We start from the raw sequence: 57,671 nt of genomic DNA on the forward strand, positions 1-57,671 counted from the left end.
CGTTGATGGTTTGTCTGGCTGCGCCCTTCGCTCAAGCGCAAGTGCTGCAACCCGGGCTCTGGGAACTGACCTCAAGCAACATGCAGGTCGATGGTCAGCAGATGCCCGACATGCAGGTCATGCTTGCCCAGATGCAAATGATGGCCCCGGAGCAGCGCGCGGCCATGGAACAAATGCTGGCAAAACAAGGCATTACGTTAGGTGGGCAGGGCGTTCGGGTTTGCCTCACGCCGGAGCAGGTGAAGAACGAGCAAATCCCGCTGACTGATCCCAAGACTGGATGCACGCAACAGATCACCGAACGCAATGGCCCGACCTGGAAGTTCAAATTCAGCTGCCCGCGTGCGCAAGGTACCGGCACGGCGCAGTTCCTCAGTGATCGCGCGTTCAACACCCACGTGATCGGCTCGTTCAACGCTACCGGCCAGCAGCAAAACGGCAGCATGGACACCAAGGCTGTCTGGCTCGGGCAGAACTGCGGCACCGTAAAACCAAGGACCTGATAGACCGTTTGTCTGAACGCCCCGCTCGCCGGGGCGTTTTCATATGTGCTGCCCATTCAGCGCTCATGTTCCACGTGGAACATCTTCTTGTTTCACATGAGTTTTTTGTTCTTAGCCTTTGATTTACGTCTCAATTTATATCCGTACTTATCAAAAGCTTCATCTTTGACCTTTGGTCGGCATGTTATATTGTTACTAAGAATGTCATGTCTATCAGAGCCGGGATGCTCGCCTTTCTACGGAACGTGTCATGCACCGACGTCAAATGCTGCTCAATATGCTTTTGGCCAGCGCCGCCTTCGCGCTTCCTTTTTCTGTCCATGCCGCGCAAATTCGCAACGCCCGACTCTGGCGCTCCGAAAACAAGTTGCGACTGGTGTTCGACCTCAGTGGCCCGGTGCAATACAAGACCTTCACGCTGAGTGCGCCGGATCGCATCATTATCGACGTCAGCGGCGCGCGGCTGGAGGGTAACTTCCCCGAGCTGGCGCTGGAAAATACGCCGATCAAGGCCATTCGTTCAGGCCATTTCGGTCAGGGCGACACCCGCATCGTGCTTGATCTGACTTCGCCTGTGCCGCTCAACAGCTTTCTTCTGGGGCCTGAAGGTTCGCAGGGCAATCGACTGGTGGTGGATCTGGGTCACGACCTGGTCGGGCACACGCCAGCAGCACTCGCCGCTGCGCCTGCCACTCCGGTTAAAGAACCGCCTGCTCCTGTCCTCGATAAACATCATCCCAAGCGCGACATCATGGTGGTGGTCGACGCCGGTCATGGCGGTAAAGACCCTGGCGCCATCGGTTCCAAGGGCGAGCGGGAAAAGGACGTGGTGCTGTCCATCGCTCAACTGTTGGCCAAACGCTTGAAGCGTGAGAAGGGCTTCGACGTACGGTTGGTGCGTAACGACGACTTCTTCGTGCCGCTGCGCAAGCGCGTGGACATCGCCCGCAAATACAACGCCGACATGTTTATTTCCGTGCACGCCGATGCAGCGCCGAGGCTGACGGCGTCCGGCGCGTCGGTGTTTGCGTTATCCGAAAATGGCGCGACCTCTGCCACCGCGCGATTCATGGCTCAGCGCGAAAACGGCGCCGACCTGATCGGCGCGACGAGTCTGCTCAATCTGAAAGACAAGGACCCGATGCTCGCGGGCGTGATTCTCGACATGTCGATGAACGCCACGATTGCCGCCAGCCTCCAACTGGGCCACACCGTGCTCGGCAGTCTGGAAGGCGTGACCACGCTGCACCAGAAGCGCGTGGAGCAGGCGGGTTTCGCTGTATTGAAATCGCCGGATGTGCCATCGATTCTGGTTGAGACCGGCTTCATCTCCAACAGCCGCGACAGCCAGCGCCTGGTCACAGCGCGCCACCAGCAAGCCGTGGCCGATGGCCTGTTCGACGGCATGAAGACCTACTTCGAACGCAATCCGCCAGCCGGCTCCTTCATTGCCTGGCGGCAGGAGCAGAAGGCGGCGGAACAGGCCGTCGTTTAACGACAGCCCATCACGCGATCACAGGTGATCTTGCTCCGGCTGCCGCTGGAGCTCGACACCCGGCTGATCGTCGTCCAGCCGACTTTCTGGATGTATCCCACCCAGGTCTCGCCATCCGAGGCCAGCCCCGTAAAGAACGTCATAGAGCCGTACCGGCTGTTGGTTTGCGCCCAGCGGCGTTTGCCCGCACTTTCGTATCCGCGCAAATACATCGTCTTGCCCGCCATCGCCACGCTGTAGCGGTTGTCGTAGGCGTCGATGCAGGCCAGTAATGTTGCGCTGCGCGTACACAGTGCCTGATTGAGTCTCGGCGACGGCGGGGCCGCGATGACCTGCACGCTCAGCAGCAGCGAGAGCCCGATAAAAACCTTCAAAACCCTGACCATCAAGAGACCTTGCAAAAAGTGTTAGCAGGTTTGTATTGTTATACTATAACGTAAAAAGCACCTGAACCTGCTGCCTGATGAGACTTCCATGAACCGCCTTCCCGTTACCGTCCTGTCCGGCTTCCTCGGTGCCGGCAAAAGCACGCTGCTGAATTACGTCTTGCGCAACCGTGAAAATCTGCGCGTTGCGGTCATCGTCAATGACATGAGCGAAATCAACATCGACGGCAGCGACGTGCAACGTGACGTCAGCCTGAACCGCGCCGAAGAAAAGCTCGTGGAGATGAGCAATGGCTGCATTTGCTGCACCCTGCGCGAGGACTTGCTTGAGGAGGTCAGCCGTTTGGCCAACGATGGCCGGTTCGACTACCTACTGATCGAGTCCACCGGGATTTCCGAGCCGCTGCCGGTTGCGGAGACGTTCACGTTTCGTGACGAGTCCGGACAGAGTCTGGCCGATATCGCGCGGCTCGACACCATGGTGACGGTGGTCGACGGCCTTAATTTCCTGCAGGACTTCCAGGCGGCTGAAAGCCTGGACAGCCGAGGCGAAACCCTGGGCGAGGACGACGAGCGTTCCATCACCGATCTGCTGATCGAGCAGGTTGAGTTCGCCGACGTGATCCTGATCAGCAAGATCGATCTGATCAGCGCAAGCGATCGGCAAGAGTTGATGGCGATCCTTAAACGGCTTAACAGCCAGGCGGAAATTCTGCCGATGGTGATGGGCGCGGTTCCGCTGGGCAAGATTCTCGATACCGGACGGTTTGATTTCGAGCGCGCAGCCCGGGCACCGGGCTGGCTCAAGGAGTTGCGTGGCGAACACACGCCGGAAACCGAGGAGTACGGCATCGCTTCCACGGCTTATCGGGCGCGTCGACCGTTTCATCCGCAGCGGTTTTTCGACTTCATCCATCAGCCGTGGACCAACGGAAAGCTGCTGCGCTCCAAAGGCTTTTTCTGGCTCGCGAGCAAACATCAGGACGCGGGAAGCTGGTCACAGGCGGGCGGCTTGATGCGTCATGGGTTTGCGGGTCGCTGGTGGCGTTTCGTGCCGAAGGCGCATTGGCCGCAGGATGAGGAGAGCACGCAGGTGATCATGCGCAACTGGCTCGCACAGACCGAGGATTGCCGTCAGGAGCTGGTCTTCATTGGCCAGAACATCGACTTCGCTCAACTCACGGCTGATCTGGACAGCTGCCTGCTCACCGATGCGGAAATGGCGATCGGTGTCGAGGGCTGGCGCCAACTGGCTGATCCGTTCGGCGACTGGTACGGCGACGCGGCGTAATGTAGCGGGGCATCTGTGGGAGCGAATTCATTCGCGAAGCGGGGGTACAGTCGACATGGCCATATCGCCTGAAACATTTTTCGCGAATGAATTCGCTCCCACAGTGCTTTCTTTATGTGCGGGTTCACTTGCGTGCATCCGCTCACTGCGCCTTCCACACACCCTTGCTTTGCTGCTCGCAAAACGGCTTGAGAAACGCCGCATCGCTGGCGACGCCGTAATAGTGAATGTTCTGCCGATAAGGCATATTGGCAACTTGCGCGTTGCTGCACTGGCCGAATGAACCCGACGGGCAGTGTTCCATGTAGGTGACTTCGACCTTTTGGTCCTTGAGCTGTGGTTTGCAGAAGCCGTCGTGAAACAGGTCGGGCGGGATGTTGAGATTTTCCTGACAGACTTTCACGTCAAGCCGCTCGGCCTGGCTGTGAACCACGCAGGACTCAGCCCACGCTGCACTCGATGTCATCGCCAACACCATCAACGCCAGCCGCACGGGCAGCCAGTTTGCTCGCATCGATTACCTCCGTCTGCGCTCGTTTTCGGGAGCGACGTTCAAGAATGGCCGGACATGCTGCAGAACATTCCCACCCATGTCATTGCTGGCCCGTTGGGGGCAGGCAAGACCAGCCTGATCAAACACCTGCTGGATCAAAAACCGGCGAATGAACGCTGGGCGATCCTGATCAACGAGTTCGGCCAAATCGGCCTGGATGCCGCGCTGCTGACCACGGCCGAGGATGGTATCGCACTTGGGGAAGTGGCTGGTGGATGCCTGTGTTGCGTCAACGGGGCGCCGTTTCAGATCGGTCTGGGTCGCCTGCTGCGCAAGGCGCGGCCTGACCGGTTGTTCATCGAGCCTTCCGGTCTGGGTCACCCTGCGCAGCTGATCGCGCAGTTGCGCGAGGCACCCTGGGTTGGCGTCCTGGCCGTTCAGGCCAGTGTCATGGTGCTCGACGCGCAAGCGCTGGCGGCCGGTAAGGCCTTGCCTCAGACCCAGCAAGAAGCGCTGGTCGATGCCGGCCTGTTGCTGCTCAATAAAGCGGGTGGTCTGGATGAGGCTGCGCGGCGAAAGATTATTGAAGGTCTGCCTGCGCGCCCGGTGTTCTGGGCCGATCAAGCCGTATTGCCGCTCGCTCAACTGCCCGGTGTTGATGCGCGGGCGAATGAGGGTGTGGATAACTTCGTCGCCCCTAAGACACTGGCGCAGTTGCCGGCGGTCTGGGCCGATCCGCTAACGCCGATTTGCCTGAGTCAGGGCCAAGCTGAAGGTTGGAGCATCGGCTGGCGTTGGCATCCGGATCAGATATTCGATGCCTCGAAGGTTCAAATATGGCTGCAAAGCCTTGATTGGCGTAGGGCGAAGCTGGTTATCCACAGCTCGACGGGATGGGTGTCGGGGAACGCGCTGGAGGGCGGGGCGTTAACGTGGTCGCCGAGTGAGTGGCGCAAGGATTCGCGTCTGGAACTGATCTTCGCGTCGCCGCAAGACGAGTCCGCGCTAACCGCCCAACTGGCAGCCTGCCTGGCCTAGTACGGTTTATCCACAGCGGGTCATTGCTTCCACTTGTTGTGTTCCTGCCGCCATTCCGCGAGCTGAATGATCTCGGCGGTCGGTTTCGGATTCTTGATCTCGAACGGGTAGGGCGCCAGCTCGATCTGCGCAGTGTGCGCGCCGAACATCGTGATAGTACCGGGGTGACGCTGCTCGCCGGTCACGGTGAACTCGAAGTTATACACACGCGCCAGACGCTTTCGACCTTCGTTGTCGCGCTTGAACGTGATGCGACGCAGGGCAACGTTGCCGTCGAGCAATTCGATGTCCAGTTTGGCGCAGTGCTGTTTGACACGCTCCAGCGCCCGTTCACGCAGACCATGGGAATGCCACAGCCAAGCGCCAGCGGTCGCCAGCAGCATCAGGACGAATATGTTGCCCAGGGTCAGCATGAAAAGAGAGCTCCAACAGAAGATGTCCAGCTTAACTGCGTCAGGTGACTGACAGCCATAGTCCGAAAGCTTAATTTCGCTTCACTTCGTCCGGCTTCGCTACTACTGTGCTTTCCCGGCTTCAGGAACCTGTCATGAAACGTTCGCCTCATCTACTCGCCATCCAGTCACACGTGGTTTTCGGGCACGCTGGCAACAGCGCGGCCGTCTTCCCTATGCAGCGTATCGGCATCAATGTCTGGCCGCTGAATACCGTGCAGTTCTCCAACCACACTCAGTATGGACACTGGGCGGGTGAAGTGTTGGCGCCGCAGCAGATTCCGGCGCTGGTCGACGGGATCGCGGCCATTGGGGAATTGGGGAATTGCGACGCGGTGCTGTCGGGGTATCTGGGCAGTGCCGCCCAGGGACGGGCGATTCTGACGGCCGTCGAGCACATAAAGCGCGCCAATCCCCGTGCGCTCTACCTGTGCGATCCGGTGATGGGCCATCCGGAAAAGGGCTGCATCGTGCCACAGGAAGTCAGCGATTTCCTGTTGGACGAAGCAGCGGCGGTGGCTGATTTTCTGTGTCCGAATCAGCTGGAACTGGACAGTTTCTCGGGTCGCAAGCCCTCGTCACTGCTCGACTGTCTGGCCATGGCTCGCGCGTTGCTGGCGAGAGGACCGAAGGCGATCATCGTCAAACACCTGGATTATCCGGGAAAGCCCGCCGATGGGTTCGAAATGCTGCTGGTGACCGAGCATGAGAGCTGGCACCTGCGCCGGCCGTTGCTGGCATTCCCCCGACAACCCGTGGGCGTGGGCGATCTGACGTCCGGGCTGTTCCTGTCCAAGGTGCTGTTGGGCGAAGACCTGCGCAGTGCATTCGAATACACCGCCTCGGCGGTGCACGAAGTGCTGCTGGAGACACAGGCGTGCGGCAGTTACGAGCTTGAGCTGGTCCGTGCACAGGACCGAATCGCGCATCCTCGGGTGAAGTTTGAGGCGACTCGGTTGCAGCCCTGACACAAACCGATTTTTTGTGGGAGCCAGCAAGCCGGCTCCCGCAGAATCAATACGTAAGCGCCTGACGGCCTTTGATCAAACCCCGTCTTCCCTGATTTCGCGATACCGCTTTTCAAGCTCCTGACGAATCTGGCGGCGCTGTTGTGCCTGCACGTAACGGCGCTTGTCTTCGCTGGTCTGTGGGCTCAGCGGCGGTACGCTCGCCGGTTTGCGTTGATCGTCCACCGCCACCATGGTGAAGAAGCAGCTGTTGGTGTGACGCACCGAGCGCTCGCGGATGTTCTCGGTCACCACCTTGATGCCGACCTCCATGGAGGTATTGCCGGTGTAGTTGACCGACGCCAGGAAGGTCACCAGCTCGCCGACATGAATCGGCTCGCGGAAAATCACCTGGTCCACTGACAGCGTCACTACATAGCGACCGGCATAGCGGCTTGCGCAGGCATAAGCGACTTCGTCGAGGTACTTGAGAAGGGTGCCGCCGTGCACGTTGCCAGAAAAGTTGGCCATGTCCGGGGTCATCAATACAGTCATCGACAGCTGGGCGTTTCCGGGTTCCATAGCGTGCTCACGGTCAGTTGAGTCAGAGAAATTGGCACCTGTTTCGGTGCTCGATGCAGATTGGTCATCAACACCGACACTATCGGGACGCTGACAGTCGGGCTGCCGTCACGCCTGTTGCCTATCTGTTTCCATATATTGCACCGGCTTTATCCGGTTTTGTGCAGTGTTAACCTGCAAAAACCCTTGGATGGGGTATTTCCTGCGTTTTGATCAGCCTTTTCTGGCCCTCGCTGGCGACTTTTCGTACAGCGTACGTCCGTCTTTTCGGCAGAAACGCGCATCTTCACGGTTCGTTACAAGGAGTCCGCGCTCATGCATGCCATCAGTTTCATTCAGGACCTGGCCGTCATCATGCTGGTGGCTGGCGTGGTCACTGTATTGTTTCACCGGCTCAAACAGCCAGTGGTGCTGGGGTACATCGTGGCGGGCTTTATCATTGGCCCGCATACGCCGCCGTTTGGCCTTATCCACGACGAGGAGACCATCAAGACCCTCGCCGAACTGGGCGTGATCTTCCTGATGTTCTGTCTGGGCCTGGAGTTCAGTCTGCGCAAACTGTTTAAAGTCGGCGCTACGGCGTTTATCGCGGCTTTTCTCGAAATCATGTTGATGATCTGGATTGGCTACGAGATCGGCCAGTTCTTCGGCTGGAGCACCATGGATTCGCTGTTCCTCGGCGCGATCCTCGCCATTTCTTCCACCACGATCATCGTCAAAGCGCTCAACGACCTGAAGATGAAGAACCAGCGTTTTGCGCAGCTGATTTTTGGCGTGCTCATCGTCGAGGACATTCTCGGCATCGGCATCATCGCATTGCTCTCAGGGATTGCCGTCAGCGGCACTGTCAGCTCTGGAGAGGTGTTTTCCACAGTCGGCAAGCTGTCGCTGTTCATGATTGTCGCGCTGGTCATCGGCATTTTGCTGGTGCCACGCCTACTGGCTTACGTGGCGAAGTTCGAAAGTAACGAGATGCTGCTGGTGACCGTGCTGGGCCTGTGTTTCGGCTTCTGCCTGCTGGTGGTAAAACTCGAATACAGCATGGTGCTCGGCGCGTTCCTGATCGGCGCAATCATGGCCGAATCGAAACAGTTGGCGAAGATCGAGCACTTGATCGAGCCCATTCGCGACATGTTCAGCGCGATCTTCTTCGTTGCCATTGGTTTGATGATCGACCCGCAGATCCTGCTCGATTACGCCTGGCCCATTGTTGTGATCACCGTCGCAGTCGTACTGGGCAAGATGCTTTCCTGCGGCTTGGGCGCCTTTATTGCCGGTAACGACGGCAAGACCTCGCTGCGCGTGGGCATGGGGCTGTCACAGATCGGTGAGTTTTCGTTCATCATCGCGGCGCTGGGGATGACGCTTCAGGTCACCAGTGACTTCCTTTATCCGGTCGCCGTGGCGGTGTCGGCGATTACCACGCTGCTCACGCCCTATCTGATTCGCTCTGCCGACCCGCTTTCCCACAAGCTGGGCAGCATTGTTCCTGTCCGAGTCGGGCGGGTTTTCAGCCTGTACGGGGAATGGTTGCGCAGCATCCAGCCACAGGGTCAGAGCGCGTTACTGGCGTCGATGATTCGCAAGATCCTGCTGCAGGTCGGCGTTAATCTGGCGCTGGTGGTGGCGATTTTCTTCTGCGGGGCGTATTTCGCCGAGCGTATTGGTGACTATTTCAGCGAGTGGGTCAGCGAGGTAGGTCAGCAAAAAGCCTGGATATGGGGCGCTTCACTGCTGTTGTCGCTGCCGTTCCTGATCGCGGCGTATCGCAAGCTCAAGGCGCTGTCGATGCTGCTGGCCGAGATGGGCGTGAAGCCGGAGATGGCGGGTAGACACACGGCGCGCGTGCGTCGCGTGATCGCCGAATTGATCCCGCTGCTGTCGCTGGTGGTGATTTTCGTGCTGATTGCGCTGCTCTCGGCGAGCATGCTGCCGACCAGCGAGTGGCTGCTGTTGATCGTGCTGGTCGCTGCGGTGGTCGCTGCAGTGTTGTGGCGCTGGTTCATACGCGTGCACACGCGCATGCAGATCGCTTTGATGGAAACGCTGGGGAATCACCAGGAGCCTTCAGAGCATTGAGCTCTGAAGGCGCCACGACAGAGCGGGTCAGTCTCAGCTTTCCAGCCAGACGTCGCGCGCCCAGTGCCAAACCGATTCCCAGCTTTCTTCGGTGACGAGCTCTTCTTCGCCGGACCACAGCACCACGGTGCCGTCTTCCTCGACGCAGTAGTAATCTTCGCCGTCCTGACACAGAGGAATCAGCTCACGGGGTACGCCGATGTCCCACGCGGTGGCAGCGACTTCCGGCAAATACGTGTGCGAACCCGGATCGGTGACTGTCACGGGTTCGAGACTGCCGTAGACCACGTCGCTGACGGTCAGCAGAAATTCCTTGAAGACAAAAGGAATGTTGATGAACAGCTGTTCTTCGATTTCAACCAGCTGATCTTCATCCGGCAGCTCAAGCGGGACGGGAACCGGCTCATTGGCTTCACGGAGTTGTTCGATGACTTCTTCCACGACGTGGATCCTCTAACGATTTGCGCGGGTTATACAGTAGCTCAAAGGCATCACCAAATTAACTTCGTACTCTAAAAAACAAAACCCCGAAACAAGTTCGGGGTTTTGACTAGAGCGGTGCCCCAGAGTTTCAGCCGTTCTGACGGATACCTGCCACCAGCCAAGGCTGGTTGTCGCCAGGCGCGCGTTCCATGTTCCAGCTTTCGCTGAACACTTCGCCCTGGTCGAAGCGCGAAGTCTTCGAGACGCCAGCGAAGGTCAGGGTCGCGATGGTCTTGTCGGCGCGATCGTCCAGACCGTCCAGTTGCACGGTCAGGTTGTCGATGTAGGTCGACTGGAAGCCATCACCCAAGTCCGCACGTTCTTTTTTCAAGAACTGCAGCATTTGCGGGGTCACGAACTCGGCGATCTTGTCCATTTCGTTCGCATCCCAGTGCTGTTGCAGCGACTGGAAGTGCGTGCGCGCGGCCTCAAGGAAACGCTCTTCGTTGAACCAGGCCGGTGCGTTGATCACTGGACGCGCCGCAGCCGCAGGCGAGCCACCGAACATCGAGTTGGTCTGTTGAGGCTGCTCGAAGGTTTCACGCTGGAAAGGCGCGCCGGCCGGAGCCATGTTCGGCTGCTGCTGTTTGCGTCGACGTGCCGCGATGAAGCGGAAGATCACGAAGGCGATGACGGCCATGATCAGGATGTCGAAGAACTGCATGCCCTGGAAACCACCGCCCATGAACATGGAGGCCAACAGGCCACCGGCAGCGATACCGGCCAATGGGCCCAGCCATTTGGAAGCACCGCCTGCAGCAGGAGCAGGACGGCCGGCGGCATTAGGCGCGGCGGCAGGAGCGGAAGGAGCTGTTTGGCGCGCCTGGTGACTTGGCGCGGAGCCCATGCTCTTGCCACCACCGAAACGCGCGGCGTTAGCATCCAGGCTCATGGTGAGCCCGATGACCAGCGCCAAAGCGATGCTTAGAAAACGTTGCATATTGGGAATTCCCGTTTGTGGATTGCACGCGCGCCATATTGAACAGGACAAATGTGTCTGACCAGCAACCATATGTTTCCGGCTTTTGCGTGGATCTTCAGAGCGCCCGTAATACTTGGGTTGTAGGCCGGTGAAGAAAGTTCTGTAGGAAAGATGGGGGCCAGATGTAGGAATGCAAGTGGGAAGGGGTGTCTGGCGACTGATTTACCTGCTATCACGCGAACCCTCTGTGGGAGCGAATTCATTCGCGTGGGGTATGTCAGCCTCTGAATCTCTATCGGCTGTACTGGCCTCTCGCGAATGAATTCGCCCCCACAGATTTGTGCGGTATCAGCGACGGATCACACCGGCTCCAGCTTCGCGTAACCCAGCATCAACCACTTGCTGCCTTCTGCGAAATTCACCTGAACCCGTGCCTGAGCGCCCGCGCCTTCGAAATTGAGGATCACGCCCTCGCCGAACACCGCGTGCTGCACGCGCTGACCCAGCGAAAACTGGCTCTGCGGGATGCCTTCGCCGTCGAACAAACGGCTCGGCGCCATGGTTTTGGAGCCGCCAAAGGGACGTGTCACGCTGTTGGACAGCCGCACTTCCTGAATCAGGTTCGGCGGAACCTCGCGTACGAAGCGCGAAACCTTGTTGTAGGTCTCACTGCCATACAAGCGTCGGGTTTCGGCGTACGTCAGCACCAAGTGCTGCATCGCACGGGTGATACCGACGTAAGCCAGGCGGCGCTCTTCTTCAAGACGACCCGGTTCTTCAAGGCTCATCTTGTGCGGGAACAGGCCTTCTTCCATTCCGACCAGGAAGACATACGGGAACTCGAGGCCCTTGGCGCTGTGCAGCGTCATCAACTGAATGCTGTCTTCGTGCTCGTCTGCCTGCGTGTCGCCGGCTTCCAGCGAGGCATGGCCGAGGAATGCCGCCAGTGGCGTCAGGTCTTCCTCGTCCTCGCTGGCCTCGAAGGCACGCGCGGCGCTGACCAATTCCTCAAGGTTTTCTACCCGTGCCTGGCCCTTTTCGCCTTTTTCTTCCTGGTGATACGTGATCAGCCCGGATTGTTCGATCACGGTCTGGGTCATCAGATGCAGCGGCATCTCCATGACTTTGGCCGACAGGTTTTCGATCAGCTCTATAAAGGCACCGAGCGCGCCGGCAGCACGGCCGGTCAAGCCTTTGTTGGCGACCAGCAGGCGCATGGCTTCCCACATCGACACATCCGAGTGCCGCGCGTGTTCGCGGATCGCCTCGACGGTCTTTTCACCGATACCGCGCGGGGGGACGTTAATCACGCGCTCCAGTGCCGAGTCGTTTCCGCGACCTTCCAGCAGGCGCAGATACGCCATGGCGTTCTTGATTTCGGCACGTTCGAAGAAGCGCTGGCCGCCATAGATGCGGTACGGAATGCGTTCGCGCAGCAAGGCTTCTTCCAGCACCCGCGACTGGGCGTTGGAGCGATACAGAATGGCGATATCGCTGCGGGACATGCCGGTCTTGATCGCGCTTTCGATGGTTTCGACCACGTAGCGCGCTTCGTCGTGTTCGTTGAAGGCGGCATACAGGCTGATCAGTTCGCCATCGCCGACGTCGGTCCACAGCTCTTTGCCCAGGCGGCCGCTGTTATTGACGATCAGGCCGTTGGCGGCTTTCAGGATGCTTGCGGTGGAGCGGTAGTTCTGTTCCAGACGAATGACTTCAGTGTCCGGGAAGTCATCGGAATACTGATGAATGTTCTCAATCTTCGCGCCGCGCCAGCCATAAATCGACTGGTCGTCGTCGCCGACCACCATCAGGCTGTCGCCGCCCTGAGCCAGCAGTTGCAGCCAGGCGTACTGAACGGCGTTGGTGTCCTGGAACTCGTCGACCAGAATGTGACGGAAGCGACGCTGGTAGTGCTCCAGCAAGCCTTTGTTGTCGCGCCACAGGTCCAGCGCGCGCAACAGCAGTTCGGAAAAGTCGATGACGCTCGCCCGCTGACAGGCCGCTTCGTAGTTTTCGTAGATCGACTTCATGGTGCTGAGGAACAGGTCGCCGGACGCCTGGATGTGTTTAGGGCGCAGCCCTTCATCCTTTTGCCCGTTGATGAACCACTGCGCCTGGCGTGCAGGCCAGCGCTGTTCGTCCAGGCCCATTTCCCGAATCACACGTTTGACCAAGCGTTGCTGGTCGTCGCTGTCGAGGATCTGGAAGGTCTGGCTCAGACCCGCCTCCTGCCAGTGCGCGCGCAGCAGGCGATGTGCCAGTCCGTGGAAGGTGCCGACCCACATGCCCGCCGGGTTGATGCCCATCAACTGCTCGATGCGATGGCGCATCTCGGCGGCGGCCTTGTTGGTGAACGTCACCGACAGGATCGAGTGCGGCGAAGCGTTTTCGACCTGCATCAGCCAGGCGATACGATGCACAAGCACACGGGTTTTGCCGGAACCAGCGCCGGCCAGGACCAACTGACGACCCAAGGAGGCGGCTACGGCCTGACGTTGGGCATCGTTGAGGGAGTTAAGCAGAAGGGAGAGATCATCGCGCATCGGGGCATTCTAGGGTGCCGGGATGGCGTGGGCAAACTCTAACGCTGGCCGGTCGCAAAGTTATGCCATCACACGCCTCGTAGGAGTGAGCTTGCTCACGAATGCGTCAGTGGACCCGCTACACCTTCAGCGGTTGAACGTCAGTCTTCGTGAGCAAGCTCACTCCCACAGGAAATGCGGTGTCGGTCGCGGATCTGTTGCTTGATGAAAACGCGCCAACCGACCGTCCATACAATTTATTTTTCTGACTGTTTGGTCTCTTCGGTGGCTTGTGTATGCTCCGCTGACGCTCAAGGCTCACTAATTATAAGAACTGCCATGACCCCCAGCTCAGAAGCCCCGGCCGACTCTGTGGCGACACGCCGTGTTATCCACAAACAGTTCGCCACCCAGCTTGCCGTCGAGCGCACACGCCTTCTCTATCAGGGGTCGTTGCTGCCGACCCTGTTCATGTTCATCAATGGGTTGCTCTGCGCCTGGCTGCTATGGAGCCCGGAGCGCTACGTGTTGGTCAGCGTGTGGGTCGGCTGGCTGTCTGCGCTGGTCTGTCTGCGCGTGCTGCAAGTGGCGGCGTTTCGTGCCGCCTCGCCTGAGCGTCAGGCGCAGCCGCTCTGGACGCGCATGTTCCTGGCCGGGGCCTGCGTCAGCGGTTTGACCTTAGCCAGTGCTGCATTGGTGGTGGTGCCGGTTGAAAGCTTCATTCAGCAAGCCTGGGTCTTCGGGCTGATTGGCGCTGCCTCGTTATCCGCAAGCGTGGCCTATGCCGCAAGCATTCCGGCGTTTCTGACCTTCACGGTGCCGTGCCTGTTACCGCCGATTGTCTACCTGTTCTGGGGTGGCGATGTCCCGTTGCGCGGTTGGGGCTGGCTGGGATTAATCCTCCTGCTGGCGCTGATCGTGGTGGCCGCGCAGGTCAACCGGCTGATCCAGCGCGGCTTGACGCGCCGCTTTCAGAACCTTGCCCTGATTGAACATCTGCAACAGGCGCAGACCAAAAGCGAAGCACTCAATCGTGAGCTCGCACGACAATACGAGGAGCGCACGCGCTACCTGTCGCATTACGACGAGCTGACGGGCCTGGCCAACCGTTCGTTGTTCAACGAGCGGTTGCGCGAGTCCAACCAGCGTGTCCGGCAGGGCGGGCGGAACCTGGCTTTGCTGCACATCAACCTCGATCGTTTCAAATTGCTGAACGACAGCCTTGGGCACGACGTCGCCGATGAGCTGTTGCGTCTGGTGGGACGTCGATTGAGTGCCGAGCTTGCAGAGGCCGACACCGTTGCGCGTTTGTCTGCCGACGAGTTCGCGGTGCTGATGGACACCCATGGCAATTTGACCACGCTGGCTCGCGTGACGACGCGGCTATTGGCCAAGTTGCGGTCCCCGGTATCGGTGTCCGGGCACGAACTGGTGGTCAGTGCATCCATCGGTATTGCTTTGCTGCCGGATTCGGCACGCGACATTGCCGCACTGGTTTCGCAAGCGAACATGGCGATGCAGCATGCCAAGCACCTGGGCGGGAATAACTTCCAGTTCTACACAGAAAGCTTGCAGGCCCGAACGCTGGAGCGTCTGCAGCTGGAGATTCAGTTGCGCCGGGCGATAGAGGACGGTCAGCTTGAGGTCTTCTATCAACCCAAACTTGAGTTGGCGACCGGGCGATTGAGCTCGGCGGAAGCGCTCGTGCGCTGGCGTCACCCGGTTCGCGGCATGGTGCCGCCCGGTGAGTTCATCGGGCTGGCGGAAGAGACCGGTCTGATCGCCGACATCGGAGAGTTCGTGCTGCGTCAGGCGTGTCGGCAGGCGCGTGAATGGCAACGCAGCGGTCTGGCGCCCATTCGTGTGTCGGTCAACCTGTCCGTGCACCAATTGCGTCAAGGCAAGCTGGTGAGCCTCGTGCGCCAGGTCCTTGATGAAGCCGGGCTGATGCCCGAATACCTTGAACTGGAACTGACCGAAAGCCAGTTGCTGGACAGCGTCGAGCACATCATCAGTACCTTCCAGCAGCTGCGAGAGCTGGGCGTTAAGCTTGCCATCGACGATTTCGGCACAGGCTATTCGTCCCTGAGCTATCTGAAACGGTTTCCTGTGGACTACGTGAAGATCGATCAGGCTTTTATTCGTGGTCTGAACGAAGGCACCGAGGACGCAGCGATCACCCGGGCGATCATCGCCATGGCGCACAGTCTGGAGTTGAAGGTAGTGGCCGAAGGCGTCGAGAACGTTCAACAGCTGGAGTTCTTGAGAGAGCACAAATGCGATGAGGTACAAGGCTACTTGATCAGTCGGCCGGTGGAGGCCAGTGCGATGGGCGATGTCCTGCGCAAATGTGAAGCGGCGGCCTGGAGTCACGCGTGAAAAGTCCTACACTGCAAGGCGACCTGTCATCCAAGACTCATAGGTTGCGAACAGCAAACTCGTTTAGCTGTGCGGTTTGCAGGTCATGTAGTATAACTACAAGAAAGCTACAGCCCGGCCCATCCTTCTATTGAGTCCTGTCCTTTGAATCTGTTGCAGCACATCGCCCAGTCCCGCCATCTCTTGCGTAAGTCAGAGCTCAAGGTAGCCGACCATGTGCTGCTTGATCCGGCTGCCGTGATGCACAGCTCCATGGCCGATCTGGCCCACAGCGTTGGCATCAGCGAACCCACCATCGTGCGTTTTTGCCGTGCCATCGGTTGCACCGGTTTTCAGGACCTGAAACTCAAGCTCGCGCAAAGTCTGGCAGCGGGCGCCAGTTTCGGGCAGTTCGCGATACACGAGGACGACTCGGTCGCGGACTACAGCCTGAAAATCTTCGACACCACGTTGCACACGCTGATGGAAGTGCGGGAGAAGCTTGACCCTCACGCGCTGCAAGCGGCCGTGACGGTCATGGCCGCGGCGCACCGGGTCGAGTTTTACGGCTTTGGCGCCTCGGGCGCTGTGGCGGCGGATGCGCAGCACAAGTTTTTCCGCCTGCTGCTGACGGCTGCTTCGTATTCCGACCCGCACATGCAAGCCATGTCGGCTGTGACGCTCAAGCCGACTGACGTAGCAGTGTGCATCTCTCAGTCGGGCCGCTCGAAAGATCTGCTGATCACCGCCAACCTGGTCCGTGAGAGCGGCGCGAATCTGATCACCTTGTGTCCAAGCCAGACGCCGCTGGCCGAGCTGTCCACGGTCAACCTCGCGATCGACGTGCATGAAGACACTGAAATCTATACACCGCTGACCTCGCGCATTGCGCATCTGGTGGTCATCGACGTATTGGCGATGGGCGTTGCCATGGCCCGTGGCCCGAGCCTGGTCAACCACCTCAAAAGCGTGAAACGCAGCTTGCGCAGCCTGCGTCTGTCGCCGAAGTCGATCAAGTCCGCTGAGGATTGAGCGACCTGTCCAGCATCGATTCTCTGTGGGAGCGAGCTTGCTCGCGAAGACTGAGGGGCGAGCGCCGAAGATGTATCCATTTCCAGGCCTCTTCGCGAGCGAGCTCGCTCCCACAGGGCGAGTGTCGATCACCCGATCTTCAGCGTTCACCAACTTGTAACCCCCGCGCCACCTGATCGTCACGGCTCGAGGCCACTCTGTACTCCCGCACACGCAATGGGAGACAGGATATGCCTCGGCACTACGATGACTCGCACCAGCACAGCACCTCCAGCGCCAAGACCCGCCGTCAGCAGGAAGATCAGCGCCGTATGGCGTTTCGACGCGCGATCGAGACCTACTCCGAAGAGCGCCGCCTGAATCAGGAACTCTCCGACTACCTCGACGCCGCCTCGGCCAACTTCTGGCAGAGCGCTAGCGTTTCGGAATGTGGCCGTCAAAGCGCTCCATCACCTCGCTGATCTGCGCACGTTCGGTGCGGATGAACGCAAGGAAGGCGTGAGCCACTGGCGACAGACGCTTATCCCGGGCCTGTACGACGCACCAGCTTCGATACAGCGGCAACTCGGCCACTGGCAGCTCTTTCAGCGTGCCGGTGGCCAGTTCCAGGCTGAGCGCATGCCGCGTTAGCAGCGCAACACCCAGCCCCGCGACCACGCATTCGCGCTGCGCCTCCGCTGACGACACTTCCAGCGTGTGCTCGAAGTGGATGCGCTTCTCCTTGAAATACTCTTCGCACGCCTTGCGGGTTCCCGAGCCCGGTTCGCGGATGACCAGTGTCTGGCCCTCCAGGTCTTTCAGTCCCGGGTTGGGCAACAGGCACAACGGATGATCCGGCCGCGCCACCGCCACGATGGGGTTATTCAGGAAGGGCAGAAACTCCAACCCCATGTCCTGCGGCACCATCGACATCACCACCAGATCGTCGCGGTTATCAGACAGTCGGCGGATGACCTGCGCACGATTGACTACAGTCAGGTTGAGCATGACTTCGGGGTATTGACGCTTGAAGGCGGCAAACAGGTGCGGCACGAAGTATTTGGCGCTGGACTCGATTGCCAGCTTCAATTGCCCCTGCAGTGATCCCTGCATGTCAGACAGCTGCATATCCAGATTTTCCAGCCGTCCGAAGATGTCGCGACTGGCGAGTTGCAGCGCTTGCGCGGCTTCGGTCAGGTACAGCTTTTTGCCCACGTATTCGAAAAGCGGTTGGCCGATGAGCTCTTCGAGTTGACGAATCTGCAGACTGACCGCTGGCTGAGTGAGCGACATTTCCTCAGCCGCGCGGCTGTACGAACGCAGATCGCAGACCTCGTTGAAAATCCGTAGTTGACGCAATGTCATACGCATCAATGACTTACGCAATTCTCAAACGCTCCGCAAATGGCTGAAAGCACAACTATAAGGTTTTACTTATGTTTAACCCAATTTTTACTCATTTTTGTTAATTGCTGATTCGTCATAGGGTGGCTCCATCGCTGCGACGCAACATGCAGTAACGGAATGTCGCTACGTACTGACCGGGTTTCCGGTCCGTCTGCTCATCGGTCGAGGAAATGCCAGTGATAACAAAAATCCTGATCGCCAACCGTGGAGAAATCGCTGTTCGTATCGTGCGCGCGTGCGCCGAAATGGGCATCCGTTCGGTTGCGATCTATTCCGACGCGGATCGCCATGCGCTCCATGTAAAGCGTGCGGATGAGGCTTACGGCATTGGTTCCGAACCGCTCGAGGGTTATCTGAACCCGCGCAAGTTGGTGAACCTGGCCGTGGAAACCGGTTGCGATGCACTGCATCCCGGTTATGGCTTCCTTTCGGAAAACGCCGAACTGGCTGAGATTTGCGCCGAACGTGGAATCAAATTCATCGGTCCGTCCGCTCAAGTGATTCGTCGCATGGGCGACAAGACTGAAGCGCGCCGCAGCATGATCAAGGCGGGCGTACCCGTCACGCCAGGCACGGAAGGCAACGTTGCCGACATCGCCGAGGCGCTGGTCGAAGGCGACCGCATTGGTTATCCGGTCATGCTCAAGGCTACTTCAGGCGGCGGCGGTCGTGGCATTCGTCGCTGCAACAGCCGTGAAGAACTGGAGCAGGCGTTTCCTCGGGTCATTTCCGAAGCGACCAAAGCGTTCGGCAAAGCCGAAGTCTTCCTCGAAAAATGCATCGTCAATCCCAAACACATCGAGGCTCAGATCCTGGGTGACAGCTTCGGCAATGTGGTGCATCTGTTCGAACGCGACTGCTCGATTCAGCGTCGCAACCAGAAACTCATCGAGATTGCTCCCAGTCCTCAATTGACGCCTGAGCAGCGCGCCTACATCGGCGACCTGTCGGTACGCGCAGCCAAAGCCGTGGGATATGAGAACGCCGGGACCGTGGAGTTTCTGCTCGCCGAGGGCGAGGTGTACTTCATGGAGATGAATACCCGCGTTCAGGTCGAGCACACCATCACTGAAGAGATCACCGGCATCGACATCGTACGCGAGCAGATCCGCATCGCGTCCGGCCTGCCGCTGTCGGTCAAGCAGGAAGACATCATTCACCGTGGCTTCGCGTTGCAGTTCCGGATCAACGCCGAAGACCCGAAAAACAACTTCCTGCCCAGCTTCGGCAAGATCACTCGTTACTACGCACCCGGCGGGCCTGGCGTGCGTACCGACACGGCGATCTACACCGGCTACACCATTCCGCCGTTCTACGACTCCATGTGCCTGAAGCTGATTGTCTGGGCGCTGACCTGGGAAGAGGCGATGGACCGTGGCCTGCGCGCGCTGGACGACATGCGCCTGCAAGGGGTGAAGACCACCGCCGCCTATTACCAGGAAATCCTGCGCAACCCGGAATTCCGCAGCGGCCAGTTCAACACCAGCTTCGTTGAAAGCCATCCCGAACTGACCAACTACTCGATCAAGCGCAAACCCGAAGAGCTGGCTCTGGCCATCGCCGCCGCCATTGCCGCCCATGCAGGCCTGTGAGGAACACGTAAATGTCCAAGAAAATCTTCGTCACCGACACCATCCTGCGCGACGCCCATCAATCGCTGCTGGCGACCCGCATGCGCACCGAGGACATGCTGCCGATCTGCGAAAAGCTCGACAAGGTCGGCTACTGGTCGCTTGAAGTCTGGGGCGGCGCGACGTTCGACGCCTGCGTGCGCTTTCTGAAAGAAGATCCATGGGAGCGTCTGCGTCAGCTGCGGGCGGCATTGCCCAACACTCGTCTGCAGATGCTGTTGCGCGGTCAGAACCTGCTGGGCTATCGCCATTACAGCGACGATGTGGTCAAGGCGTTCGTGGCCAAGGCCGCCGTCAACGGCATCGACGTGTTCCGCATCTTCGACGCCATGAACGATGTGCGTAACCTGCGCGTGGCCATCGAAGCTGTGAAAGCCGCGGGCAAGCATGCTCAGGGCACCATCGCTTACACCGTCAGCCCGGTTCACACCGTCGAAGCTTTTGTGGCTCAGGCCAAACAGATGGAAGCCATGGGTTGCGACTCCGTTGCGATCAAGGACATGGCCGGCCTGCTGACCCCTTACGCGGCTGGCGAGCTGGTCAAAGCCCTCAAGGCCGAGCAATCGCTGCCGGTGTTCATTCACTCCCACGATACCGCCGGCCTGGCTGCGATGTGCCAACTGAAAGCCATCGAAAACGGCGTCGATCATATCGACACCGCGATCTCCAGCTTCGCCTGGGGCACCAGCCATCCGGGTACGGAGTCAATGGTCGCCGCGCTGAAAGGCAGCGAATTCGACACCGGGCTCGATCTGGAATTGCTGCAGGAAATCGGTCTGTACTTCTACGCGGTGCGTAAGAAATACCACCAGTTCGAGAGCGAATTCACCGCAGTAGACACCCGCGTCCAGGTCAACCAGGTGCCGGGCGGCATGATTTCCAACCTCGCCAACCAGCTCAAAGAGCAGGGCGCCCTGAACCGCATGGGCGAAGTGCTGGCCGAGATCCCGCGTGTTCGCAAAGACCTCGGCTATCCGCCACTGGTGACCCCGACCTCGCAGATCGTCGGTACTCAGGCGTTCTTCAACGTGCTGGCTGGCGAGCGCTACAAGACCATCACCAACGAAGTGAAGCTTTACCTCACGGGCGGTTACGGCAAGGCGCCGGGCGAGGTCGACGAGAAGTTGCGCCGTCAGGCGATCGGTAACGAAGAGCTGATCGACGTGCGTCCTGCCGATCTGTTGAAACCCGAAATGACCAAGCTGCGTGGCGAAATTGGCGCATTGGCCACATCCGAAGAGGACGTGCTGACTTACGCGATGTTCCCGGACATTGGTCGCAAGTTCCTCGAAGAACGTGCAGCAGGCACGCTGACGCCAGAAGCGTTGCTGCCGATTCCAGAGCCCGGCACCGTAGCCAAGGCGAGCGGCGAGGGTGTTCCGACCGAGTTCGTTATTGACGTGCACGGCGAAAGCTACCGCGTGGACATCACGGGCGTGGGCGTCAAGGCCGAGGGCAAGCGTCACTTCTATCTGTCCATCGACGGCATGCCGGAAGAAGTGGTGTTCGAACCGCTCAACGAATTCGTCGGCGGCGGCATCGGCAAACGCGCCCAAGCCAATAAGCCGGGCCACGTCAGCACCACCATGCCGGGCAACATCGTTGATGTGCTCGTCAAGGAAGGCGACATGGTCAAGGCCGGTCAGGCCGTGCTGATCACCGAAGCGATGAAGATGGAAACCGAGGTCCAGGCCGCTGTTTCCGGCAAGGTCGTCGCGATCCATGTGGCCAAGGGCGATCGCGTGAACCCTGGCGAGATTCTGGTCGAGATCGAAGGCTGATCGCGACGCGGCAACGATAAACAGCTTCCCGCGCACAGACGCGGGAAAGGCTGACGGTTACCTCTGGGGGAGCTCTCGTGGCTCCTCTTTTTTTGCCTGCGAAATAATGACGCGTCCAGCTCTGCCTGGAGGACATAGAAGCCCGACAGGTTTATCGCGTGCGGAAATGCTCCAGCGTACTGATCTGCTGCCCGCCCTTGAAGTTATCCACAGCCAGCCACGCTTTGAACGCGGTTTCCAGCGACGGCCATTCGCTGTCGAGGATCGAGAACCAGGCCGTGTTGCGGTTTTTGCCCTTCACCACCATGTGCTGGCGGAAGATGCCCTCGAAGCTGAAGCCAAATCGCTCGGCGGCACGCATCGAACGGGCATTGTCGGCGTTGCATTTCCACTCCAGACGACGGTTGCCCAGTGCGAATGACTCCTTGGCGAGCAAATAAACCGCCTCGGTGCTCTTGGGCGTACGCTGCATCGAGGCGCCGAAGGTCACGTGGCCGATTTCGACACGACCCTGGCTCGGGACGATGGACATCAAGCTGATAAAACCGTCCAGCGCGCCGGTTTCCTGATCGACCACGGTATAGAACCAAGGGTCGGTCGAGGCTTGAAGGCCGGTGAGGTAATCATCAAATGCTCCACGTTCGGTGAACGGGCCTACGGCCAGGTAATCCCAGAGTTTCGGATCGGCGTCAGGACCTTCCAGCGCTTGCCACAGCCCTTGCGCATGACGCGCTGCGTCGAGTTTTTCCAGGCGAATGAAGCGTCCTTGCAGCGTGCGTGCGTCCGGCAGCTTCGCCGATTGCCAGTGTTCAAGGTTCGACATGATCGGATTCCAGTCCTACAGCGGTTTGCGAAATTGAATGTAGCCAGGGCGTTCGGCGATGCGTTCGTACAGCTGAATGGCAGTGGTGTTGGTTTCGTGAGTCAGCCAGTGGACCTTGTCGGCCCCGCCTTTTTTAGCCGCGACGTACACGTATTCGATCAGCTTGCGACCGACGCCTTTGCCGCGTTGCTCGGGGACGACCAGCAAATCCTGGAGGTAGCAGGAATAGTTGATGCTCCAGTTCGAGCGATGAAAGATGAAATGCACCATGCCGACGGCTTTGCCGTCTTCCCAGGCGAGCGCCGCATGGGTGGGTTCATTGCTGTCGAGAAAACGCTGCCAGGTGCTCTCAGTCACGGCGTCCGGCAGTTCGGTTTTATAGAACGTCAGGTAGGCCTTCCACAGCGGCAACCAGGCGTCATGGTCGGCGGCGGTGACGGGACGTATTTCGACGTCAGACACGGGTTTCTCCTTGGCTCATCAAGCGAGCGATTTCCTGGTCGTTTTGATCCTGACTGGTCGCCAGGCCTTTGCTGACGCCGGCGATGTCTTCGGCGCTGCGGTTCTGGTTGAGCTTGCGCTTGCCTTCCAGGCGTTCGATGGGAATGGCAAAGCCGACGATGCCGTTGAGCATTTTCTGAATGTAGTCGTCCGGAGCGTCGCTCACGGCCCAAGGCTTGGCGCGAGCCGCCTCGTGTTTGTCGGTCAGACCGCTGACCACGCCAAGCAGACGCTCGGGATCGGTGAAGACCTCAGCGCGGCCGTAAGCGTGGACAGCCAGGTAATTCCAGGTCGGTACGACTTTGCCGTGTTCGGCTTTGGCGGCGTAGAAAGAAGGACTGACGTAGGCATCGGGACCTTGAAAGATCACCAACACCTCAGTGCCCAGCGCCAGCGTTTTCCACTGCGGGTTGGCTTTGGCCAAATGGCCAGTCAACACGCCGTGGGTGCCCTGAGTGGGATCGAGCAGCAGCGGGACGTGGCTGGCTTGCAGGCCGTTTTCGTCGGAGGTGACCAAGGTTGCCAGGCGCGCGCCGTCGATCTGACGGTGCAGACTGGCGAGATCTTCATCGTTGAAATAGCTGGGTGTGTACATGAGATTTTCCTTGGCGATTGGCTTAATCCTAGGCAGCCTATTGGTCTGTTGTAAGAACCATTAATGGTCAATTTCATAGGACCAATTCGATGCCCGTCGCCACGCCCTCATTGACCTTTGATTTCGCCGGTATCGAACTGGACCGCCGCCAAGGCCTGAGCCGTCAGCTGTATCAGGCCCTTCGTGAGCGCATTCTCGACGGGCGTTTGAGCAGCGGAACGCGTCTGCCCGCCAGCCGCGATCTGGCGGTTTCGTTATCCATTTCCCGCAACAGCGTGATGCGCGCCTACGACCAGCTTTACGCCGAAGGCTTCACCGATGGCCGCATTGGCGACGGTACCTATGTTGCACAATTACCGGAAAAATCGGCGCTGGCAAAAAAACTATCCACAAAAGTGTCCACAGGGTTATCACCAGGCTTATTAACAGCTTTATCCACAAAATCGCCAAATGATGCTGGTGATTTATCCAGTAAAGTTATCCACAGCACTTCCATGGACCTGCTGGAACGGCACCATTTGAGTGCTCACAAAACCGGTTTGCCCCGCGCTTTTCGCGTAGGTATTCCGGCGTTCGATCTGTTCCCTTTTGACGTGTGGGGCAAGCTCCACGCGGCTTTCTGGCGAAAGCCGGGTTTGCATCAGTTGGGGTATGGCGACCCGGCAGGTGAATGGCGGTTGCGTGAACTGATCTCGGTGTATTTAAGAACATCTCGTGACTTGCAGTGTGCGCCTGAACAAATTGTGATCACCAGTGGCGCTCAGCAGGCGATTGCCCTTTGTGCACAGTTGCTGTTGAACGACGGCGACGGGGTCGCGATTGAGAATCCCGGGTATCGCGCAGCGGCCCACGCGTTTGCGGTCGCCGGCGCGAAATTGCACGGAATGTCGGTGGACACCGAAGGCATGCGGTGCCCGAATTCGAACGACAGCGGTTGCAAGTTGGTGTACGTGACGCCGTCGCATCAATACCCGTTGGGCGTCACCATGAGTCTGGCGCGCCGCCTGGATCTACTGGCGTGGGCTGATCGGACGCAGGGCTGGATCGTCGAGGACGATTACGATGGCGAATACCGTTACAGCGGCGCGCCTTTAGCACCGCTGGCAGCGCTGGATCGACATGGCCGCGTGCTCTACGTCGGGACCTTCGGCAAGGTCGCTTTTCCGGCGTTGCGTCTGGGGTATCTGGTGCTGCCGCGCAATCTGGTCAAGCCCTTCAGCCAGCGCCGAGCCTTGGATATGCGGCATTCGGAGATCGGCACTCAGGCGGTCATGGCCGAATTCATTGCATCGGGCCACTTTCAACGGCACATCCGGCGCATGCGTCGCGCGGCATTGAGTCGACGTGATGCGTTGCTGGCAGGCTGGCCTGAGGACCTGCGTGGTTGCAGTCCGATGCCAAAACCGTTGGCGGGCTTGCACGTGTCGGTTGCAGTCGAAAGCCACGCCCGTGAGCAGGAACTGGTGGCGAAGGCAGAAAGCGTCGGCGTTGAGGTGGCACCGTTGAGCGATTACTGGCTACCGGACTCCGACACGCCTGTGGATAACCGGGCGGGGCTGGTGCTGGGGTTTGCAGCGGTGCTGGAAGCGGATATCGCGTCGGCGCTGGAAAGGCTGCGTGATGTGTGGCTGTGAGATGCGCACCTCACCTGTAGGAGCGCGCTTGCCCGCGATTGCGTTATTTCAGTCGCCTTATCTTGTGCTGACCCACCGCGATCGCGAGCAAGCTCGCACCTACAGGGGCGTGGATCTCTCCGCACCCCAGCATTTCCGGGGTTATACTCGCGCCCATTGCAACCATTCCCTGAGATACGTCCATGAGTCTTCCTCTCTCCGCGTCGCCAGAACGCAAGTTCGGCACGCCGTTGATCGCCTTCGTTTTATTGGTAGTCGGCGCTTTGTTTCTTCAGTCCGCTGTCGGCGGCAAGCAAGTATTGCTGTTGATCGTTGGCGCTGCGCTGGGCCTGACGCTGTATCACGCGGCGTTTGGCTTCACGTCCGCCTGGCGGGTGTTCATCAATGAGCGTCGCGGCGCAGGTCTGCGCGCGCAGATGGTGATGCTGGCCATCGCTGTCGTTTTGTTCTTCCCGGCCTTGGGCGCGGGCACATTGTTCGGCACACCGGTCACCGGGCTGGTGGCACCAGCCGGCGTTTCCGTGGTCTTTGGCGCGTTCATCTTTGGCATTGGCATGCAAATGGGCGGCGGTTGTGCGTCGGGCACGCTGTTCACTGTAGGTGGTGGTAACGCGCGGATGCTGGTGACGCTGCTGTTCTTCATCATCGGTTCGGTGGCGGCGACCCATCACGCCGACTGGTGGTTCTCGCTGCCCTCGTTCCCGGCAACGTCCATCGTCAAGACCTTCGGCGTGATGCCCGCCCTGATCATGAGCCTGGCGCTGTTCGCCGTGATTGCGCTGGTCACCATCAAGCTGGAAAAGCGCCGCCATGGCGAGCTGGAAGCCGCAGTCACCAGCGAGCACGTGGGGCTGCGTCGTTTTCTGCGTGGTCCATGGCCTTTAGTGTGGGGCGCCGTTGCCCTGGCGTTGCTCAACTATGCCACGCTGGCGCTGGCTGGCCGTCCTTGGGGGATCACCTCGGCGTTCGCCCTGTGGGGCGCGAAAGTCGCCAGCAGTCTGGGCGTGGATGTCGGCAGTTGGGTGTTCTGGCAGATGCCCGCCAACGCCAAAGCGCTGGCCGCGCCGGTGTGGGAAGACATCACGACCGTCATGGACATCGGCATCATGCTGGGTGCGGCAGTGGCGGCGGGGCTTGCAGGACGCTTCTCGCCAAGCCTGAAGATTCCGACCCGTTCGCTGATAGCGGCGGTGATCGGCGGTTTGCTGCTGGGCTACGGGTCTCGCTTGGCGTATGGCTGCAACATTGGCGCTTACTTCAGCGGTATCGCGTCGGGCAGCCTGCATGGCTGGTTGTGGCTGATTGCAGCGTTTGCGGGTAACGCCGTGGGTGTGCGGATTCGCCCGTTCTTCTTTGAAGGCGAGCGTCGCCCGGTTGTATTGAGCGGCTGCTGATTAAAGTCGTTAGACGCTTCAAATGTGGGAGTGAGCTTGCTCACGAAGAGGCCGGTACAGCCGACAGATATCCATCGGCCGTACGGCGATATTCGCGGGCAAGCGCGCTCCTACAGGGCCTGATTACTGGCCGATCTGCTCCTTCGCCACCTTCGCGATGTTTTCGGCATTAAACCCGAACTTCGCCTGCAGCTTCTCGATCGGGGCGGACGCGCCGAAAGTGTTCATCACAATCTTCGCCCCCGTCTGACCGACGTAACGGTCCCAACCCACGGGGCCGGCCTGCTCCACGACCACACGTGCCTTCACATTCGGCGGGAATACGCTGTCGCGGTAAGCCTTGTCCTGATCCTCGAACAGCTCCCAGCTCGGCATCGACACCACGCGCGCCGCCACACCGTCAGCCTTCAGTTTTTCGAACGCCTCGACGGTCATGCCCACCTCGCTGCCCGTGGCGATCAGGATCACGTCCACTTTGCCTTTCACCGCATCGGCCAGCACATAGGCGCCTTTGGCGACGTTTTCGGCGCTGGCGTAAATCGAGCGGTCCAGGGTCGGCATCGGCTGTCGGGAGAGCACCAGGCAGCTGGGGCGATGGGTTTGCGCCAGCGCGACTTTCCAGGCTTCGGCGGTTTCGTTGGCATCGCCCGGACGCAACGTCAGCAAACCGGGCGTGGCACGCAGCTGCGTGAGGTGCTCGATAGGCTGGTGAGTTGGACCGTCTTCGCCGACACCGATGGAGTCGTGGGTGAAGACGAACACCACCGGCAGTTCCATGATCGAGGCCAGACGAATCGGCGGCTTCATGTAGTCGCTGAAGACCAGGAAGGTCGACGTGTATGGCCGGATGTAGGACAGCGCCAGACCGTTGGCAATCGAGCCCATGGCGTGTTCGCGGATGCCGAAATGCAAGTTGCGGCCGCCGTAACTGCCCGCTTCGAAGCTGCCGGCACCCTCAAACGTCAGATTGGTTTTGGTGGAAGGCGACAGGTCCGCCGATCCGCCAATCAGCCAGGGAATCTGCTGTGCGAAACCGTTGAGGACTTTGCCGCCCGACGCGCGTGTAGCGATCCCTTTGGCGTCGGCATCGAAACTGACCGCGGTGTTGCGCCAGCCCTCGGGCATCTCGCCCGCGCGCATGCGTTTGAGTTCGTCGGCCAGTGCCGGCTGATCTTTCTCAAAGCGGGCGAAGGTTTCTTGCCAGGCATCGTAATCGCCGCCGTTGCGGCTCAGCAGCGCATCGCGCAAGTAATGACGCGCTTCGTCGGGCACCAGGAAGCTACTGTTTTCATCCCAGCCGTACGCTTTTTTGGTCAGCTTGATTTCATCTTCGCCCAGCGGTTCGCCGTGCGCCGACGCGGTGTTGTGTTTGTTCGGCGAGCCATAACCGATCACGCTGTCGACCACGATCAGGGTCGGCGCATCGTCGGTCTGCTGGAAGGTCTGAATGGCCTTGGCCAGCGCCGCAGCGTCGTTGGCGTCCTTCACATGCAGGGTTTTCCAGCCGTAGCCTTCGAAACGCTTCTGCGGATCGTCGCTGTAGGCCAGCTCCGTGTGGCCTTCGATGCTGATGGTGTTGTTGTCGTAGATCCAGCACAGGTTCGACAGCTTGAGGTGACCGGCCAGTGAAGCCGCTTCTGCGGTCACGCCTTCCATCATGTCGCCGTCGCCGCACAGGACGTAAACGTTGTAATCGAACAGCGTGGCGCCCGGTTTGTTGAATCGCTCGCCCAGCCACCGCTCGGCCATCGCCATGCCCACGCTGTTGGCGCAGCCTTGGCCCAGCGGACCTGTCGTGGTCTCGACGCCTGTGGTCATGCGGTATTCCGGATGGCCTGGGGTCTTGGAGTCCATCTGGCGGAATTGTTTGATGTCTTCCAGGCTCACGGCCGGCTTGCCGGAAGGTGTGCCGTGCTCATCGATCTCGACCACGCCCGCCAGGTGCAGCAGCGAGTACAGGAGCATCGAAGCATGACCCACCGACAGCACGAAGCGGTCGCGGTTTGGCCAGTCAGGATGTTCCGGGTGATAGCGCAGGAAATCTTTCCACAGGGTGTAGCCGACCGGCGCCAGCGCCATGGGTGTGCCGGGATGACCCGAGTTGGCCTTCTGCACGGCATCCATCGCCAGGGTGCGAATGGTGTTGATGGTCAGTTGGTCGCGTTCGCTGTGTTCTTCGATGGAGTGAGAGGTTGAAGACGAGCCCATTACATTCTCCTCGTGACAAGTGGCTGAAGCATCCAGATAGGTGTTGAGCACGCGCGCGGCGGGTTCGTTCCATGAAATCTCTGTCACCCGACCGGGGCGAACGATTTATCGCTGAAATGTTTCAGTCGCGAACCAAGCAAGCTATCTGCATTCGAATGGCCTTGAGGTCAGCGCGTGTGGCTTGACCGATGAAATGACAGACGGGGGTGGCTTTTGCAGGAAACGATCATCAAGAAATACCGGGCCATGATCAGGACCTTCACCTACATCGGTTGGTCGTTGTTCTGGCTGTTGATCTGGGATGTGATTGTCACAGTCGATTTCATGCTCTACCTGGAGCGCAAGATCACCCTGCCGTCGATGCCGCTGACGCTGCTCGGTTCGGCATTGGTGGTGCTGACCAGCTTTCGTAACTCCAGTGCGTATAACCGCTGGTGGGAAGCGCGCACGTTATGGGGTGGCCTGGTCAACAACTCTCGCAGTTTCGCCCGACAGGTGCTGACGCTGATTGATGACGAAGGCGAGCTGAATCCGGTCAAAGGCGTGCTGCTGCGTCGGCATGTGGCCTACGTGGAATGCCTGTCGGCGCACTTGAAGGGAAGCGATTGCGGGGAAGACGTGACCGCGATGATTCCTCGGGAGGAATACGAGCGTCGTAAGCGCACCAATAACTTTCCAAACGACATCCTTAATGAGTCTGCCGCGATCATAGCGGCGGAATACAAGGCTGGCCGGCTGGACAGCATTCGTCTGGAGCGGCTGGAGGCGACGCTGGTCGAGATCTCCAACTGCCAGGGCGGCATGGAACGGATTGCCAATACGCCGCTGCCTTACCCGTACGTGACCTTTCCACGGCTGTTCATCACCTTGTTCTGCATCATCGTACCGATCGGCCTGGTGGAAACGTTGGGCTGGTTCACGCCGTTGGCGTCGACAGTCGTGGGCTTCATGCTGCTGGCCATCGAGAAGATCGGCACCGACCTGCAAAGCCCGTTCAAGGCGTCTGAACACGAGATTCAGATGAAGGCGCTGTGCGACAACATCTCGGGGAATCTGAATTCCATGCTGCGCGATGCCACTGAGAAGCAGCGTTAAGCTGCAAGCTGTCCGATCGTTCCCACGCTCCGCGTGGTAATGCCGCCTGTGACGTTCTGCGTCACCCCATGGACGCTCGGCGTCCTGGCACGATCAAACAGTCTGTAGGAGCGCGCTTGCCCGCGATGGCGTTGTCTCAGTGTCAGCTGTGTGTTTGACACGACGCATTCGCGGGCAAGCGCGCTCCTACAGGACGTTCAGGTCCCCGATTTGATCTTGGTCCACACCCGCGTCCGTGCGCGTTCGGCATCACGTGGCAGCGGCGTCAGCGTATACAGCGTTTTCATGGCGTCGGCGGTCGGGTACAGGTTCGGGTTGTTGCGGATAGCAGGGTCAACCATTTCGGTCGCGTCTTTGTTCGGGTTCGGGTACCCGACAAAGTCGCTGATCGGCGCGATCACCTGCGGTTGCAACAGGTAGTTGATGAACGTGTGGGCATCTTCCACATCCTTGGCGCCTTTCGGAATCGCCAGCATGTCGAACCAGATCGGCGCACCTTCTTTCGGCAGACGCATGTCTACCACGACACCGTTCTTGGCTTCCTTCGCGCGGTTGGCGGCTTGCGAGAAGCTGCCCGAATAACCCACGGCCACGCAGATGTCGCCGTTGGCGATGTCGGCCATGTACTTCGAGGAGTGGAAGTAGGTGATGTACGGACGGATCTTCATCAGCAAGGCTTCTGCCTTGTCGTAGTCCTTTGGATTCTTGCTGTTGGGATCCAGCCCCAGATGCTGCAAGGCCAAGGGCAGAATTTCTGAAGGGGAGTCGAGCAGCGTCACGCCGCACTGCTTCAGTTTGCTGATGTTTTCTTCCTTGAAGATCAGGTCCCAGCTGTCCACCGGCGCGTTGTCGCCCAGCGCGGCCTTGACCTTATCCGGGTTGAAGCCGATCAGGATGGTGCCGTACATGTACGGCACGGCGAACTTGTTGCCCGGATCGTTGGCTTCCAGCAGTTTCATCAGCTTGGGATCAAGGTGCGAATAGTTGGTCAGCTTGGACTTGTCCAAGGGTTGAAACACGCCCGCCTCGATCTGCTTGGCCAGAAACACGTTGGACGGCACCACGACGTCATAGCCCGAGTTACCGGTCAGCAGCTTCGCTTCCAGCGCTTCGTTGGTGTCGAAGATGTCGTAGATCAGCGGAACCTTGGTGTCCTTCTTGAAGTTCTCCAGGGTCTGCGGGGTGATGTAGTCGAACCAGTTGTAAACGCGCAGGGTTTTTGGCTCGTCGGCGTGTGCCGCGCCGAGCATGGCTACGCCGGATGTGGCCAGGAGCGTCGAGGCGATAAAGCGCTTGAGTCTGTTCATCGTTGTCTCTCTTGTTCGAAGGTAGAGGGTCAGACGCGTTCGAAACCTTCCAGCACGTTCACGGCGTTGATGCCGATTTCTTCAACGGCATAGCCACCTTCCATCACAAACAGGGTGGGCTTGCCCAGGCGCGCGATGCGCTCGCCCATGCTCAGGTAATCAGGGCTGTCGAGCTTGAATTGCGAGATAGGGTCGTCCTTGTAGGTGTCCACGCCCAGCGACACCACGATGACGTCTGCGCCGTAGCGTTCGATCTCGCCGCACGCCTGTTCCAGCGACGCGCTCCACTGTGTCCAGTCGCTGCCGGCCGCCAATGGATAATTGAAGTTAAACCCTTCACCAGCGCCTTCACCCAGCTCGTCCTCATAGCCGAGAAAGAACGGAAATTCCGCTTCCGGGTGGCCATGAATGGACGTGAACAGCACGTCGCTGCGCGTGTAGAAAATCGACTGGGTGCCGTTGCCGTGGTGGTAGTCCACGTCAAGAATCGCCACCTTCTTGTGGCCTTGGTCGAGGAAGGCCTGGGCCGCGATGGCCGCGTTGTTAAGGTAGCAATAACCGCCCATGACATCGCTGGCGGCGTGGTGTCCCGGCGGACGGCACAAGGCGAAAGCACTGCGTGCGCCGTTCTGAATCGCAGCTTGGGCGGTGAGGGCGACTTGGGCTGCGCTGTAAGCGGCCTGCCATGTGCCTGCGGTAATCGGGGCGCCTGCGTCGAAGGTGTAATAGCCCAACTGGCCGTGCAGGCTGGTCGGGATGACCGACCGCAGCGTCCGCGCGGGCCAGGTGTAAGGCAGCAGATCGCCTTCGGGGTTGGTTTCGGCCCAGCGCGCCCAGGCGCCTTTGAAGAACTCCAGAAACGCTTGGGTGTGAACGCGTTCGATCGGTGCGATGCCGAAATCCTGCGGGCCTTCTACGGCACCGATTTCGCGATCCTTGACCCGCTGCAACACGTGATCGGCCCGCGACGGCATCTCGAAGCAGGGCATCAGCTTACCGTCGATCAACTCGCAGCGGCCGTGGTGCAGATGGTGATCGTCTGAATAGATCGTCAGCATTTTCTTGTTCTCTTGGGGCTTAAGTTGTCCGACATTCTTGTGGCGGAAGGCTTTTCGGAGAACGACGGAAACGGCCAAAAGGGGATTATTACGGCCATAAAAGCTGTCCGTAAATCGCCCCTAAATGAGGCGAGACGCTCTCTTTCGAGGCGTCCTAGCCGGTACGGATTGCAATGTTCTTGGTGGGAGCGAGCTTGCTCGCGAAGATTGAAGTCTATTCACTGAAGAATTGTCGGGTGTACGAACGCTTTCGTGAGCAAGCTCACTCCACAGGTGTTGGGGTGACAGGGAGAACGGCACTCACACCCGAAACTGGCTTGGCGCCACGCCGCTCCAGCGAATGAATGCATGACGAAAGCTCGCGGTTTCGCTGAATCCCAACGCTTCAGCGATGCGATGAATCGGCAACTGCTCGTTCTGTAGCAATTGCTTGGCGCGTTCGAAGCGTAGCTCGTCCAGCAACTGTTGGTAGCTGCTGCCCGTGGCCTGAAGATGACGGCGCAAGGTGCGTTCGGAGCAGTTCATTCGTTGCGCAAGCACGCCCAGACTCGGCGTCTGGTCGAGCTGCCCAGCGAGCAAATGACGAATTCGGCCCAGCCAGGCCTGACGCCCAGTGAACTCGATGTTCTGACGACGGCAGCGCTCGCGCATGTCGCGATGGGTGACGGGGTCGGCGAGGGTGAGTGGCTGGTCGAGCCAGCGTTTGTCGAACGCAAAGGCGTTGTCTTCTGAGTTGAAGTGCAGCGGACAGGCAAAGCTCTCCCGGTAGCTGGCCTGGTAATCCGGCGCGTCATGAGCGAAGCGAGCGGCCAGCAGCGGCAGCGGCTTGCCCATCAGGTCATCGCAAATCACCTTCAGCGACGCCATGCACAGCTCGGCATTGAACACCCGCAGACCCTCGTCATCACGGTAGTCGCTGGCGCTGAACCAGATGCAGTCCCCGTCTTCGATCAGCTGTAACTCGAACAACGTGCCCAGCAGCGCCGGATACTCCAGCGCCAGCCGCAAGGCGTCACCGAAAGTGCCACTGGTGAGCAGGGCGTAACCGAGAATCCCGTAGGACGACACATGCATACGCCGTCCGAGCGGCAGGCCGATGTCCCTGCGAAGCGCAACAGCGTTGGCGCAGACCTGCATCTCCTGAAACGTCGTGATGCGGATGTCCGGCCGCTTCAGGTCCGCCTCGGTAATCCCGCTCCCGGCCAGCAACGCCTCGCTCCCCCAGCCCTCAGCCGCGAAGGTATCGAGCACCAGCGAAACGGCGTTGAGTGTGGTGAGGTGGGAATGAAGCATGAGCGTGTTCCGATTGTTTTTTGATCGGAAAGGGCAGCAAGAGGTGTGCCGTCAAACAGGCTAGATGCGAATATCGAGTCGTTCGGGTTTGTGACCGCTGCGCGGTCAATCGCGAGCAAGCTGCGCTCCCACGGCCTGCGACCAGAATCAAAGCAAGCGCGACGTATCTCCGCTTCTGCCGGAGGCGTAGGAGCGCAGCTTGCTCGCGATCGGCTGCGAAGCAGTCGTAACAGTCCAGGAATGCAATTTATGCCCGTTACGGGTATGTTTACGCAAGCGCGCATTCAAAAGGAGGTAGGTTTGACCAGTAAGATCATCGAGTCGCTCCGTGCCGATTTGTCTGATCTTCATAAGGCGGGCGTGGTAAGCAAGGTTACGATGCGCGAGTTCGAAGCAATCTGCCCGACACGGGTCCGGGAACTCAGCGCGGCAGATATCCGGAATCTCAGACTGGCATTGAATTTCAGCCAGCCGGTTTTCGCACTTCATTTGAACACTACCGCGTCGACTATTCGCAAATGGGAACAGGGCGAGAGCCGACCTGCGGGTCCGGCTCTGAAGCTTCTGAATGTGATCGCAGACAAAGGTCTGCAATCAATCATCTGAGCGTGGGGCGGGGCTAGAGCAACTCCCCACACACATCCAGCTCAACCAGCCGTCGCACTTCGTCTTGCGCCAACCCTGCGCCAAGCAGTGCGTGCAGTTTGCCGAAGGCAGCTTCGCGGGTCATGCCGCCGCCGGACAGCACGCCGACATCGCGCAGGCGGCTGCCCGCTTCGTAGACATCCAGCTCCACGCCGCCTTCATGGCATTGAGTGATGGCGACGACGCAGATGCCGTTGTCACGGGCGCGCTGAAGGCTTTCCAGAAACGCAGGGTTGTCGCTGGGGCCGGTGCCGCTGCCGAAGCACTCAAGGATCAGACCCTGGATGCCGCTGTCGATCAGACCGTCCAGTTGGGCGGCGCCGATGCCCGGAAACAGCGGCATAATGGCGACGTTGGCCAAAAGTTTCGGCTGGCGATAATCCAGTGCGGTTGGCAGCTGGGAAGCCGCTTCACCGCCTCGTGCCCGATGCAGTGCCGCGAAGGGATTGCGGCCGAAGCTGCGGATTTTCGCGCAACGGGTCGGCTGCAAAAGCTCGCCGTGGAAATACAGGTGCACGCCCGCCGACAGGCCTTTGCCCAACGCCTGCAACGCGCCATTGACGTTTTCCCAGGCATCGCTGTCCGGCACACCCGCTGGCAACATCGAGCCGGTGAACACCACGGGGGCATTCAGCCCTAATAGCTGAAAGCTCATGGCGGCTGCGCTGTAGGCGAGGGTGTCGGTGCCATGCAGGATCAGCACGGCATCGCAGCCCTTCACCTCGATGGCATCAACCACCGCCTCGCGCAGACGCTGCCAGTACTGGGGCGTCATGTTGGCGCTGTCGATCAGCGGAGACATCTCGCGAAATTGCCACTTAGGCACGACCAGTGCCGGCTGACTCACCAACTGCTCGGCCATGCGAGCTTCGAAACCCGAAGCGGGTGCCAGGCCGTTCCCGCTGGCCTGCATGCCGATGGTTCCGCCGGTGTAGAGCACCATGACTTGCGTGGCCGGTGAGTGGTTTTCGCGGTTCATGCCTGTCTCCCTAGACTGACGTTCTGATGATTAAGGGGTGTCGACCACTGGTTTGCCACTGGCCGGTGCAGGCGTCGCAGCAGGCTGTTGATGACCTTGTTTCGGCCACGCCTTAAGGTCCAGATCCAGATCAGGGAACTGACTGGAGTCGAACACTGGCGTGTCGATACCCGCCTTGCGCTGTGCATCGTAGTCATTCAACAGGCGCAAACCAATCTTGAACAGCATGGCCAAGGCGATCAGGTTGACGAATGCCAGCAGGGTCATCGTGATGTCGGCAAAGGCGAACACGGTGCCCAGATCTTCCACGGCGCCCCACAGGATCAGCGCCAGCACCAGCGCGCGGTAGCTGATCAGCGCCTTGCGGCTTTCGCCAATCAGGAAGCGCAGGCTGTTTTCACCCAGATAGTAGTTGTAGAGGATCGAGGTGAACACGAACAACGCCAGTGCCACGCTGATGAACAGCTTGCCCCAATCACCCACCACAGCCGCCAGCGAGTTTTGAGTCAGGGCGATGCCGTCTCCCTCGAAGCCTGGGGTATAGAAGCCGGAGAGCAGAATCAGCAGCGCGGTGCAGGTGCAGATCACGAAGGTGTCGAGGAACACGCTGAACGCCTGAACAACGCCTTGCGCGATCGGGTGTTGAACCTCGGCGACTGCTGCCACGTTGGGCGCGCTGCCCAGACCGGCTTCGTTGGCGAACACACCGCGTTTCACGCCCATCACGATGGCGCTGCCGATCAGGCCGCCAAAGACTTCGTCCATCCCGAACGCGCTTTTGACGATGGTCATCAGCATGTGGGGAACCTGCTCGAACTGCACGGCAATGACGTAAATCGTGACTGCGATGTACACCAGCGTCTTGATGGGCACTAGCAGGTCCGCAACCGCTGCAATGCGCTTGATACCGCCGACGAACACCAGACCCAACAGCACTGCCAGACCCACACCGGCGTACCCGGGCGACACACCGAATGCATCGTTGAGCGAGTGGGTCACGGCGTGGGATTGCAAACCGTTGAAGGCAAAACCGAAGGTCACCAGCAGCAACACCGCCATGACCATGCCCAGCCAGCGTTTACCCAGGCCATGCTGGATGTAATAGGACGGCCCGCCGCGGTATTGCCCTTCGGCATCGCAGCGTTTGTACAGCTGGCCAAGTGAGCACTCAAAGAAGCTGCTGGCCATGCCGACCAGCGCCGTCACCCACATCCAGAACACCGCACCCGGCCCGCCGAGGGTTACGGCGATGCCGACACCGGCGATGTTGCCCGCACCCACGCGTCCGGCGAGGCTGAGCATCAGCGCCTGAAACGAACTGAGCTGGCCCGAGCTGCTGCGCAGGCTGTCGCGAAATACCGCGAACATATGAAAAAAGTGACGTAACTGAACGAAACGCGAGCGAATCGTGAAATATCCACCGAGCCCGACGATGAGCACGATCAGCAGTTTTCCCGAGAGGAAGTCGTTGATGACTTCAAGCATGTGTATTCCTCGCTTTTTTAGAGGGGGCGCACTATACCGGTACGCGTTATTGGAGTCTTTATTCGGTTTCCTGCTTTCGAGTTGCGGGTGTTCCTACAAGATCGGAATAGGCGCAAACATCGGTGTGACTCACCTCAAATCGAAATAATTCCGGGCAAAAAAAAGGGCCTGAAAGGGTTAGCTTCCGGCCCTCAAAAGGGTGAGGGGTGTCTAGGCCCTCAGCCTGGTGATCGTCTTGCAGGTGAAGCGGGAGCTTCGATGATCAGGCCTTCAGCGGCACCAATCGTGGAGCAATCATGTTTTCGGGGCGCAGGATGTCGGCGAGCATCACGTCGTCGAGCAAGCCTTCCTCACGCACCAACTCCAGTACGCCACGGCCTGTCTCCAGGGCGACGCGGGCGATTCGGGTGGCGTTTTCGTAACCGATGTACGGGTTCAGCGCGGTGACCAGGCCGATCGAGTGCTCGACCAGTTCGCGGCAACGCTGTTCGTTGGCGGTGATGCCGACGATGCAGTGCTCGCGCAGCATGTCCATGGCGCGTTGCAGCAGACGAATCGAGTCGAAGATCTTGTAGGCGATCAGCGGCTCCATCACGTTCAGTTGCAGTTGGCCGCCTTCGGCCGCAATGGTCAGCGCCAGGTCGTTGCCCATGATTTCGAAGGCGCACATGTTCACGGCCTCCGGAATCACCGGGTTCACCTTGCCCGGCATGATGGAACTGCCCGGTTGACGCGCTGGCAAGTTGATCTCGTTGATGCCGGTACGCGGACCGCTGGACAGCAGGCGCAGGTCGTTGCAGATCTTCGACAGCTTGACTGCGGTGCGTTTGAGCATGCCGGAGAACAGCACAAAGGCGCCCATGTCAGAGGTGGCTTCGATCAGGTCGGCCGCCGGAACCAGAGGCTGGCCGCTGATGATCGCAAGGCGCTCAACCGCCAGATGCTGATAACCAGGGTCTGCGTTGATGCCGGTGCCGATGGCGGTTCCGCCCAGGTTCACTTCGGTCAACAGCTCAGGTGCCAGGCTGCGCAGGCGGTTGAGGTCTTCGGTCAGTGTGGTGGCGAAGGCGCGGAATTCCTGGCCGAGGGTCATCGGCACAGCGTCCTGCAATTGGGTACGGCCCATTTTCAGAACGTGGTTGAACTCCTGGCCCTTGGCCGCGAAGGCTTGAATCAGGCTGTCGAGGCTGGCGAGCAGGGCGTCGTGACCCAACAGCAGACCCAGGCGGATGGCCGTCGGGTAAGCGTCGTTGGTCGACTGTGCCATGTTCACGTCGTTGTTCGGGTGCAGGTATTTGTATTCGCCTTTCTCATGGCCCATCGCTTCAAGCGCGATGTTGGCGATGACTTCGTTGGCGTTCATGTTGGTGGACGTACCGGCGCCACCCTGGATCATGTCGACGACGAACTGCTCGTGGAAGTCGCCGCGAATCAGACGTGCGCAGGCTTCGCTGATGGCCGCGTGCTTCTCGCTGCTCAGGTGACCGAGCTGATGGTTCGCATCGGCGGCCGCTTGCTTGACCATGGCCAGGCCGACAACCAGTTTCGGGTAGTGAGCGATCGGGACGCCGGAGAGCCGGAAGTTGTGCACGGCGCGCAGCGTTTGAATGCCGTAATACGCTTCAGCGGGTACTTCGAGGACGCCAAGCAGGTCTTTTTCGATGCGAAATGATGCAGCGGAGGACATGATAGAGAAAGTCTCAAGAGAGGCACGGACTAAGCCGGAACGCCTTTAATACTAGGCCTGTGGCCGATTGCGAACCAATGCTGTTAAGCGCTAGCCTATGCACAAACGGCATAATGTTGATGTGACGTTCGGGTTGTGACGAGCGTGTGAACGACTTCGCCAATCACTCTGTAGGAGCGTGGCTTGTCTCTGGGCCGCATCCGGACGATCGGCTGCGCAGCAGTCGTGATTCCGGCGAATGCAGTGCGCCAGACAAATCGTGTTCTCGGTGATTGCTGCCGCTGCGCGCCAGATCGCGGGACAAGCCACGCTCCTACAGTTGATCGGCGGCAACCATTGATAAGTGGCGACCCACCCTGCGGGAGAGATTGATGAACCTGGAAAGCAAATGGCTGGAAGACTTCAGCGCGCTGGCCGCAACCCGCAGCTTCTCCCAGGCGGCGGAGCGTCGATTCGTCACTCAGCCGGCCTTCAGCCGACGGATTCGCAGCCTTGAAGCCGCGCTCGGTCTGACGCTGGTCAACCGCTCGCGCACGCCCATCGAGCTGACGGCGGCGGGGCAGCTGTTTCTGGTGACGGCGCGGACGGTGGTCGATCAGTTGGGCGAAGTGCTGCGCCATCTGCATCATCTTGAAAGCGGGCAGGGCGAGGTCATGCAGATTGCGGCCGCGCATTCGCTGGCCTTGAGTTTCTTCCCGCGCTGGATCGCGCAATTGCGCAACGAAGGCCTGAACATCGCCACCCGCCTGGTCGCCACCAACGTGGGTGACGCGGTGCATGCATTGCGTGAAGGCGGCTGCGACCTGATGCTCGCGTTTTATGACCCGGACGCAGCGCTGCAGATGGATGCGGAAATCTTCCCGTCGCTGCACCTGGGCATGACTGAAATGCTGCCGGTGTGCTCTGCGGACGCGCAAGGCAGTCCGTTATTCGATCTCGAAGGTGAAAACAGCGTCCCCTTGCTGGCCTACAGCGCAGGTGCCTTTCTGGGACGTTCGGTGAATCTGCTGTTGCGTCAGCGCAATCTGCGTTTCACCACCGTCTATGAGACCGCGATGGCCGACAGCCTCAAAGGCATGGCGCTGCAAGGGTTGGGCATCGCCTGGGTGCCTCGGCTCAGTGTCGCGGCCGAGCTGGAGCGAGGTGAACTGGTCGTGTGTGGGGGGCCTCAATGGCACGTGCCGCTTGAGATTCGCCTGTATCGCTGCGCGCTGGTGCGCAAGGCCAACGTGCGGTTGCTGTGGCGGAAGCTCGAAGGGGGTGCCGCACAGACTGGCGCTTGACCTTGAGGTCAGTAAATCCGGGGCTTGGCAGCGAAAACAGCGCGGCTGACAGGAGGTCGTCAGCGTTCTGTTAAACCGCACTCTTTGCGGTATACTGCGCGGCCTTTGGCCGGTTCGACTGGTCATAATTCGTACGACAAGCCACGCCGGTCTTCCCGCGTGGCTTGTTGTTTTTAGACGCGCCTGCGGGCGCCCGATGAAGAGGCACGACGATGAGCGCACTGGTTGGCGTGATCATGGGCTCCAAGTCCGATTGGTCCACCCTTAGCCACACCGCCGACATGCTGGAAAAGCTCGGCATTCCGTACGAAGTCAAAGTGGTTTCGGCCCACCGCACGCCGGACCTGCTGTTCCAGTACGCCGAAGAGGCCGAAGGCCGTGGCATCGAGGTGATCATCGCCGGTGCGGGTGGTGCTGCTCACCTGCCTGGCATGTGCGCTGCCAAGACTCACCTGCCCGTGTTGGGCGTTCCGGTGCAGTCTTCGATGTTGTCGGGTGTCGATTCGCTGTTGTCCATCGTGCAGATGCCGGCGGGCATCCCGGTCGCGACCCTGGCCATCGGCAAGGCGGGCGCGATCAACGCCGCGCTTCTCTCGGCCAGCATCCTGGGCGCCAAGCACCCGCAATTCCATGCAGTGCTGAAAAAATTCCGCACTGAGCAGACAGACAGCGTTCTGGACAATCCAGACCCACGCGAGGCCTGAGGTTTTCATGAAGATCGGCGTAATCGGTGGCGGCCAGCTGGGCCGCATGTTGGCACTGGCGGGCACTCCGCTGGGAATGAACTTCGCGTTTCTCGACCCTGCTCCGGACGCGTGCGCCGCTGCACTGGGCGAGCATCTGCGTGCCGATTACGGCGATCAGGAACATCTGCGCCAACTCGCCGATGAAGTCGATCTGGTGACGTTCGAGTTCGAAAGCGTGCCAGCTGAAACCGTCGCTTTCCTGTCGCAGTTCGTACCGGTTTATCCGAGTGCCGAAGCCTTGCGCATCGCCCGAGATCGCTGGTTCGAAAAGAGCATGTTCAAGGACCTGGGCATTCCGACGCCTGCGTTCGCCGACATCCAGTCTCAGGCAGACCTGGACGCCGCAGTCGCCAGCATCGGCCTGCCCGCCGTCCTGAAAACCCGCACGCTGGGTTACGACGGCAAAGGCCAGAAAGTCCTCCGTACTCCGGAAGACGTGGTCGATACCTACGCCGAGCTGGGCAGCGTGCCTTGCCTGCTGGAAGGCTTCGTACCGTTCACCGGCGAAGTCTCGCTGATCGCCGTGCGTGCCCGTGACGGTGAAACCCGTTTCTATCCGCTGGTGCACAACACGCACGACAGCGGCATCCTGCGCCTGTCCATCGCCAGTACCGACCACCCGTTGCAGGCATTGGCCGAAGACTACGCCGGCCGCGTGCTCAAGCAGCTGGATTACGTGGGCGTGCTGGCATTCGAATTCTTCGAAGTCGACGGTGGCCTGAAGGCCAACGAAATCGCTCCGCGTGTTCACAACTCCGGTCACTGGACCACCGAAGGCGCCGAGTGCAGCCAGTTCGAAAACCACCTGCGTGCCGTTGCTGGCCTGCCGCTGGGTTCGACAGCCAAGGTCGGTGAGAGCGCAATGCTCAACTTCATCGGTGAAGTCCCGGCGGTGGACAAGGTCATTGCCATCGATGACTGCCATCTGCACCACTACGGCAAGGCGTTCAAGGCCGGCCGCAAGGTGGGTCACGCCACCGTGCGCAGCAAGGACCGCGCAACGCTGGATCGCCAGGTGAAGTTGGTTGAGGCGTTGATCAAGAACTGATCAAGCGCCGACGCTGCTACCCGGTTGCCGCCACCTTGGATCTGGCAATTCCCTGTAGGAGTGAGCTTGCTCGCGATAGCGTTCTGTCTGTTACCGAATAGGTCGCTGACCCACTGCTATCGCGAGCAAGCTCTCTCCTACAGTCATTTTGAGCGTTCATTGCGTTGAACCATTCATCCCCCGCCCCCCTCTGATAGCGTGTTGCCAATTGCCGACTAGGCTTTGGCATATTCATTCAAACAGAGGGAAATGGCATGGGAATCATCGGAACCATCTTCATCGGCCTGATCGTCGGTCTGCTGGCTCGCTTTCTGAAGCCTGGCGACGACAGCATGGGCTGGATCATGACCATTGTCCTGGGTATCGCCGGCTCGCTGGCCGCGACCTACGGTGGTCAGGCGCTGGGCATCTATCAGGCTGGCCAGGGCGCAGGTTTCCTGGGCGCGCTGATTGGCGCGATCATCCTGCTGGTGATCTACGGCATGATCAAAAAGAAATGAAACTGAGTCTGGCCCTCTGCGCTATTGCCGCGCGGAGGGCTAGAATGCCCGGCACTTTGAACCCTATGCCGAGCACCTAAATGCGTCGTCTCCTCTTCGTTACCCTGCTGCTGGTCTGTGGACTAGCACGCGCCGCCGATCTCCCGGAAACCGACTGGCTCGAACTGATGCCCAAGTCGGACCAGAAAGCCCTCGAAGCCATGCCCGAAATCGATCACAACTCCCCGGAAGCCCAGGGAACGTTCGACAGCAAGGGTGGGTTGAAGCAGAGCAAGGGCCTGCCAGCCGTGATGTATTCGACCAAGACCGTTGCGGCCATGGACGGCAAGAATATTCGCCTCGGCGGTTACCCGGTGCCGCTGGAAACCGACGCCAAAGGGCACAGCACGCTGTTTTTCCTGGTGCCGTACCCGGGCGCCTGCATCCACGTGCCGCCGCCGCCACCCAACCAACTGGTGCTGGTGCGTTACCCGAAAGGCCTGAAGATCGACGACATCTACACGCCGTTGTGGGTCATCGGCACGTTGAAGGTCGAGAAAGTCAGCAATGACCTGGCTGACGCGGCTTATGCGCTGGATGCATCGAAGGTGCGGGTGGTGGTCGAAGCGGACTTGTAAGGCTCAGGCGCGCACGCTCGATAAAACCCAAATCTGTGGGAGTGAGCAAGCTCACTCCCACAGAAGTGTGCGGGGTCAATGGCTGATCAGGCGTCGACCAACGGCTCAGCCCAGATACTCACGCTCATCACGTGCATGTCATTCGGCTTGATGGTCACGATGTCGGTCATGACGTTTGCGGTCTCGACGCACACCATGTTCTGCCAGCCATCGGCTTCCATGTCGTTGAAGGTCTTGGTCTTCTCGATCCATGGATTCCACACCACCGCTGAGTTCGAACCGATGGTCTGGATCTGGATCTTGCGCTTCCACTCAGGGTCAATCACCGAAATCAGGTCGGGCGTATCCTGATAGATACGGTCCGTCTCGCCGCTGAACGTGATGTCCCCGGACTGCACGTTCGGCTGCTCCCAGCTTTCCAGGGTGTTCAGGTAGCTCACGCCGTCGAGGCCTTCGATGCGAACCTGCTTGATATCGCTGACCGCGAAATAACTGTGCAGCGCCTGGCTCAGCGTGACGTCTTCCGGCCCCGCATTGAAGCTCACCAGGCTGACATTCAACGCTGCATCCAGACGGATCTGCAGCTTCAGGCCCACGGTGTGCGGCCAGCCCGGCAGATGCCCTTCGGCTTTGGGTTGAATGAACTCGACGATCAATGCATCGCCATCTTCGCCCATGCCCATCAACTCCCAGTCGATGGCGCGGACCTCGCCGTGGGCGTTGGCCGGTTCGCTGCTTTGACGCATGGCCTGCACGCTTTGCGGGTTGCGCTGAAAGTTGCCGAACCACGGCCAGCAGATCGGCATACCGCCACGAATCGCCTTGCCGTGCTTGAACACCGCGCCTGGGTTGGACCAGATCAAAGGCTGATCGCCGTCGATTTGATAGCTGATGATGTGCGCGCCCTGTTGGGCAACCACCAGTTCGGCCTGACCGTGGCGAATACGCCAGCAATTGAGCTCACCGAGCTGGATGGATTCGACTTCTGGCGTAGGCATAGGGGTACTCACTCAAAGGACAGTGACTGATTCAGACTGTGCCAAGCTTGATGAGTTTAGTGCGCCCTGCCAAGTGCGAAGAGCGCAGTGCCAGGCGGTTTCAGCGCCGCGCCGGAACCGAACGGGTGCGGCCACTGCCGTCGATCGCGACGAACACGAATACAGCTTCAGTCACCTTGCGCCATTCGCTGGACAGCGGATCATCGCTCCAGACCTCGACCATCATCTGAATCGAGCTGCGGCCGATTTCCAGGGTCTGCGTATAAAAGGACAGCTGCGCGCCCACGGCGACTGGGACCAGAAACGCCATACGGTCGATGGCTACGGTGGCCACGCGACCGCCTGCTACTTTACTGGCCATGGCAGTGCCTGCCAGGTCCATCTGTGCGACCAGCCAGCCACCGAAAATATCGCCGAAGCCATTGGTTTCGCGGGGGAGGGCGGTTATTTGCAGAGCAAGGTCGCCCTGCGGTATCGGATCTTCCTGTTCAAGTTCGTTCATTGCCTGGGGCCTCTGACCCATGACTCTCTAAGTCTTCATCACGTTTTAATTAGGGAAACTCTGCGAAAACGACTTGGGCAAATGGTTTCGCACAAATTCCCTGGAAAGACCGGTTGAGTCGCGGCCAGCGAGTATATCGGGCCATGGTTGAAGCTTCGACCGTTCGGTTCTGATTTTGACCGGTTGTTGTTTCGGTCTATGTGCATTTGGAAACAATTTGCTATCGTGCCGGACCGATTTGGCGCACTACGCCGTTATTGGCACGCAATTTTGATGCCCGATCACCTCTTCGAGTCGATAAATCGCGTGCACAGCCGTTATCCCCGGCTGCATTGCCACTGATTTTTCGTCCCAAGAGAGCCTCAAAAGAGAAGCCACTGCCATGACCTCTGTGTCCACCAATGCCGCGCAGCCGTCGCGTCCACTGACCCGCAACGATTACAAAACCCTGTCGCTGTCTGCCCTCGGCGGTGCGCTGGAATTTTACGACTTCATCATTTTTGTGTTCTTCGCGGCGGTGGTCGGCAAGCTGTTCTTCCCCGTAGACATGCCGGAATGGCTGCGTTTGATGCAAACGTTTGGCATTTTCGCCGCCGGTTATCTGGCTCGGCCTTTGGGCGGCATCGTCATGGCGCACTTTGGCGACCTGCTGGGTCGCAAGAAAATGTTCACCCTGAGCATTTTCCTCATGGCCGTGCCGACCTTGATCATGGGCCTGCTGCCGACCTATGCGCAGATTGGTATCTGGGCGCCGCTTCTGTTGCTGCTGATGCGCGTCATTCAGGGTGCCGCGATTGGTGGCGAAGTGCCGGGTGCGTGGGTATTCGTTTCCGAGCACGTTCCCGCACGTAACGTCGGTTACGCCTGCGGTACCCTCACCTCGGGTCTCACTGCAGGCATTTTGCTCGGTTCGCTGGTGGCGACCTGGATCAACAGCCTCTACACCCCGGCTGAGGTGTCGGACTACGCCTGGCGTATCCCTTTCCTGCTGGGCGGTGTGTTTGGTCTGATGTCGGTCTACCTGCGTCGCTGGTTGCACGAGACGCCGGTCTTCGCTGAACTTCAACTGCGCAAAGCGCTGGCGGAAGAGGTCCCGCTCAAGGCTGTGCTGCGTGACCACCGCGGCGCCGTCGTGCTGTCGATGGCGCTGACCTGGCTGCTGTCGGCCGGTGTCGTCGTCATCATCCTGATGACCCCGACCTTGCTGCAAACCACCTACGGCTTCGCCCCGGCTGTCACTCTGAAGGCCAACAGCTTGGCGATCGTCCTGCTGAGTGTGGGCTGCATCGGCGCGGGTGCGCTGGCAGACCGTTTTGGCGCGGGTTTGGTGTTCTTGCTTGGCTCGCTGGGATTGTTGGTCAGTTCGTGGGTCTTCTACCACACCGTTGGGGCTCATCCTGACTGGCTGTACCCGCTGTACGCCATCACCGGTTTGTTCGTGGGCACCATCGGCGCCGTGCCATTCGTGATGGTAAAAGCCTTCCCGCCCGTCGTGCGCTTCTCGGGCCTGTCGTTTTCCTACAACCTGGCCTACGCCATCTTTGGCGGCCTGACGCCGATGGTCGTCACGCTGATGCTCAAGGCCAACCCGATGGGGCCGGCCTGGTACGTGGCGGGGCTTTGCGTGCTGGGAATGGTGATTGGGGTGTATCTGCTGATGAAGAAGTCATCTTTGCGCTGATGTGCACCAGGCGGGTATTCGCAGACGGAATCTGCGAATACCCACGCGGCCTTAAACCTTGATGGCCAAAATGGCAGGGCGCCCGTCAGTACGGTCGGCGCCGGCAATCAAAAGTTGATGGGGCGTCGTGTTGACTACGCCATACCCCAGCGTGGAAAAAAACACCGCGTCGGACAACGTGCCGAAACCTTGGGTGCTTGCAAACGTGTCATCAATTTTTCCGTCGGACGTGAATCGGCCCACGACCGGCCAGATGCTTGTCGGATAGGTACCACCTTCTCCGACCGCGACGATCTTGTTGTCAGCGCCACTCAGAAATAAAGCTGCGTTCCATTTATTAAGATCGCCGGGCACCATGTCATCAAACCTGGGAATACCGCCGTTGAACTCGGGATCCGGTTGTCCACTATCGCTGTAGACAGCCAGCATTCCCTGATGGCCTACCTCACCGCGCGGAACTCTATTGCCTGATATAACGTATTTGTCTGATGAAGGCTCAACACTTTGCGGGTCCATGTGACGGTCGCCGGAGGTTATCAACGCTGCGCCTCCGTTGCCGAACGACTCATCAATGAGGCCGTTTTCATCGAATCGCATAAGCCAACCGTCCCTTAACCCGACGTCATTCGTCAGGTACCCGGACGCGATAAATTTTTTATCGGCAACACGAGTCAGATTTGAAATCGAATGCCGCATAAGGTTATCGAATTTAAGCATACCGCCATCGCCGAAACTGCTGTCAAGTTTACCGGCGTCCGTCATTTTTACGATATAAGAAGTCTGCGTATCTTCAAACAGCCCGATGATCGGGGCAAATAGGCTTCCATCAACATTAAACACGCATTCCCTTACGAAGAATCCGTTGGCCGGCGCAAGCAAAGTGCGAAGGTTCAATACACCGTTGAGGCCAAAGCGACTGTCTACTGCACCATTGGACAAGAATCTCATCATAGTGCCCGTTTCGGTGCCAGAGGCGAAATTAAGGGTGCTGCCCCAGATGGTTATATTACCCGTTTCACTTTCATGTGCGCCGCGAATGATAAACATCGTACCGGGCGGCAGGACGACCTCAATGTAACCACTCTGATTCGGACCAAACGATATATCCAGTACGCCGTTACAGTCGAACCTGGCGATGTTTGCATGATACTGGGCAGGTTGCGGTATCCCCCTTGTCTGATAGTAGACGGCCAGAAAAGTATCCGCTTTCGCGGTGCTAGGAATGACACAGCTTACCCAGCCCTGTTGTTCGTTAAAAGGCAGCTTCAGCTTTCCATTAACACCAAATGTTGTGTCATATTCAAGCAAAGGCAGCGGAGCGGTTGCCTTACCAGAGCTGCTCGCGTTCTGCGGACTTTGCATTTCCTGTTGAGAACTCAGCCATTTTATTTGGGGTTTAGTCGTGGTCATTGCGCTTTCCTTGCGTTCGTTAAAGATAAATAAGTGTTGATCAGCTGATGTGTAGGTTGATCGAAATGGCTCCATACCGCGCTGATAATTGCGGGCCATGTGCACACTGCTCGCCTCGTATACCTTTAGCGCAAATACCGCAGCCTGATCGTTATAGTTGCCCGCGCAAAGGATTTGCTGCGGACCGCTGATCACCACTTTTGTGTGACTGGCTGGAACGATTATCGCGTTGGCTGGGCTACAGAAGTGTGCGCTTCCCGCTAGCGTGTCGTCGGGCTCTCCAGTGGGCAAAAACCGGCCAATGACGGACCAGTTTGGGGCGGTTGGGCCTTCGTTCCCACTACCGCTGACAATGATCCGTGAATCGACTCGCTGGCTAGCCGTCGTCCATTCATCAATCATCGTTCCAAATGTATAGACAGCGGCGTTTCCTCCATTAAACCTGGTATCCGGCACCCCTGCGGACGTGTACTGCCAAAGAAGACTGTCCATGTCCAGATCCGAAGCCTCACGGAACCCACTGATGATCACGCCTTCCTGATCGTCGTTGGGCGCAGCAACGTTGATGTATGTTTTTGGCTTGACTGAAACGATGGCCGTTCCTCTTTCTCCAAAATCGGTGTCCAGAACGCCATTGATATTGAATTTCCGCAGAAAGCCATATTGACGGTCATCATCCAGCGCATCTCCATACGCGATTAAACTGGCACCGTGGTTGATGGTTATCAGGCCCATCAGGTTGCAAGAGTTACCCACCGCTATCTCAAGCAGTCCGCCGTTGGCAAAGCTTTCATCAAGAAAACCTTCAGGGGTCAATCGCAGTATCCAGTGAGGGTAGTACGGTGCGGCGAGTCGATGACAGGCAACGTTCAGGCTGTTGTCTGGATTAACACTGACGCTTGTTGAAAAGGCAAGCTGCACCGGAACGTTTGCAACAGCGTTCAATAAGCAGTGACCGTTCGTGCCGAACGTCAAATCTGGTCTGCCAGCAGGCGTCAGTTTGGAAATGATCGAAACAAGCGTTCTGTCCTCAGGGGATTCATAGGTGCCCCAGATAAAGATTTCCCCGTTAGCCGTTTCTTTAATGCCATTAAGGTCGCAATATCCGTCCGATCGACCGAACCGAAATTCGACCATACCTGTATTGTTCTCGCCGAAGGACGTGTCCGGTTGCCCGGTGCTGTTGAAGCGAATAATTCCGCAGGTGTTCGCAATACTCGGGTTGTAGAGGCCTTGAAACGTGGCCAGAAATGACTTTTCGTTCGCAACTGATTGAATGATTGCGCTTGCCCAGCCGGGCTTTACACCATTGAATTCGATGAGCAGTCGGCCATCAGAGCCGAAATCCGTATCGTATTCAGCATCCGGAAAAGGCGCCACTTTCGTATTTTTCCCGCGGCTGTCGCCAAGCGTTTTTTTCCTCAAATCCAGAGTTCGTTTGGCTCTTTCATTTCGTGATTGTTGAAAAAGAAATTCGGGATTGTTCATCGGGACATTCCTTGTAGAGTGAACAGGGTCGATTAGTGTTTATGTATGATCTATCGCACCACCGCTTGAAGCATGGGTGGGCAGTTTTACTTCATTATATTTAGCTGGCAGGATGCGTTAGATTGATTCGAAGTAATCACACTTAGTCGTCATTGCAAACCCGTACTCAATTTCTTACCGCCACTTCATGAGGCGCCAGGTAATGCGGCTCGATGCCGCATCCAGGCATGACCCTCAAGCGTTTAATGTCCGCATTCACCTTCGCAGCGGCGAGCGTCGCTATGGTTCACGCGGTGGCGGCGGTTGACCCTGTTCGGGCGTAACTCGGTATAGCCTGACCGCGCGCGATGCCAATGACAAAGAAGTCGAGATCAGCCTGGGCAAGGTGGTGCACGCTTACCAACCCAATACCATGGGCGGCGGCATCTTTGGCGGCCTGATGCCAATGGTCGTGACGCTAATGCTGAAAGCCTACCCGATGGGGCCGACCTGGTACGTGGCGGGGCTATGCGTGTTGGGGATGGTGATCGGGCTGTATCTGCTGCGCTCAAAGAGCATGGGGCAGTAAGGCCGACTCCTGCGTAGAACGAGGGGCAGGCTGACAAAGCCTGCCCGTTCCCATCAAACCTTCACGGCGAACACCGCAGGTATCCCGTTATATCTGCCTGCAAAAAGAACCTGCTGCGGCCCAGTGATGAGCATGCTCGTGCCACCGACTGGGAATTCGGTAGCATAAGGCGGAGTACAGAAGTGCAGTTCGCCGCCATACGTGTCATCAGGTTGGCCGTTCACTAAGAACCGACCAATTACTGTCCAATCCTAGTCTAGTGAGTTTCCAGAACCAATTGCGATGACTTTTCCATCATCTCGCTGCATGGCAGATACCCAGATGTCTGCCCGGGTGCCGAAGTCATGCGTCACCGGCTGCCCTTCGTTGAACCCAGGATCAGGGTTTCCTTTAAGATCGTATTTCCATAAAAAGCTGTTCAAGTTCGATATTACACCTCCCATCCCTGCAGCGATCAGCTGTTTTCCGTCAGGTGACGCGAATAAGGAGTCAACGTAAATTTCCTGTTGAGAGGGAATGACCGCTACTCCGTTGGTTCCGAATCCCGAGTCGACGACTCCCCCTCGGGTAAACATTTTGAGGAAGCCAAAAGTTTTACCGTTTTCTATAAAGATTCCGTACGCCAGTATGCCTTCGCTTAAACTGTCCTTGTGTATGATTCCGCTCAGGCTCGTGGACCCAGGCCCGCCGAATGTGACTTCAAGAAACCCATCTTTTTGAAATTTTTTATCAAGTAAACCTTCGGGGGTGATCTTTATAATCAATGGGGATCCGGATGACCCGCTCGGCCTTCTACACGCAACATTCAGGCTGCCGTCCGAGTTAATGACGACACACTCGTAGCTGGGTAGATTGAGCGGGACGCTGGCGATCAAGTCTAGTCTGCAGTGTCCATTTGACCCGAAACTTTCATCAGTTGTCCCATCTGGCGCAATCTTGGAGATAATGTAGAACAGGACATTATCAGCATATCGCTCATAACTGCCCCATACGAAAATGCTGCCGTCATCACACTCCTCTATACCGGTGAAGTTGCAATATCCGTCAGACTGTCCAAAGCGGAATTCAAGTATCCCCGTACCCTGATTTCCAAAAGATGTATCAAGGTTTCCGCTCTGATCAAATCGTGCGATGCCACCGATATTGGGAACGCTTGTAGTGTGGTATCCCTCTATAGTTGCCAAGTAGTGTTGTTTGAGGGTCTTGCATTCAACGATATTGCTCGCCCAACCTGCATGAACTCCGTTGAAACCAAGCAACAGTTTCCCATTGGCTCCAAAGCTTGCATCGTACTCTGCCGGCGGGAAGGGGGATGCTTTGACACTTGACATGCCTTCTTCTTCGTTGGGTTGCGATCTAACCTTACGTAGTTTTAATATTTTCTCGTGCATGAAATTTTGCTGTACAGGGTCCATTTGAAATCTCCGGATGTTGATCGGACTGAGTCCGCAATACACTAAGACGCACAGCCCTGTGCGTCATCGATAGTCTAGTTATTCCGATGCACGTTTCTAATAATGATTCGAAGTTAAGGCATGCCTTTAATCGCGATTACGAAGCTGACGTTGACGTTGCTCATTAATCAATTTTCAGAATTTACCTTGCGAAAGGAATATGCGTATTGGGCTGGCAGCGTGCTGAGACACCGAACTGTCAAATCCTGGACGTCTTTCGAAGACGTCCCTTCATCTCTTTGTCATAATCCCGTCATAGAGTAGTCACAAGGCCACCACAGACCCGGCCAACCCCTTACCTCGCCAGGAGCCAGGCATGACACTCAAGCGTTTGATGTCCGCATTCACCTTCGCAGCGGCGAGCGTCGCTACGGTTCACGCGGTGGCGGCGGTTGACCCTGCGATCAAGCCTTACGTCAAAACCACGGGTGTGTCCGGCAACCTTTCCAGCGTGGGCTCCGACACGTTGGCGAACTTGATGACGATGTGGGCCGAGGCGTACAAAAAAGAGTATCCGAGCGTCAACATTCAGATTCAGGCTGCCGGGTCGTCGACGGCGCCGCCGGCGCTGACGGAGGGCACTGCCACGCTGGGGCCGATGAGCCGCAAGATGAAGGACGGCGAGCTGTCCGCCTTCGAGCAAAAGTACGGCTACAAGCCGACGGCGATTCCGGTTGCGGTGGATGCACTGGCGATATTTGTTCACAAGGACAACCCGATCAAGGGGCTGACGCTGCAGCAAGTGGACGCGATTTTCTCGGCGACCCGCTTGTGTGGCGCCAAGGCTGACGCGAAAACCTGGGGTGATATCGGTGTGACCGGTGACCTGGCAGGCAAGTCGATCCAGCTGTTCGGGCGTAACTCGGTGTCCGGCACCTACGGCTATTTCAAGGAAGAGGCCTTATGCAAAGGTGACTTCAAACCCAACGTTAACGAGCAACCCGGTTCGGCGTCGGTGGTGAGTTCGATCAGTAGCTCGCTCAACGGCATCGGCTACTCAGGTATCGGTTATAAAACGTCCAGCGTGCGCACCGTGCCACTGGCGAAGAAAGAGGGCGGCGAGTTCATCGAAGACAACGAAGTCAACGCGCTGAACGGCACGTATCCACTGGCGCGCTTCCTTTATGTCTACGTCAACAAAGCGCCAAACAAGCCGCTGAATCCATTGGAAGCGGAGTTCGTAAAATTGGTGCTGTCCAAACAGGGTCAGGAAGTTGTCATGAAAGACGGGTACATTCCTCTACCAGCCAAGGTCGTAAGCAAAGCGTTGGCTGATCTGGGGCTATAAAAACGGCGAGCGCGCGGCGCTTGCGGATAACCCTGATGCGGGGTGACAGGTTCGTCCCGCCAAAAACGAAAAAGGCCTTATGGAACGAGGCTCGCGAAACAATGAGCAGTCCGTTGCCACGATTCCGGGGCGACGGGCTTTTTTGCGTCACCACGCTGTCATGTATTTGTCATACAGAGTGGCTAGGGTGTGCGCATGAATGATTTGGCCAATTCATCGATGACCGAAAGATCCCCTCCCGAGCGCATTGATTTCAATACGCCCGAGCTGCAACGCAAGCGTCGTATTCGTGCGCTCAAGGACCGTCTGACGCGCTGGTACGTGTTGGTTGGCGGTCTTGCCGTGTTGGCCGCAATCACCCTGATCTTCTTTTATCTCGCCTATGTCGTCGCGCCGCTCTTTCAGGGGGCGAAGCTGACCGCCAACACCGTTCAAACGCCTGCCTGGATGCAGGATGCTGGCAAGCCGATGGTGCTGGTCATCGAAGAGCAGAACCAGGTCGGCATGCGCGTATCCGACAAAGGCGAAGCGCTGTTCTTTCATCTCAGTGACGGCAGCGAGCTGTCTCGTGTGGCGCTGCCGGTGCCGGCTGGCGCGCACGTTACCTCGGTTGCGCAAGACCAGCCCGGCAAGCCGTTGATCGCAGTGGGTCTGTCCAACGGTCAGGTGCTGGTGTTCAAGCATGCTTATCCGATCACGTACCCGGGCAACCAGAAAACCATCACCCCCGCCATCACGTATCCCTACGGCGAGACGCCTTTGGTGCTCGACGAAGAAGGGCGGGCGCTGGAACACGTCAACCTCAATGCCAATGACTCCACTTTGATTCTTGCGGGTGCGACCGGCACCCAGCTGCATGTGCTGTCGCTGACGCAGGCCGAAAACCTTATGACCGGCGAGACGACCAACGAGCAAAGCCGCATCGACCTGCCGCAACTGTCCGCAACCGTGAAGGCGATCTACGTCGACCCGCGTCAGCAATGGCTGTACGTGATCAATGGCCGCGCTCAAGCGGACGTTTTCAACCTTCGCGATCGCACGCTGAACGGCCGTTACAAATTGCTGGAAGACGCCAATGCCGAAACCACGGCCAGCACTCAGCTCGTCGGCGGTATCTCGCTGATGATTGGCAGCTCCAGAGGCAACATCGCGCAATGGTTCATGGCCCGTGATGTCGATGGCGAGATGCGCCTACAGCACATTCGTGACTTCAAGATGGGCGCGGCACCGATTTCGCAGATCACCGCCGAGCAACGCCGCAAGGGCTTCATCGCCATGGACACCGCCGGCAAGCTGGGTGTGTTTCACAGCACCGCACATCGCACGCTCCTGATCGACCCGGTCGCCAGCGGCCCGGCTGTCATGGGCATGTCGCCGCGAGCCGATCGCATCATTGTCGAGGACAGCGGCAAGCTGCTACCGCTGGAGCTGAAGAACCCGCACCCCGAAGTGTCGTGGAGCGCGTTGTGGGACAAGGTCTGGTACGAGAACTACGACGAGCCCAAGTACATCTGGCAGTCCACCGCGTCCAACAGTGATTTCGAGCCAAAACTGAGTTTGGCGCCGCTGACCTACGGCACGCTCAAGGCCGCGTTTTACGCGATGTTGCTGGCAGCGCCGCTGGCCGTCGCTGCGGCCATCTACACCGCGTATTTCATGGCGCCGGGCATGCGCCGCAAGGTCAAGCCGGTCATCGAGCTGATGGAAGCCATGCCGACGGTGATTCTCGGCTTCTTCGCGGGTCTGTTTCTGGCGCCTTATCTGGAAGGGCATCTGCCGGGCATCTTCAGTCTGCTGATCTTCACGCCGATCGGCATCTTGCTTGCCGGTTTTCTGTGGACCCGTCTGCCCGAGTCGATCCGCCTGCGTGTGCCGGATGGCTGGGAAAGCGCGATCCTGATCCCTGTGGTGCTGCTGGTGGGCTGGGTTTCGCTGGGCATGAGCTCGCACATGGAGAACTGGTTCTTCGGCGGCGACATGCGCTCGTGGATCACCAACGACCTGGGCATTACCTACGACCAGCGCAACGCCTTGGTGGTCGGTCTGGCGATGGGCTTTGCGGTGATTCCCAACATCTACTCCATTGCCGAAGACGCCATCTTCAGTGTGCCGCGCGGCCTGACCCTCGGCTCGCTCGCCTTGGGCGCGACGCCTTGGCAGACCTTGACCCGTGTGGTCATCCTGACCGCCAGCCCCGGCATTTTCTCGGCGTTGATGATCGGCATGGGCCGCGCGGTGGGTGAAACCATGATCGTGCTGATGGCCACCGGCAATACGCCGATCATGGACATGAACCTGTTCGAAGGCATGCGCACCCTGGCGGCCAACGTTGCGGTGGAAATGCCGGAGTCCGAAGTGGGCGGCAGTCACTACCGCGTGTTGTTCCTCGCCGCGTTGGTGCTGCTGATGTTCACCTTTGTCATGAACACCTTGGCGGAGCTGATTCGCCAGCGCCTGCGCAAGCAGTATTCGTCTCTCTAGGGCAGGTAGATATGATGAAAAAGACCTCCCTGAAGAGTTGGTTCAAAAGTGGCGGCCCCGGTGTCTGGTTGAGTGCGGGCGCTGTTTCTATCGCGGTGATCATGACCATCGGCCTGTTGGCCGTGATTGCCGTGCGCGGCCTTGGGCATTTCTGGCCTGCTGACGTGATCTCTGCGCACTACGACGTGCCTGGCCAGGAAAAGCATGTGCTGGTGGGCGAGCTGGTGCAGTCCGAGCAAGTGCCGCGTGCCCGCCTCAAGGCCGCCGGTCTTTCGGTCCCGGATCAGGGGCCTGAGTTCATGACGCGCGATCTGTTCAAGGTCGGTAACCGCGACATCAGCCCCAGCGATTTCAACTGGGTGATCGGCGAGTGGCTCACCGATCAGACCAAACCTGCCGAACTGATGACGATTGAACGCCGCGAGTGGGGCAATTTCTACGGCTACCTGGTCAACGTCAAAGAGAACGGTAGCGTCGTTGCCCTGGGAGAAGCGGCCTGGCCGCAACTGCAGGAACGTATCAAGCGGGTGCAGGCGATCTCGGACGAACTGGACGGTCTGGAAAAGTCAGACATCGGGGCCATCAACCACGGTATCGAACGCCTGCGTCTGCAAGCCCGCAAACTCGAACTGAACGGCAAGCTCGACGCCGAAGCGCAGGCCGACATGGCCTCGGAGCGCGCTGAGTACGATGCTCGCTACAAGGACATCGAATCGCGCCTCGCTGCGTTGCACGCCGACTTCAACCGCGACAGCCTGACCGCGCGCGACGCCAACGGTAAAGAAGTCGAGATCAGCCTGGGTAAGGTGGTGCACGCTTACCAACCCAATGCCATGGGGGTCGGTACCAAGCTGGGTTTCTATTTCCAGAAACTGTGGGAATTCCTCAGCGACGACCCGCGCGAGGCGAATACCGAAGGCGGGATCTTCCCGGCGATTTTCGGCACGGTAATGATGACGCTGATCATGGCGGTGATCGTGACGCCATTCGGCGTGCTCGCGGCGGTCTACCTGCGTGAGTATGCCCGCCAAGGGCCGGTCACCCGACTGATCCGCATTGCGGTGAACAACCTCGCAGGCGTTCCGGCCATTGTCTACGGCGTGTTTGGTCTGGGCTTTTTCGTCTATGTGCTGGGCGGCTCGCTGGACCAGCTGTTTTTCCCCGAGGCGCTTCCAGCCCCGACCTTCGGTACACCGGGCCTGCTGTGGGCGTCGTTGACCTTGGCGCTGCTGGCGGTGCCGGTGGTGATCGTCGCCACGGAAGAAGGTCTGGCGCGTATCCCTTTGAGCCTGCGTGAAGGTTCGCTGGCGCTGGGGGCGACCAAGGCCGAAACGTTGTGGAAGATCGTGCTGCCCATGGCCAGTCCGGCCATGATGACGGGCCTGATCCTGGCCGTAGCGCGCGCAGCGGGGGAGGTTGCCCCGCTGATGCTGGTCGGCGTGGTCAAGCTGGCACCGTCGCTGCCGCTGGACGGCAACTACCCGTATCTGCACCTCGACCAGAAGATCATGCACTTGGGCTTCCACATCTACGACGTCGGCTTTCAGAGCCCCAACGTCGAGGCGGCGCGGCCGTTGGTGTACGCCACGGCGTTGTTGCTGGTGCTGGTGATCGCGTTGTTGAACCTGTCAGCGGTGACGATCCGTAATCGCCTGCGCGAGAAGTACAAGGCGCTGGAAGAATGATGAAAGCCACAAGCGGCAAGCCACACTCGGCCAGTCAAAGGCCGCACGCCGCTTCTGCTCGAAACTTGCAGCTTGCAGCTCGATGCTCGCAGCTACGAATGGAGTGAGAACATGCAGCAAGAACCCCACACCCACGGCATCAACATGTCGGCATTGGGTCGCAAGCGCCAGGGACTGGACCTGGCCAGCGAAGCCGTTGCGCTGGAAGTGCCGGGCCTGAGCCTGTTTTACGGCGAAAAGCAGGCGCTGTTCGACATTCAGATGAACATCCCGAAACAGCGCGTCACGTCGTTCATCGGACCGTCTGGCTGCGGCAAGTCCACGTTGCTGCGCACCTTCAACCGGATGAACGATCTGGTCGATGGCTGCCGTGTGCAGGGCGAGATCAAACTTTACGGGCATGACATTTACACCAAGGGCGAAGACGTCGCCGAGCTGCGGCGTCGCGTGGGCATGGTGTTCCAGAAGCCCAACCCGTTCCCCAAGACCATTTACGAGAACGTCGTTTATGGCCTACGGATTCAGGGCATCAACAAGAAACGCACGCTCGACGAGGCTGTCGAGTGGGCACTGCGCGGCGCGGCGTTGTGGGATGAGGTCAAGGACCGCCTGCACGAGTCAGCGCTCGGACTTTCGGGTGGTCAGCAGCAACGTCTGGTGATCGCCCGCACTATCGCCGTCGAACCCGAGGTACTGCTGCTGGACGAGCCGTGCTCCGCGCTTGACCCGATTTCGACGTTAAAAGTCGAAGAGCTGATCTACGAACTGAAATCCAAATACACCATTGTGATCGTTACCCACAACATGCAGCAGGCGGCGCGCGTGTCGGATTACACCGCGTTTCTGTACATGGGCAAGGTGGTCGAGTTCGGGGACACCGATACGTTGTTCACCAATCCGACCAAAAAACAGACTGAAGACTACATAACCGGTCGTTACGGCTAGCACGTGTTTCGTCAGCCCTGAACCACCGCGCAATCAATCGGACGGACACTCAGCATGATCAAAGACAGCCATACACATCACATCTCCCAGCAGTTCAACGCTGAACTGGAAGAAGTTCGCAGCCACCTGCTGGAAATGGGTGGTCTGGTCGAGAAGCAGGTCAACGACGCGGTCACCGCACTGATCGACGCCGACTCGGGCCTTGCCCAGCGCGTCCGTGAAGTCGACGACCGCATCAACCAGATGGAGCGCAACATCGACGAAGAGTGCCTGCGCATTCTGGCCCGTCGTCAGCCTGCCGCTTCGGACCTGCGCCTGATCATCAGCATCTCCAAGTCCGTTATCGACCTGGAGCGCATCGGTGACGAGTCCACCAAGATCGCGCGCCGCGCCATCCAGCTGTGCGAGGAAGGCGAGTCGCCGCGGGGTTACGTGGAAGTGCGCCACATCGGCGACCAGGTTCGCAGCATGGTGCGTGATGCCCTCGACTCGTTCGCCCGTTTCGACGCCGATCTGGCCCTGTCGGTGGCGCAATACGACAAGACCATCGACCGCGAGTACAAGACCGCGCTGCGTGAGCTGGTGACGTACATGATGGAAGACCCGCGCTCGATTTCCCGCGTCCTGAACGTGATCTGGGTGCTGCGCTCGCTGGAACGCATCGGTGACCATGCCCGCAACATCTCGGAGCTGGTGATCTATCTGGTGCGCGGCACCGACGTGCGTCACCTGGGCCTCAAGCGCATGCAGGAAGAAGTCAAAGGTCTGTCCGCCGAAATACCTAATGTTCCGGGCGCACCTGACGATAAGTAAGATTGCCTGAGAAAAAACGCCTGGCGAACGCCGGGCGTTTTTGTTTCTGCAGGCACCTCTTTTTTCGGTCACCCGCGAA

The 57,671-nt window shown here is 58.9% G+C and carries 48 protein-coding genes and 1 pseudogene (1 of these 49 running past the window's edge); 27 read left to right on the forward strand and 22 right to left on the reverse strand.

Annotated features, from left to right (window positions below; translation table 11 throughout):
• Positions 1-503, forward strand: partial view of a DUF3617 domain-containing protein gene (locus tag ABDX87_RS14045; protein WP_346833366.1) — the 3' portion only. 19 nt of this gene lie to the left of the window's left edge; only the last 503 of its 522 coding nucleotides appear in the window; its start codon lies off the left edge, out of view; it ends in the stop codon at positions 501-503.
• 250 nt (positions 504-753) lie between these two features.
• Positions 754-1,998: an N-acetylmuramoyl-L-alanine amidase gene (locus tag ABDX87_RS14050; RefSeq protein WP_346833367.1), complete on the forward strand. Its 1,245-nt coding sequence runs from the start codon at positions 754-756 to the stop codon at positions 1,996-1,998.
• Here ABDX87_RS14050 and ABDX87_RS14055 read toward each other — a convergent pair.
• On the reverse strand, positions 1,995-2,384 hold the full coding sequence (locus tag ABDX87_RS14055; protein WP_346833368.1) for a glutamine synthetase: 390 nt from the start codon (positions 2,382-2,384) through the stop codon (positions 1,995-1,997). The two genes, ABDX87_RS14050 and ABDX87_RS14055, sit on opposite strands and share 4 nt — an antisense overlap.
• 88 nt (positions 2,385-2,472) lie before the next feature.
• Between ABDX87_RS14055 and zigA the strand changes: the two genes are divergently transcribed.
• A complete protein-coding gene (zigA, locus tag ABDX87_RS14060; protein ID WP_346833369.1) occupies positions 2,473-3,675 on the forward strand; it encodes a zinc metallochaperone GTPase ZigA in 1,203 nt (400 codons plus the stop codon).
• Between the two features lie 142 nt (positions 3,676-3,817).
• On the opposite strand, the gene ABDX87_RS14065 is transcribed toward zigA, so the two are convergent.
• A complete protein-coding gene (locus tag ABDX87_RS14065) occupies positions 3,818-4,189 on the reverse strand; it encodes an NADH:ubiquinone oxidoreductase (RefSeq protein WP_346833370.1) in 372 nt (123 codons plus the stop codon).
• A 54-nt stretch (positions 4,190-4,243) separates the two neighbouring features.
• Between ABDX87_RS14065 and ABDX87_RS14070 the strand changes: the two genes are divergently transcribed.
• Positions 4,244-5,206, forward strand: coding sequence for a CobW family GTP-binding protein (locus ABDX87_RS14070; RefSeq protein WP_346833371.1), 963 nt, complete (start codon positions 4,244-4,246; stop codon positions 5,204-5,206).
• A 20-nt stretch (positions 5,207-5,226) separates the two neighbouring features.
• Here the strand turns inward: ABDX87_RS14070 and ABDX87_RS14075 are convergent, their stop codons facing one another.
• A complete protein-coding gene (locus tag ABDX87_RS14075) occupies positions 5,227-5,619 on the reverse strand; it encodes a DUF3301 domain-containing protein (RefSeq protein WP_062379920.1) in 393 nt (130 codons plus the stop codon).
• Positions 5,620-5,753: 134 nt separating this feature from the next.
• Here ABDX87_RS14075 and pdxY point away from each other — a divergent pair, with 134 nt between their 5' ends.
• On the forward strand, positions 5,754-6,626 hold the full coding sequence (gene pdxY, locus ABDX87_RS14080) for a pyridoxal kinase PdxY (RefSeq protein WP_346833372.1): 873 nt from the start codon (positions 5,754-5,756) through the stop codon (positions 6,624-6,626).
• Positions 6,627-6,701: 75 nt separating this feature from the next.
• On the opposite strand, the gene ABDX87_RS14085 is transcribed toward pdxY, so the two are convergent.
• A complete protein-coding gene (locus ABDX87_RS14085) occupies positions 6,702-7,187 on the reverse strand; it encodes an acyl-CoA thioesterase (protein ID WP_062379916.1) in 486 nt (161 codons plus the stop codon).
• Between the two features lie 315 nt (positions 7,188-7,502).
• Here ABDX87_RS14085 and ABDX87_RS14090 point away from each other — a divergent pair, with 315 nt between their 5' ends.
• Complete coding sequence (locus tag ABDX87_RS14090) at positions 7,503-9,266, forward strand: cation:proton antiporter (RefSeq protein ID WP_346833373.1); 1,764 nt, start codon at positions 7,503-7,505, stop codon at positions 9,264-9,266.
• Positions 9,267-9,299: 33 nt separating this feature from the next.
• Here ABDX87_RS14090 and ABDX87_RS14095 read toward each other — a convergent pair whose 3' ends face one another.
• The 3 genes from ABDX87_RS14095 to uvrD all read right to left on the reverse strand — a co-directional run bounded on the left by ABDX87_RS14095 (position 9,300) and on the right by uvrD (position 13,214).
• Positions 9,300-9,707, reverse strand: coding sequence for an SMI1/KNR4 family protein (locus tag ABDX87_RS14095; RefSeq protein ID WP_346833374.1), 408 nt, complete (start codon positions 9,705-9,707; stop codon positions 9,300-9,302).
• Positions 9,708-9,837: 130 nt separating this feature from the next.
• Positions 9,838-10,689 (reverse strand): Tim44 domain-containing protein, encoded by an 852-nt coding sequence (locus tag ABDX87_RS14100; protein ID WP_346833375.1) that lies wholly within the window; start codon positions 10,687-10,689, stop codon positions 9,838-9,840.
• A gap of 341 nt (positions 10,690-11,030) precedes the next feature.
• Positions 11,031-13,214, reverse strand: a complete 2,184-nt coding sequence (gene uvrD, locus ABDX87_RS14105; RefSeq protein WP_346833376.1) for a DNA helicase II — start codon at positions 13,212-13,214, stop codon at positions 11,031-11,033.
• Between the two features lie 318 nt (positions 13,215-13,532).
• On the opposite strand from uvrD, the gene ABDX87_RS14110 reads away from it, so the two are divergent.
• The 3 genes from ABDX87_RS14110 (at position 13,533) to ABDX87_RS14120 (ending at position 17,044) form a co-directional block, all read left to right on the forward strand.
• Positions 13,533-15,572, forward strand: a complete 2,040-nt coding sequence (locus ABDX87_RS14110) for a putative bifunctional diguanylate cyclase/phosphodiesterase (RefSeq protein WP_346833377.1) — start codon at positions 13,533-13,535, stop codon at positions 15,570-15,572.
• A gap of 144 nt (positions 15,573-15,716) precedes the next feature.
• Positions 15,717-16,583 (forward strand): transcriptional regulator HexR, encoded by an 867-nt coding sequence (hexR, locus tag ABDX87_RS14115; RefSeq protein ID WP_074754821.1) that lies wholly within the window; start codon positions 15,717-15,719, stop codon positions 16,581-16,583.
• Positions 16,584-16,813: 230 nt separating this feature from the next.
• The gene (locus ABDX87_RS14120; RefSeq protein WP_346833378.1) at positions 16,814-17,044 is read left to right on the forward strand and encodes a PA3496 family putative envelope integrity protein; all 231 of its coding nucleotides are present in this window, start codon (positions 16,814-16,816) and stop codon (positions 17,042-17,044) included.
• Here ABDX87_RS14120 and ABDX87_RS14125 read toward each other — a convergent pair.
• Positions 16,998-17,948 (reverse strand): LysR family transcriptional regulator, encoded by a 951-nt coding sequence (locus ABDX87_RS14125; protein WP_346833379.1) that lies wholly within the window; start codon positions 17,946-17,948, stop codon positions 16,998-17,000. The two genes, ABDX87_RS14120 and ABDX87_RS14125, sit on opposite strands and share 47 nt — an antisense overlap.
• Positions 17,949-18,145: 197 nt before the next feature.
• Here ABDX87_RS14125 and ABDX87_RS14130 point away from each other — a divergent pair, with 197 nt between their 5' ends.
• A complete protein-coding gene (locus ABDX87_RS14130) occupies positions 18,146-19,561 on the forward strand; it encodes an acetyl-CoA carboxylase biotin carboxylase subunit (RefSeq protein ID WP_346833380.1) in 1,416 nt (471 codons plus the stop codon).
• Between the two features lie 11 nt (positions 19,562-19,572).
• A complete protein-coding gene (oadA, locus tag ABDX87_RS14135) occupies positions 19,573-21,381 on the forward strand; it encodes a sodium-extruding oxaloacetate decarboxylase subunit alpha (protein WP_346833381.1) in 1,809 nt (602 codons plus the stop codon).
• 151 nt (positions 21,382-21,532) lie between these two features.
• On the opposite strand, the gene ABDX87_RS14140 is transcribed toward oadA, so the two are convergent.
• Genes ABDX87_RS14140 through ABDX87_RS14150 form a run of 3 tightly spaced genes read right to left on the reverse strand, consistent with a single transcriptional unit; the run spans position 21,533 to position 23,300 of the window.
• Entirely contained in the window at positions 21,533-22,204 is a 672-nt protein-coding gene (locus tag ABDX87_RS14140) for a GNAT family N-acetyltransferase (protein ID WP_346833382.1), read from the reverse strand.
• Between the two features lie 15 nt (positions 22,205-22,219).
• The gene (locus tag ABDX87_RS14145; RefSeq protein ID WP_346833383.1) at positions 22,220-22,666 is read right to left on the reverse strand and encodes a GNAT family N-acetyltransferase; all 447 of its coding nucleotides are present in this window, start codon (positions 22,664-22,666) and stop codon (positions 22,220-22,222) included.
• Positions 22,659-23,300: an FMN-binding negative transcriptional regulator gene (locus ABDX87_RS14150; protein WP_346833384.1), complete on the reverse strand. Its 642-nt coding sequence runs from the start codon at positions 23,298-23,300 to the stop codon at positions 22,659-22,661. Before ABDX87_RS14150 ends, ABDX87_RS14145 begins: the two co-directional genes overlap by 8 nt.
• Before the next feature lie 89 nt (positions 23,301-23,389).
• Between ABDX87_RS14150 and ABDX87_RS14155 the strand changes: the two genes are divergently transcribed.
• Positions 23,390-24,934, forward strand: a complete 1,545-nt coding sequence (locus ABDX87_RS14155; RefSeq protein WP_346833385.1) for a PLP-dependent aminotransferase family protein — start codon at positions 23,390-23,392, stop codon at positions 24,932-24,934.
• A 182-nt stretch (positions 24,935-25,116) separates the two neighbouring features.
• On the forward strand, positions 25,117-26,328 hold the full coding sequence (locus ABDX87_RS14160; RefSeq protein ID WP_346833386.1) for a YeeE/YedE family protein: 1,212 nt from the start codon (positions 25,117-25,119) through the stop codon (positions 26,326-26,328).
• Positions 26,329-26,451: 123 nt separating this feature from the next.
• On the opposite strand, the gene tkt is transcribed toward ABDX87_RS14160, so the two are convergent.
• A complete protein-coding gene (gene tkt, locus ABDX87_RS14165; RefSeq protein WP_346833387.1) occupies positions 26,452-28,536 on the reverse strand; it encodes a transketolase in 2,085 nt (694 codons plus the stop codon).
• A gap of 213 nt (positions 28,537-28,749) precedes the next feature.
• Between tkt and ABDX87_RS14170 the strand changes: the two genes are divergently transcribed.
• On the forward strand, positions 28,750-29,631 hold the full coding sequence (locus ABDX87_RS14170; RefSeq protein WP_346833388.1) for a bestrophin family protein: 882 nt from the start codon (positions 28,750-28,752) through the stop codon (positions 29,629-29,631).
• A gap of 197 nt (positions 29,632-29,828) precedes the next feature.
• Here ABDX87_RS14170 and ABDX87_RS14175 read toward each other — a convergent pair whose 3' ends face one another.
• The 3 genes from ABDX87_RS14175 to ABDX87_RS14185 all read right to left on the reverse strand — a co-directional run bounded on the left by ABDX87_RS14175 (position 29,829) and on the right by ABDX87_RS14185 (position 33,289).
• Positions 29,829-30,938: a polyamine ABC transporter substrate-binding protein gene (locus tag ABDX87_RS14175; RefSeq protein WP_346833389.1), complete on the reverse strand. Its 1,110-nt coding sequence runs from the start codon at positions 30,936-30,938 to the stop codon at positions 29,829-29,831.
• Between the two features lie 29 nt (positions 30,939-30,967).
• On the reverse strand, positions 30,968-31,996 hold the full coding sequence (locus tag ABDX87_RS14180; protein ID WP_346833390.1) for a histone deacetylase family protein: 1,029 nt from the start codon (positions 31,994-31,996) through the stop codon (positions 30,968-30,970).
• A 300-nt stretch (positions 31,997-32,296) separates the two neighbouring features.
• Positions 32,297-33,289, reverse strand: coding sequence for an AraC family transcriptional regulator (locus ABDX87_RS14185; protein ID WP_346833391.1), 993 nt, complete (start codon positions 33,287-33,289; stop codon positions 32,297-32,299).
• A 300-nt stretch (positions 33,290-33,589) separates the two neighbouring features.
• On the opposite strand from ABDX87_RS14185, the gene ABDX87_RS14190 reads away from it, so the two are divergent.
• Positions 33,590-33,895, forward strand: a complete 306-nt coding sequence (locus ABDX87_RS14190) for a helix-turn-helix domain-containing protein (protein WP_431061236.1) — start codon at positions 33,590-33,592, stop codon at positions 33,893-33,895.
• Between the two features lie 13 nt (positions 33,896-33,908).
• Here ABDX87_RS14190 and ABDX87_RS14195 read toward each other — a convergent pair whose 3' ends face one another.
• The 3 genes from ABDX87_RS14195 to ABDX87_RS14205 form a co-directional block, all read right to left on the reverse strand.
• The gene (locus tag ABDX87_RS14195; protein WP_346833392.1) at positions 33,909-34,913 is read right to left on the reverse strand and encodes an asparaginase; all 1,005 of its coding nucleotides are present in this window, start codon (positions 34,911-34,913) and stop codon (positions 33,909-33,911) included.
• A gap of 30 nt (positions 34,914-34,943) precedes the next feature.
• Positions 34,944-36,398, reverse strand: coding sequence for an alanine/glycine:cation symporter family protein (locus ABDX87_RS14200; protein ID WP_346833393.1), 1,455 nt, complete (start codon positions 36,396-36,398; stop codon positions 34,944-34,946).
• A gap of 262 nt (positions 36,399-36,660) precedes the next feature.
• Positions 36,661-38,085: an aspartate ammonia-lyase gene (locus ABDX87_RS14205; RefSeq protein ID WP_346833394.1), complete on the reverse strand. Its 1,425-nt coding sequence runs from the start codon at positions 38,083-38,085 to the stop codon at positions 36,661-36,663.
• A 371-nt stretch (positions 38,086-38,456) separates the two neighbouring features.
• Between ABDX87_RS14205 and ABDX87_RS14210 the strand changes: the two genes are divergently transcribed.
• The 5 genes from ABDX87_RS14210 to ABDX87_RS14230 all read left to right on the forward strand — a co-directional run bounded on the left by ABDX87_RS14210 (position 38,457) and on the right by ABDX87_RS14230 (position 42,279).
• The gene (locus ABDX87_RS14210; protein ID WP_346833395.1) at positions 38,457-39,368 is read left to right on the forward strand and encodes a LysR substrate-binding domain-containing protein; all 912 of its coding nucleotides are present in this window, start codon (positions 38,457-38,459) and stop codon (positions 39,366-39,368) included.
• A gap of 212 nt (positions 39,369-39,580) precedes the next feature.
• A complete protein-coding gene (gene purE / locus ABDX87_RS14215; protein WP_074754780.1) occupies positions 39,581-40,072 on the forward strand; it encodes a 5-(carboxyamino)imidazole ribonucleotide mutase in 492 nt (163 codons plus the stop codon).
• Between the two features lie 7 nt (positions 40,073-40,079).
• Complete coding sequence (locus tag ABDX87_RS14220; RefSeq protein ID WP_346833396.1) at positions 40,080-41,162, forward strand: 5-(carboxyamino)imidazole ribonucleotide synthase; 1,083 nt, start codon at positions 40,080-40,082, stop codon at positions 41,160-41,162.
• 254 nt (positions 41,163-41,416) lie between these two features.
• Positions 41,417-41,662, forward strand: coding sequence for a GlsB/YeaQ/YmgE family stress response membrane protein (locus ABDX87_RS14225; RefSeq protein ID WP_346833397.1), 246 nt, complete (start codon positions 41,417-41,419; stop codon positions 41,660-41,662).
• A gap of 80 nt (positions 41,663-41,742) precedes the next feature.
• Positions 41,743-42,279: a DUF3299 domain-containing protein gene (locus tag ABDX87_RS14230; protein WP_074754775.1), complete on the forward strand. Its 537-nt coding sequence runs from the start codon at positions 41,743-41,745 to the stop codon at positions 42,277-42,279.
• A gap of 86 nt (positions 42,280-42,365) precedes the next feature.
• On the opposite strand, the gene ABDX87_RS14235 is transcribed toward ABDX87_RS14230, so the two are convergent.
• Both ABDX87_RS14235 and ABDX87_RS14240 read right to left on the reverse strand, forming a co-directional pair.
• Positions 42,366-43,277 (reverse strand): D-hexose-6-phosphate mutarotase, encoded by a 912-nt coding sequence (locus ABDX87_RS14235; RefSeq protein WP_346833398.1) that lies wholly within the window; start codon positions 43,275-43,277, stop codon positions 42,366-42,368.
• A 100-nt stretch (positions 43,278-43,377) separates the two neighbouring features.
• Positions 43,378-43,779: an acyl-CoA thioesterase gene (locus tag ABDX87_RS14240; protein WP_062379844.1), complete on the reverse strand. Its 402-nt coding sequence runs from the start codon at positions 43,777-43,779 to the stop codon at positions 43,378-43,380.
• A gap of 382 nt (positions 43,780-44,161) precedes the next feature.
• Between ABDX87_RS14240 and ABDX87_RS14245 the strand changes: the two genes are divergently transcribed.
• Positions 44,162-45,460, forward strand: a complete 1,299-nt coding sequence (locus ABDX87_RS14245) for an MFS transporter (RefSeq protein WP_346833399.1) — start codon at positions 44,162-44,164, stop codon at positions 45,458-45,460.
• Positions 45,461-45,511: 51 nt separating this feature from the next.
• Here the strand turns inward: ABDX87_RS14245 and ABDX87_RS14250 are convergent, their stop codons facing one another.
• Positions 45,512-48,358, reverse strand: a complete 2,847-nt coding sequence (locus tag ABDX87_RS14250) for a hypothetical protein (RefSeq protein ID WP_346833400.1) — start codon at positions 48,356-48,358, stop codon at positions 45,512-45,514.
• Positions 48,359-48,782: 424 nt separating this feature from the next.
• On the opposite strand from ABDX87_RS14250, the pseudogene ABDX87_RS14255 reads away from it, so the two are divergent.
• Positions 48,783-48,926 (forward strand): annotated as a pseudogene (locus tag ABDX87_RS14255) (MFS transporter); the annotation flags it as partial.
• Positions 48,927-49,177: 251 nt separating this feature from the next.
• On the opposite strand, the gene ABDX87_RS14260 reads toward ABDX87_RS14255, so the two are convergent.
• Positions 49,178-50,341 carry a hypothetical protein gene (locus ABDX87_RS14260; RefSeq protein WP_346833401.1) on the reverse strand — a complete coding sequence of 388 codons (1,164 nt, stop codon included), beginning with the start codon at positions 50,339-50,341 and terminating at the stop codon, positions 49,178-49,180.
• Between the two features lie 355 nt (positions 50,342-50,696).
• Between ABDX87_RS14260 and ABDX87_RS14265 the strand changes: the two genes are divergently transcribed.
• From ABDX87_RS14265 to phoU, 5 genes are all read left to right on the forward strand, one after another.
• Entirely contained in the window at positions 50,697-51,668 is a 972-nt protein-coding gene (locus ABDX87_RS14265; protein ID WP_346833402.1) for a phosphate ABC transporter substrate-binding protein PstS family protein, read from the forward strand.
• Positions 51,669-51,863: 195 nt separating this feature from the next.
• Positions 51,864-54,149 carry an ABC transporter permease subunit gene (locus ABDX87_RS14270; RefSeq protein WP_346833403.1) on the forward strand — a complete coding sequence of 762 codons (2,286 nt, stop codon included), beginning with the start codon at positions 51,864-51,866 and terminating at the stop codon, positions 54,147-54,149.
• Between the two features lie 14 nt (positions 54,150-54,163).
• Complete coding sequence (pstA, locus tag ABDX87_RS14275; protein WP_346833516.1) at positions 54,164-55,834, forward strand: phosphate ABC transporter permease PstA; 1,671 nt, start codon at positions 54,164-54,166, stop codon at positions 55,832-55,834.
• A 111-nt stretch (positions 55,835-55,945) separates the two neighbouring features.
• Positions 55,946-56,779, forward strand: a complete 834-nt coding sequence (gene pstB / locus ABDX87_RS14280) for a phosphate ABC transporter ATP-binding protein PstB (RefSeq protein WP_346833404.1) — start codon at positions 55,946-55,948, stop codon at positions 56,777-56,779.
• Between the two features lie 54 nt (positions 56,780-56,833).
• The gene (phoU, locus tag ABDX87_RS14285) at positions 56,834-57,592 is read left to right on the forward strand and encodes a phosphate signaling complex protein PhoU (protein ID WP_074754760.1); all 759 of its coding nucleotides are present in this window, start codon (positions 56,834-56,836) and stop codon (positions 57,590-57,592) included.
• Positions 57,593-57,671 lie beyond the last annotated feature (79 nt).

Source organism: Pseudomonas abietaniphila (assembly GCF_039697315.1).
GTDB lineage: Bacteria > Pseudomonadota > Gammaproteobacteria > Pseudomonadales > Pseudomonadaceae > Aquipseudomonas > Aquipseudomonas abietaniphila_B.

Coding starts and splice junctions, on each gene's coding strand:
- ABDX87_RS14050 (WP_346833367.1), top strand. CDS start 754: ATGCACCGACGTCAAATGCTGCTCAATATGCTTTTGGCCAGCGCCGCC.
- ABDX87_RS14055 (WP_346833368.1), bottom strand. CDS start 2,384: ATGGTCAGGGTTTTGAAGGTTTTTATCGGGCTCTCGCTGCTGCTGAGC.
- zigA (WP_346833369.1), top strand. CDS start 2,473: ATGAACCGCCTTCCCGTTACCGTCCTGTCCGGCTTCCTCGGTGCCGGC.
- ABDX87_RS14065 (WP_346833370.1), bottom strand. CDS start 4,189: ATGCGAGCAAACTGGCTGCCCGTGCGGCTGGCGTTGATGGTGTTGGCG.
- ABDX87_RS14070 (WP_346833371.1), top strand. CDS start 4,244: ATGCTGCAGAACATTCCCACCCATGTCATTGCTGGCCCGTTGGGGGCA.
- ABDX87_RS14075 (WP_062379920.1), bottom strand. CDS start 5,619: ATGCTGACCCTGGGCAACATATTCGTCCTGATGCTGCTGGCGACCGCT.
- pdxY (WP_346833372.1), top strand. CDS start 5,754: ATGAAACGTTCGCCTCATCTACTCGCCATCCAGTCACACGTGGTTTTC.
- ABDX87_RS14085 (WP_062379916.1), bottom strand. CDS start 7,187: ATGGAACCCGGAAACGCCCAGCTGTCGATGACTGTATTGATGACCCCG.
- ABDX87_RS14090 (WP_346833373.1), top strand. CDS start 7,503: ATGCATGCCATCAGTTTCATTCAGGACCTGGCCGTCATCATGCTGGTG.
- ABDX87_RS14100 (WP_346833375.1), bottom strand. CDS start 10,689: ATGCAACGTTTTCTAAGCATCGCTTTGGCGCTGGTCATCGGGCTCACC.
- uvrD (WP_346833376.1), bottom strand. CDS start 13,214: ATGCGCGATGATCTCTCCCTTCTGCTTAACTCCCTCAACGATGCCCAA.
- ABDX87_RS14110 (WP_346833377.1), top strand. CDS start 13,533: ATGACCCCCAGCTCAGAAGCCCCGGCCGACTCTGTGGCGACACGCCGT.
- ABDX87_RS14120 (WP_346833378.1), top strand. CDS start 16,814: ATGCCTCGGCACTACGATGACTCGCACCAGCACAGCACCTCCAGCGCC.
- oadA (WP_346833381.1), top strand. CDS start 19,573: ATGTCCAAGAAAATCTTCGTCACCGACACCATCCTGCGCGACGCCCAT.
- ABDX87_RS14140 (WP_346833382.1), bottom strand. CDS start 22,204: ATGTCGAACCTTGAACACTGGCAATCGGCGAAGCTGCCGGACGCACGC.
- ABDX87_RS14150 (WP_346833384.1), bottom strand. CDS start 23,300: ATGTACACACCCAGCTATTTCAACGATGAAGATCTCGCCAGTCTGCAC.
- ABDX87_RS14155 (WP_346833385.1), top strand. CDS start 23,390: ATGCCCGTCGCCACGCCCTCATTGACCTTTGATTTCGCCGGTATCGAA.
- ABDX87_RS14160 (WP_346833386.1), top strand. CDS start 25,117: ATGAGTCTTCCTCTCTCCGCGTCGCCAGAACGCAAGTTCGGCACGCCG.
- tkt (WP_346833387.1), bottom strand. CDS start 28,536: ATGGGCTCGTCTTCAACCTCTCACTCCATCGAAGAACACAGCGAACGC.
- ABDX87_RS14175 (WP_346833389.1), bottom strand. CDS start 30,938: ATGAACAGACTCAAGCGCTTTATCGCCTCGACGCTCCTGGCCACATCC.
- ABDX87_RS14180 (WP_346833390.1), bottom strand. CDS start 31,996: ATGCTGACGATCTATTCAGACGATCACCATCTGCACCACGGCCGCTGC.
- ABDX87_RS14185 (WP_346833391.1), bottom strand. CDS start 33,289: ATGCTTCATTCCCACCTCACCACACTCAACGCCGTTTCGCTGGTGCTC.
- ABDX87_RS14195 (WP_346833392.1), bottom strand. CDS start 34,913: ATGAACCGCGAAAACCACTCACCGGCCACGCAAGTCATGGTGCTCTAC.
- ABDX87_RS14200 (WP_346833393.1), bottom strand. CDS start 36,398: ATGCTTGAAGTCATCAACGACTTCCTCTCGGGAAAACTGCTGATCGTG.
- ABDX87_RS14205 (WP_346833394.1), bottom strand. CDS start 38,085: ATGTCCTCCGCTGCATCATTTCGCATCGAAAAAGACCTGCTTGGCGTC.
- ABDX87_RS14210 (WP_346833395.1), top strand. CDS start 38,457: ATGAACCTGGAAAGCAAATGGCTGGAAGACTTCAGCGCGCTGGCCGCA.
- purE (WP_074754780.1), top strand. CDS start 39,581: ATGAGCGCACTGGTTGGCGTGATCATGGGCTCCAAGTCCGATTGGTCC.
- ABDX87_RS14220 (WP_346833396.1), top strand. CDS start 40,080: ATGAAGATCGGCGTAATCGGTGGCGGCCAGCTGGGCCGCATGTTGGCA.
- ABDX87_RS14225 (WP_346833397.1), top strand. CDS start 41,417: ATGGGAATCATCGGAACCATCTTCATCGGCCTGATCGTCGGTCTGCTG.
- ABDX87_RS14230 (WP_074754775.1), top strand. CDS start 41,743: ATGCGTCGTCTCCTCTTCGTTACCCTGCTGCTGGTCTGTGGACTAGCA.
- ABDX87_RS14235 (WP_346833398.1), bottom strand. CDS start 43,277: ATGCCTACGCCAGAAGTCGAATCCATCCAGCTCGGTGAGCTCAATTGC.
- ABDX87_RS14240 (WP_062379844.1), bottom strand. CDS start 43,779: ATGAACGAACTTGAACAGGAAGATCCGATACCGCAGGGCGACCTTGCT.
- ABDX87_RS14245 (WP_346833399.1), top strand. CDS start 44,162: ATGACCTCTGTGTCCACCAATGCCGCGCAGCCGTCGCGTCCACTGACC.
- ABDX87_RS14250 (WP_346833400.1), bottom strand. CDS start 48,358: ATGAACAATCCCGAATTTCTTTTTCAACAATCACGAAATGAAAGAGCC.
- ABDX87_RS14260 (WP_346833401.1), bottom strand. CDS start 50,341: ATGGACCCTGTACAGCAAAATTTCATGCACGAGAAAATATTAAAACTA.
- ABDX87_RS14265 (WP_346833402.1), top strand. CDS start 50,697: ATGACACTCAAGCGTTTGATGTCCGCATTCACCTTCGCAGCGGCGAGC.
- ABDX87_RS14270 (WP_346833403.1), top strand. CDS start 51,864: ATGAATGATTTGGCCAATTCATCGATGACCGAAAGATCCCCTCCCGAG.
- pstA (WP_346833516.1), top strand. CDS start 54,164: ATGAAAAAGACCTCCCTGAAGAGTTGGTTCAAAAGTGGCGGCCCCGGT.
- pstB (WP_346833404.1), top strand. CDS start 55,946: ATGCAGCAAGAACCCCACACCCACGGCATCAACATGTCGGCATTGGGT.
- phoU (WP_074754760.1), top strand. CDS start 56,834: ATGATCAAAGACAGCCATACACATCACATCTCCCAGCAGTTCAACGCT.